51 protein-coding genes (2 of these 51 running past the window's edge) are annotated in these 57,671 nt (G+C 46.8%); 24 read left to right on the forward strand and 27 right to left on the reverse strand.

Translation table 11 applies throughout. The features are described from left to right. From ACXAC1_RS07490 to phoU, 8 genes are all read left to right on the forward strand, one after another. On the forward strand, positions 1 to 1,900 hold the 3' portion of the coding sequence (locus tag ACXAC1_RS07490; protein ID WP_475060475.1) for a TonB-dependent siderophore receptor. 515 nt of this gene lie to the left of the window's left edge; only the last 1,900 of its 2,415 coding nucleotides appear in the window; its start codon lies off the left edge, out of view; the stop codon is at positions 1,898 to 1,900. A gap of 249 nt (positions 1,901 to 2,149) precedes the next feature. Continuing rightward, a complete protein-coding gene (locus tag ACXAC1_RS07495; RefSeq protein WP_475060478.1) occupies positions 2,150 to 3,274 on the forward strand; it encodes an efflux RND transporter periplasmic adaptor subunit in 1,125 nt (374 codons plus the stop codon). Next, positions 3,271 to 5,277 (forward strand): ABC transporter permease, encoded by a 2,007-nt coding sequence (locus ACXAC1_RS07500; protein ID WP_475060480.1) that lies wholly within the window; start codon positions 3,271 to 3,273, stop codon positions 5,275 to 5,277. Before ACXAC1_RS07495 ends, ACXAC1_RS07500 begins: the two co-directional genes overlap by 4 nt. A gap of 268 nt (positions 5,278 to 5,545) precedes the next feature. Continuing rightward, positions 5,546 to 6,514, forward strand: a complete 969-nt coding sequence (locus ACXAC1_RS07505) for a PstS family phosphate ABC transporter substrate-binding protein (protein ID WP_475060483.1) — start codon at positions 5,546 to 5,548, stop codon at positions 6,512 to 6,514. 113 nt (positions 6,515 to 6,627) lie between these two features. Next, positions 6,628 to 8,880, forward strand: coding sequence for an ABC transporter permease subunit (locus tag ACXAC1_RS07510; RefSeq protein ID WP_475060486.1), 2,253 nt, complete (start codon positions 6,628 to 6,630; stop codon positions 8,878 to 8,880). Continuing rightward, complete coding sequence (gene pstA / locus ACXAC1_RS07515) at positions 8,880 to 10,592, forward strand: phosphate ABC transporter permease PstA (protein ID WP_475060488.1); 1,713 nt, start codon at positions 8,880 to 8,882, stop codon at positions 10,590 to 10,592. The genes ACXAC1_RS07510 and pstA overlap by 1 nt, the downstream gene beginning before the upstream one ends. 20 nt (positions 10,593 to 10,612) lie before the next feature. Next, the gene (pstB, locus tag ACXAC1_RS07520) at positions 10,613 to 11,443 is read left to right on the forward strand and encodes a phosphate ABC transporter ATP-binding protein PstB (protein WP_133561647.1); all 831 of its coding nucleotides are present in this window, start codon (positions 10,613 to 10,615) and stop codon (positions 11,441 to 11,443) included. Between the two features lie 17 nt (positions 11,444 to 11,460). Continuing rightward, positions 11,461 to 12,183, forward strand: coding sequence for a phosphate signaling complex protein PhoU (gene phoU, locus ACXAC1_RS07525; protein WP_475060491.1), 723 nt, complete (start codon positions 11,461 to 11,463; stop codon positions 12,181 to 12,183). 56 nt (positions 12,184 to 12,239) lie between these two features. On the opposite strand, the gene ACXAC1_RS07530 is transcribed toward phoU, so the two are convergent. The 3 genes from ACXAC1_RS07530 to ACXAC1_RS07540 are packed head-to-tail and all read right to left on the reverse strand — an operon-like array spanning position 12,240 to position 14,894. Beyond that, entirely contained in the window at positions 12,240 to 12,581 is a 342-nt protein-coding gene (locus ACXAC1_RS07530; RefSeq protein WP_475060494.1) for an Hpt domain-containing protein, read from the reverse strand. Between the two features lie 15 nt (positions 12,582 to 12,596). Continuing rightward, positions 12,597 to 14,384: an ATP-binding protein gene (locus tag ACXAC1_RS07535; RefSeq protein WP_475060497.1), complete on the reverse strand. Its 1,788-nt coding sequence runs from the start codon at positions 14,382 to 14,384 to the stop codon at positions 12,597 to 12,599. Between the two features lie 6 nt (positions 14,385 to 14,390). Continuing rightward, positions 14,391 to 14,894 carry a putative pterin-binding protein gene (locus ACXAC1_RS07540; RefSeq protein WP_475060499.1) on the reverse strand — a complete coding sequence of 168 codons (504 nt, stop codon included), beginning with the start codon at positions 14,892 to 14,894 and terminating at the stop codon, positions 14,391 to 14,393. Between the two features lie 207 nt (positions 14,895 to 15,101). On the opposite strand from ACXAC1_RS07540, the gene cysZ reads away from it, so the two are divergent. Together cysZ and ACXAC1_RS07550 are read left to right on the forward strand one after the other, a co-directional pair. Next, complete coding sequence (gene cysZ / locus ACXAC1_RS07545) at positions 15,102 to 15,872, forward strand: sulfate transporter CysZ (protein ID WP_475060501.1); 771 nt, start codon at positions 15,102 to 15,104, stop codon at positions 15,870 to 15,872. A 9-nt stretch (positions 15,873 to 15,881) separates the two neighbouring features. Further along, the gene (locus ACXAC1_RS07550; RefSeq protein WP_475060503.1) at positions 15,882 to 16,712 is read left to right on the forward strand and encodes a response regulator; all 831 of its coding nucleotides are present in this window, start codon (positions 15,882 to 15,884) and stop codon (positions 16,710 to 16,712) included. Positions 16,713 to 16,786: 74 nt separating this feature from the next. Here ACXAC1_RS07550 and phoR read toward each other — a convergent pair whose 3' ends face one another. The 9 genes from phoR to ACXAC1_RS07595 all read right to left on the reverse strand — a co-directional run bounded on the left by phoR (position 16,787) and on the right by ACXAC1_RS07595 (position 25,964). Then, complete coding sequence (phoR, locus tag ACXAC1_RS07555; RefSeq protein ID WP_475060505.1) at positions 16,787 to 18,154, reverse strand: phosphate regulon sensor histidine kinase PhoR; 1,368 nt, start codon at positions 18,152 to 18,154, stop codon at positions 16,787 to 16,789. 6 nt (positions 18,155 to 18,160) lie between these two features. Beyond that, entirely contained in the window at positions 18,161 to 18,856 is a 696-nt protein-coding gene (gene phoB, locus ACXAC1_RS07560) for a phosphate regulon transcriptional regulator PhoB (protein ID WP_133561663.1), read from the reverse strand. Positions 18,857 to 18,940: 84 nt separating this feature from the next. Further along, entirely contained in the window at positions 18,941 to 19,795 is an 855-nt protein-coding gene (gene ubiA / locus ACXAC1_RS07565; RefSeq protein ID WP_475060507.1) for a 4-hydroxybenzoate octaprenyltransferase, read from the reverse strand. A gap of 18 nt (positions 19,796 to 19,813) precedes the next feature. Continuing rightward, the gene (locus tag ACXAC1_RS07570) at positions 19,814 to 20,374 is read right to left on the reverse strand and encodes a chorismate--pyruvate lyase family protein (protein ID WP_475060510.1); all 561 of its coding nucleotides are present in this window, start codon (positions 20,372 to 20,374) and stop codon (positions 19,814 to 19,816) included. Continuing rightward, entirely contained in the window at positions 20,371 to 21,639 is a 1,269-nt protein-coding gene (locus ACXAC1_RS07575; protein WP_475060512.1) for an HDOD domain-containing protein, read from the reverse strand. The genes ACXAC1_RS07570 and ACXAC1_RS07575 overlap by 4 nt, the downstream gene beginning before the upstream one ends. 109 nt (positions 21,640 to 21,748) lie before the next feature. After that, complete coding sequence (locus ACXAC1_RS07580; protein ID WP_133561669.1) at positions 21,749 to 22,528, reverse strand: amino acid ABC transporter ATP-binding protein; 780 nt, start codon at positions 22,526 to 22,528, stop codon at positions 21,749 to 21,751. 24 nt (positions 22,529 to 22,552) lie between these two features. Then, positions 22,553 to 23,653, reverse strand: a complete 1,101-nt coding sequence (locus ACXAC1_RS07585; protein ID WP_475060515.1) for an amino acid ABC transporter permease — start codon at positions 23,651 to 23,653, stop codon at positions 22,553 to 22,555. Positions 23,654 to 23,663: 10 nt separating this feature from the next. Next, a complete protein-coding gene (locus ACXAC1_RS07590) occupies positions 23,664 to 24,836 on the reverse strand; it encodes an amino acid ABC transporter permease (RefSeq protein WP_475060518.1) in 1,173 nt (390 codons plus the stop codon). Between the two features lie 105 nt (positions 24,837 to 24,941). After that, on the reverse strand, positions 24,942 to 25,964 hold the full coding sequence (locus ACXAC1_RS07595) for an amino acid ABC transporter substrate-binding protein (protein ID WP_475060520.1): 1,023 nt from the start codon (positions 25,962 to 25,964) through the stop codon (positions 24,942 to 24,944). Between the two features lie 560 nt (positions 25,965 to 26,524). Between ACXAC1_RS07595 and lrp the strand changes: the two genes are divergently transcribed. Next, complete coding sequence (gene lrp, locus ACXAC1_RS07600) at positions 26,525 to 27,001, forward strand: leucine-responsive transcriptional regulator Lrp (RefSeq protein ID WP_133561677.1); 477 nt, start codon at positions 26,525 to 26,527, stop codon at positions 26,999 to 27,001. A 67-nt stretch (positions 27,002 to 27,068) separates the two neighbouring features. Here the strand turns inward: lrp and recG are convergent, their stop codons facing one another. Next, positions 27,069 to 29,150 carry an ATP-dependent DNA helicase RecG gene (recG, locus tag ACXAC1_RS07605; protein ID WP_475060523.1) on the reverse strand — a complete coding sequence of 694 codons (2,082 nt, stop codon included), beginning with the start codon at positions 29,148 to 29,150 and terminating at the stop codon, positions 27,069 to 27,071. A 12-nt stretch (positions 29,151 to 29,162) separates the two neighbouring features. Continuing rightward, the gene (locus ACXAC1_RS07610; protein WP_475060525.1) at positions 29,163 to 30,071 is read right to left on the reverse strand and encodes a hydrogen peroxide-inducible genes activator; all 909 of its coding nucleotides are present in this window, start codon (positions 30,069 to 30,071) and stop codon (positions 29,163 to 29,165) included. A 103-nt stretch (positions 30,072 to 30,174) separates the two neighbouring features. On the opposite strand from ACXAC1_RS07610, the gene ACXAC1_RS07615 reads away from it, so the two are divergent. After that, positions 30,175 to 31,026 (forward strand): Rossmann-fold NAD(P)-binding domain-containing protein, encoded by an 852-nt coding sequence (locus tag ACXAC1_RS07615; RefSeq protein ID WP_475060528.1) that lies wholly within the window; start codon positions 30,175 to 30,177, stop codon positions 31,024 to 31,026. An 85-nt stretch (positions 31,027 to 31,111) separates the two neighbouring features. On the opposite strand, the gene ACXAC1_RS07620 is transcribed toward ACXAC1_RS07615, so the two are convergent. The 4 genes from ACXAC1_RS07620 to gmk all read right to left on the reverse strand — a co-directional run bounded on the left by ACXAC1_RS07620 (position 31,112) and on the right by gmk (position 34,635). Then, positions 31,112 to 31,498 carry a RidA family protein gene (locus ACXAC1_RS07620; protein ID WP_133561687.1) on the reverse strand — a complete coding sequence of 129 codons (387 nt, stop codon included), beginning with the start codon at positions 31,496 to 31,498 and terminating at the stop codon, positions 31,112 to 31,114. A 39-nt stretch (positions 31,499 to 31,537) separates the two neighbouring features. Then, a complete protein-coding gene (locus tag ACXAC1_RS07625) occupies positions 31,538 to 33,655 on the reverse strand; it encodes a RelA/SpoT family protein (protein WP_133561689.1) in 2,118 nt (705 codons plus the stop codon). 65 nt (positions 33,656 to 33,720) lie between these two features. After that, positions 33,721 to 33,945, reverse strand: a complete 225-nt coding sequence (gene rpoZ / locus ACXAC1_RS07630; RefSeq protein WP_475060531.1) for a DNA-directed RNA polymerase subunit omega — start codon at positions 33,943 to 33,945, stop codon at positions 33,721 to 33,723. 69 nt (positions 33,946 to 34,014) lie between these two features. Beyond that, on the reverse strand, positions 34,015 to 34,635 hold the full coding sequence (gene gmk, locus ACXAC1_RS07635) for a guanylate kinase (protein WP_475060534.1): 621 nt from the start codon (positions 34,633 to 34,635) through the stop codon (positions 34,015 to 34,017). 208 nt (positions 34,636 to 34,843) lie between these two features. On the opposite strand from gmk, the gene ACXAC1_RS07640 reads away from it, so the two are divergent. From ACXAC1_RS07640 to ACXAC1_RS07650, 3 genes are read left to right on the forward strand one after another with little or no spacing between them, the layout of a single operon-like run. Next, entirely contained in the window at positions 34,844 to 35,602 is a 759-nt protein-coding gene (locus ACXAC1_RS07640; protein WP_475060536.1) for a response regulator, read from the forward strand. Further along, positions 35,595 to 37,049, forward strand: coding sequence for a putative bifunctional diguanylate cyclase/phosphodiesterase (locus tag ACXAC1_RS07645; RefSeq protein WP_475063799.1), 1,455 nt, complete (start codon positions 35,595 to 35,597; stop codon positions 37,047 to 37,049). Before ACXAC1_RS07640 ends, ACXAC1_RS07645 begins: the two co-directional genes overlap by 8 nt. A 3-nt stretch (positions 37,050 to 37,052) precedes the next feature. After that, the gene (locus ACXAC1_RS07650; protein WP_475060539.1) at positions 37,053 to 38,891 is read left to right on the forward strand and encodes a sensor histidine kinase; all 1,839 of its coding nucleotides are present in this window, start codon (positions 37,053 to 37,055) and stop codon (positions 38,889 to 38,891) included. Here ACXAC1_RS07650 and ACXAC1_RS07655 read toward each other — a convergent pair. The 5 genes from ACXAC1_RS07655 to ACXAC1_RS07675 form a co-directional block, all read right to left on the reverse strand. After that, the gene (locus ACXAC1_RS07655; protein ID WP_475060541.1) at positions 38,888 to 40,072 is read right to left on the reverse strand and encodes an MFS transporter; all 1,185 of its coding nucleotides are present in this window, start codon (positions 40,070 to 40,072) and stop codon (positions 38,888 to 38,890) included. The genes ACXAC1_RS07650 and ACXAC1_RS07655 overlap by 4 nt on opposite strands. Before the next feature lies 1 nt (position 40,073). Then, positions 40,074 to 41,177 (reverse strand): 23S rRNA pseudouridine(2604) synthase RluF, encoded by a 1,104-nt coding sequence (rluF, locus tag ACXAC1_RS07660; RefSeq protein ID WP_475060544.1) that lies wholly within the window; start codon positions 41,175 to 41,177, stop codon positions 40,074 to 40,076. Between the two features lie 4 nt (positions 41,178 to 41,181). Then, on the reverse strand, positions 41,182 to 41,802 hold the full coding sequence (gene rlmE / locus ACXAC1_RS07665; protein ID WP_133561703.1) for a 23S rRNA (uridine(2552)-2'-O)-methyltransferase RlmE: 621 nt from the start codon (positions 41,800 to 41,802) through the stop codon (positions 41,182 to 41,184). 85 nt (positions 41,803 to 41,887) lie between these two features. After that, positions 41,888 to 42,502 (reverse strand): LysE family translocator, encoded by a 615-nt coding sequence (locus ACXAC1_RS07670; RefSeq protein ID WP_475060547.1) that lies wholly within the window; start codon positions 42,500 to 42,502, stop codon positions 41,888 to 41,890. Positions 42,503 to 42,575: 73 nt separating this feature from the next. Then, positions 42,576 to 43,505 carry a LysR family transcriptional regulator gene (locus ACXAC1_RS07675; protein WP_475060549.1) on the reverse strand — a complete coding sequence of 310 codons (930 nt, stop codon included), beginning with the start codon at positions 43,503 to 43,505 and terminating at the stop codon, positions 42,576 to 42,578. 170 nt (positions 43,506 to 43,675) lie between these two features. Between ACXAC1_RS07675 and ACXAC1_RS07680 the strand changes: the two genes are divergently transcribed. The 3 genes from ACXAC1_RS07680 (at position 43,676) to ACXAC1_RS07690 (ending at position 47,927) form a co-directional block, all read left to right on the forward strand. Further along, a complete protein-coding gene (locus tag ACXAC1_RS07680; protein WP_475060551.1) occupies positions 43,676 to 45,295 on the forward strand; it encodes an NAD(P)/FAD-dependent oxidoreductase in 1,620 nt (539 codons plus the stop codon). Position 45,296: 1 nt separating this feature from the next. Continuing rightward, a complete protein-coding gene (locus ACXAC1_RS07685) occupies positions 45,297 to 46,019 on the forward strand; it encodes a TrmH family RNA methyltransferase (protein WP_475060554.1) in 723 nt (240 codons plus the stop codon). Between the two features lie 135 nt (positions 46,020 to 46,154). Then, positions 46,155 to 47,927: a sensor domain-containing diguanylate cyclase gene (locus tag ACXAC1_RS07690; protein WP_475060556.1), complete on the forward strand. Its 1,773-nt coding sequence runs from the start codon at positions 46,155 to 46,157 to the stop codon at positions 47,925 to 47,927. A 64-nt stretch (positions 47,928 to 47,991) separates the two neighbouring features. Here ACXAC1_RS07690 and ACXAC1_RS07695 read toward each other — a convergent pair whose 3' ends face one another. Beyond that, complete coding sequence (locus tag ACXAC1_RS07695; RefSeq protein ID WP_475060559.1) at positions 47,992 to 49,605, reverse strand: 2OG-Fe(II) oxygenase; 1,614 nt, start codon at positions 49,603 to 49,605, stop codon at positions 47,992 to 47,994. Positions 49,606 to 49,715: 110 nt separating this feature from the next. Continuing rightward, positions 49,716 to 50,291, reverse strand: coding sequence for a TetR/AcrR family transcriptional regulator (locus tag ACXAC1_RS07700; RefSeq protein ID WP_475060562.1), 576 nt, complete (start codon positions 50,289 to 50,291; stop codon positions 49,716 to 49,718). A gap of 124 nt (positions 50,292 to 50,415) precedes the next feature. Between ACXAC1_RS07700 and ACXAC1_RS07705 the strand changes: the two genes are divergently transcribed. Continuing rightward, on the forward strand, positions 50,416 to 50,967 hold the full coding sequence (locus tag ACXAC1_RS07705) for a carboxymuconolactone decarboxylase family protein (RefSeq protein ID WP_475063801.1): 552 nt from the start codon (positions 50,416 to 50,418) through the stop codon (positions 50,965 to 50,967). A 60-nt stretch (positions 50,968 to 51,027) separates the two neighbouring features. Here the strand turns inward: ACXAC1_RS07705 and ACXAC1_RS07710 are convergent, their stop codons facing one another. Further along, positions 51,028 to 51,546, reverse strand: a complete 519-nt coding sequence (locus ACXAC1_RS07710; RefSeq protein WP_475060565.1) for a lactoylglutathione lyase family protein — start codon at positions 51,544 to 51,546, stop codon at positions 51,028 to 51,030. Between the two features lie 117 nt (positions 51,547 to 51,663). Here ACXAC1_RS07710 and ACXAC1_RS07715 point away from each other — a divergent pair, with 117 nt between their 5' ends. The 3 genes from ACXAC1_RS07715 (at position 51,664) to ACXAC1_RS07725 (ending at position 54,591) form a co-directional block, all read left to right on the forward strand. Then, positions 51,664 to 52,557, forward strand: a complete 894-nt coding sequence (locus ACXAC1_RS07715; RefSeq protein ID WP_475060568.1) for a LysR family transcriptional regulator — start codon at positions 51,664 to 51,666, stop codon at positions 52,555 to 52,557. A 93-nt stretch (positions 52,558 to 52,650) separates the two neighbouring features. Beyond that, complete coding sequence (locus ACXAC1_RS07720) at positions 52,651 to 54,306, forward strand: SulP family inorganic anion transporter (protein ID WP_475060570.1); 1,656 nt, start codon at positions 52,651 to 52,653, stop codon at positions 54,304 to 54,306. 156 nt (positions 54,307 to 54,462) lie between these two features. Next, positions 54,463 to 54,591, forward strand: coding sequence for a hypothetical protein (locus ACXAC1_RS07725; protein WP_475060573.1), 129 nt, complete (start codon positions 54,463 to 54,465; stop codon positions 54,589 to 54,591). A gap of 407 nt (positions 54,592 to 54,998) precedes the next feature. On the opposite strand, the gene ACXAC1_RS07730 is transcribed toward ACXAC1_RS07725, so the two are convergent. Continuing rightward, positions 54,999 to 56,312: an ATP-binding protein gene (locus ACXAC1_RS07730; RefSeq protein ID WP_475060576.1), complete on the reverse strand. Its 1,314-nt coding sequence runs from the start codon at positions 56,310 to 56,312 to the stop codon at positions 54,999 to 55,001. A gap of 150 nt (positions 56,313 to 56,462) precedes the next feature. Here ACXAC1_RS07730 and ACXAC1_RS07735 point away from each other — a divergent pair, with 150 nt between their 5' ends. Together ACXAC1_RS07735 and ACXAC1_RS07740 are read left to right on the forward strand one after the other, a co-directional pair. Beyond that, on the forward strand, positions 56,463 to 56,591 hold the full coding sequence (locus tag ACXAC1_RS07735) for a hypothetical protein (protein ID WP_475060578.1): 129 nt from the start codon (positions 56,463 to 56,465) through the stop codon (positions 56,589 to 56,591). A 74-nt stretch (positions 56,592 to 56,665) separates the two neighbouring features. Continuing rightward, on the forward strand, positions 56,666 to 57,671 hold the 5' portion of the coding sequence (locus ACXAC1_RS07740) for a DNA cytosine methyltransferase (protein WP_475060580.1). It continues 161 nt past the right edge of the window; only the first 1,006 of its 1,167 coding nucleotides appear in the window; its start codon is at positions 56,666 to 56,668; its stop codon lies off the right edge, out of view.

The following is a 57,671-nucleotide window of genomic DNA, read 5'->3' on the forward strand; positions in this document are numbered from 1 at the left end:
AAACCTGGAAACCTTAGATGATGCATTACGCTCTATTAATGGTTTACAGGTCAGTAAAGGCACTCTAGTGGGAGACTCGGGAGACTTTTCAGCTAGGGGATTCGAAATTGATAATATCACCGTTGATGGAATGCCAAATAGTGTCGGGGGCAATGGAACCTTCAATGCAGATAATGCAGATTTGGCTATCTATGATCGAGTGGAAGTCGTAAAAGGAGCGGCGGGACTCACCACAGGAAGCGGTAACCCATCAGCCGCAGTCAATTTGGTTCGTAAACGGCCAACGGCAACCCCTGAAGCTGCTATTACAGCAAGTATTGGCTCATGGGATGATAAACGCCTAATGTTTGATGGTAGCAATGCGTTAAATGCTGATAAATCTATTCGTGGTCGTGTGGTTACCAGCATTCAAGATAAAGACAACTTTTATGATGGGGAAAATGACAATACTGAGCAGCTTTACGGCATCTTAGAAATCGATTTGTCTGAAAAGACTATGTTAACAGCAGGAGCGCATTGGCGTAACCTAGAAAGCGACGGACTCTACACTCGTTTACCAGTAAACTCGGATGGTAGCTTTATAGACCTTCCCCGATCAGCCAACTATGGAAATGATTTTGATTACTGGGATCAACAAACTAAAACAGTATTTGCAGAGCTACAACATCAGCTCGATAATTATTGGCAGGTCACGCTGTCTGCCACCCATAAGCAGCAAGATCTAGACATGCTTTTTAGTGGCTTGTATGGAAGTGAAGAGGCCTTTTATCCAGATTCTCAGCGTTACAAGATGGATCGTCGTCAAAGTAATCTGGCATTGAATGCAAATGGCCCTTTCTCTGCTTTTGGTAGAGACCATGAGCTATCTCTTGGGATTTCACATCGCTCAGATAAGTTTGATGCCTATGGTGGTTGGGCAGATTCTTCTTGGTCTGAAGGTCTTCCCTTAGTGGATATATACAACTGGGACTCCAGCATTATTCCAAGACCTGAAATCCCTTTAGATCTCTGGTCACAGTCGTTTGAAACTAAACAAACAGGTGCGTTCGCAGCAGCAAAGCTTAGCCTTAGTGACCCGATGACTTTAATCATTGGTACTCGTATTGATAGCTATAAAATGCCAAGCAATAGAGAGTATAATCCTGATACTCAAGTCACGCCTTATGCGGGTTTAGTTTATGACCTCGATACAAACCATTCAGTATACACCAGCTGGACAGAGATATTTCAACCACAACAAGTAACAGATAAAAATGGTACTGTGCTCGACCCTATTGTAGGAACAAATATCGAAGCGGGCTTAAAAGGTGAGTATTACGGTGGCAAACTAAATGCGAGTTTTGCTGTATTCCAAATTACTCAGGAGAACCGCCCCGTCGATGACCTTAGCAGTCAAAACCCTTGTCCCGGAGCGCGTTGGGGTGGCTATTGTAAGCGTGCTGCTGGAGAAGTAGAAAGCAATGGGGTTGAGCTTGAAGTTAGTGGCGAAGTCAGTCCTGGTTGGCAGGTGATGGCAGGCTACACTTACACTTCAGCGGAATACAGCAAAGATCAAGACGCTGATAATATCGGTAAGCCATTTGACCCCGACTACCCAGAGAGCCAGTTCAAATTTGCGACCACATACCAATTACCTGGCGAGCTATCAAATTGGAGATTAGGTGCTAATGCCTACATACAGGACGGCACGTACTCTAGCAATGATGAAAACATCAGACAATCAGGTTATGCAATATTCGGCGCTAGTGCGCATTATGATTTTAGCGATGATATGTACGTACAACTAAACGTAAATAATCTGTTTGATAAGCACTACTATCAAGATCTTGGCTGGGCTACTGGCGGCACTCGACCTGGTGAACCACGTAGTTGGGCATTGTCGTTCAATTGGCAGATGTAGATGTCAGGTTGATAAGCATTTCCACTGCAGCGAAATTTAGTGTCTGAACTCACAGAAACTATGGGTCGACAGATAGTAGCTGTAAATGGAAATAGCTACCACACATTTTAAATGTCCAAAAACAAAGGAAGGTCACGTCAGACGTGTCCTTCTTTTGCCCCTCGTTCGTCATATCAATTAAAGCCATGTGTTTTGGATGGCACGTCTTTTCGCAAATGTTTCTGTGGGTATCTGTTCTGTATGAGTAGCATGAGTATTCGGCTGCGCAATATTGGCGTGGTGTTGGTATGTGGGTTGTTGGTTTGGCTGTTTTTGCAACGTAGTAATGGCGCCGAGTCCATTATGTATGAAACCACACCGGCTAAGTTAGGGGATATCAAAGCTGTCGTGGCTGCCGTAGGTACATTATCTCCTCGTAATTCTGTGGAAGTTGGTGCACAGGTCTCAGGGCAGATTGTGGATCTTGCGGTAGTGCCCGGAGAGCGAATATCCGATGGTCAGCTGTTGGTTGAAATTGATGCGAGTTTGCAGCAGTCGACCGTTGATGCAGGCCGAGCTGAGCTTGCTGCGCAACAGGCGCAATTACAGTCTCGTCAAGCGGAAGCCAAGTTAGCGGAGCAAACATACCGTCGCCAGCAACAGCTTGCTGAACGCAGTGCGACCCACGCTCAGGATGTGGAGACAGCGTATGCGAATTGGCAAATTGCCCAAGCCAGTATCAATGAGTTGAAGGCGTTGATCGATCAGACCATGTCGCGTTTAAAAGGAGATGAAACACAGTTAGGCTACACGCGTATTTATGCGCCGATGGATGGCACAGTGTTGTCGGTGGACGCCAAGAGAGGTCAAACGCTCAATGCCACGTACTCGACACCCGCCGTCATGACGATAGCGGATTTAAGTCATATGACCGTCGAAGCGAAAGTCGCTGAGGCGGATATTCAGGCTATCCGACCGGGTATGCCTGTTTGGTTTACGACTCTAGGTAATACCACTCGGCGATGGCATGGGCAGGTGAGGCAGATTTTGCCCGCGCCATTAGACAACGCTGAGAATCCGAACATAGTGCATTACCCAGTGCAGTTTGATGTAGCAAATGATGATGGAGTACTGATGTCCGGCATGACGGTTCAGGTCTCTTTTGTGACGGAGCAGGCAGAAGATGTCTTGTTGGTGCCGTTGCAAGCGTTGCATCCTGTTGAGATGGAGCGCGGAGCCTATCGTGTACAAGTCAAAGCACCAGACAATTCGGTGCACTGGCGCGATATCCAGATTGGCCGCCAAGATACGTGGTCGGCTGAGGTGATTGATGGGTTACAAGCGGGCGAGCAGGTCGTCACTGGTGAGCGAGGCCTCTCTAAGGGGAACACATGAGTGATCCGTCTTATGCAGGAGAAACGCCATTAATTGAGTTGCGTAACATCATTAAAGAGTATGGTGGCGATCAGAAAAATGGCGAGCCAGCTGTGCGTGTATTGCATGAGCTGTCACTGTCGATTCAGGCAGGCGAGTTCGTCGCGATTATTGGTACATCGGGCTCTGGAAAGTCTACGTTGATGAATATTCTCGGCTGTTTAGACCGACCCAGTTCAGGAGAATATTTGTTTGCAGGGCAAGATGTCGCACACTTTTCCAGTGATCAATTAGCTTGGCTTAGGCGTAGTGCGTTTGGTTTTATATTTCAGAGCTATCATTTGATCCCCAGCGAGAGCGCAGCGGAAAACGTGGCGGTCCCAGCGTTGTACGCAGGTATGCCGGAATCTGAGCGGCTGCATCGAGCGGCGGGACTATTGGAACGTCTTGGCTTAGAGGGGCGCTTGAATTACTTGCCTAAGCAGTTGTCCGGTGGTCAGCAACAGCGTGTCTCCATTGCTCGGGCCTTAATGAATGGTGGCAGTATTATTCTAGCGGATGAACCGACGGGGGCGCTGGATACTCAAACTGGGATTGAAGTGATGGCGCTCTTGCGAGAGCTAGCCGAGGCTGGACACACCGTGATCTTAATTACTCATGATACAGACGTTGCCGCACAAGCGAAGCGCATTATCGAAGTACGAGACGGGAATATTATAGGAGATAGTCAGCAAGCACTGGAAGCTGAAGTGCTTGCGGATTATGCCAATCCTAATGAGCCAGTAAAGATTCCAGATCCCGCGACGGCAGATACCCAACAGGGCAGCACCTTAATGGGAGGGCTACTGGATGCCAGTCGAGCAGCTAAGCGCGCCATGCTATCGAATCCAATTCGTACCATGCTCACGTTACTCGGGATCATTATCGGCGTGGCAGCGGTGATTGTTATGCTATCCATCGCCGAAGGGGCTAAGCAGCAGATTGCCAAAGGGTTAGGGCAGTTTGGTACAAACTTAATGTATTTAAATGGACGGTCTCCGACACCACGAGCCCCTGAAGGCGTTATTAGTGATACGGATATGGAAGTACTGCGACGACTGCCAGAAGTGGATATTGTCGAGCCAACGGTCGGCATGACCCAAGTGATTCGTTTTGCCAATGCTGATTTTAGTGCCTATGTGCGTGGAAACAGTGCGGATTTTCCATTTCTGTTTACGTGGTCGGTTACAGAGGGTCGCTTCTTCAGTAAAGCGGAATATCAGCGCACAGCGGCCGTGGCAGTGATAGGGGAAAAGGTTCGCGAGCGATTATTTGGTGCAACACAAAGCCCGCTCGGGCAATTTATCATTATTGGTAATGATCCGTTTCAGGTGGTTGGGGTATTGGGTAAGAAAGACAATGACGACACCTTTGATCAAAACGCGCAGGTTATTATTCCCTACGTCACCGCTGTGACGCGTGTCCTTGGGCCAACCGACCCAAGCTGGGTGAGTATCGCGGCAAATGAAAGCTATGATTTGGCGCATACTGAAGCTGTTATCCATCGCACATTACTCAATCAACACAAAGGCGTAGAAGATTTTGATTTGAATAATAACGCGGCCTTACTACACAACCAGCAGCAAATTATTAATCAAGTGTCTCTACTGCTTGGCGCGATTGCGGCGGTGTCTCTGCTAGTGGGTGGAATTGGCGTCATGAACGTCATGCTTATGTCGGTGCGGGAGCGCACTAAAGAGATTGGTATCCGCATGGCAACGGGCGCGCGTCAGCGAGATATTATGCGTCAGTTTTTGACCGAATCTATATTGGTGTCTTTGGTGGGTGGGGCAATAGGTATTGTATTCTCTTTTGCCCTGCTCGATGTGGCGCTTCTGTTGAAGGAAGATTTGCCCATCGCCGTTGTGCCCTCGGTGGTCTTGGGAGCATTCGCTTGCGCTTTATTAACCGGCGCGGTATTTGGCTTCGCCCCGGCTAAACGAGCGGCCAAGATGACGCCGGTTCAAGCGCTTAACAGTGAATAATAAAGGATGCGTTGCTCTTAATACTTCTGCTTATCGCTCTTATTGGCAAAACCTGCCGAACAAGTTTCCGGCCCTCCTTAAACTGCCTCTTTTTCGTCAGGTGCCTAGGCCCCTGACGAAAAAATATTCAGTTTATTTCAAGCTTTAACATTACTGTCACAAAGCCTCTTTATAGTTCTCATCATCGAAAGAAAACGAAGTTTATTCGGGCTCTCTGATAAAGATTTCGATTCATACAAAACTGACGATAACCATTGAGGTTGAAGTGATGAAAAAACTAGTTGCGACTCTAGCAGTGTCTACTCTAGCAGGTGTTTCTGCTAACGTAATGGCAGACGTTGATGCAAACCTACCTTCTTACACTAAAGCAAGTGGTGTATCAGGTAACATCTCTAGTGTTGGTTCTGACACGCTAGCGAACCTAATGACGCTATGGGCAGAAGATTTCAAACGTCTTTACCCTAACGTGAACATCCAGATCCAAGCAGCTGGCTCTTCTACTGCGCCACCAGCGCTAACAGAAGGTACTTCTAACTTCGGTCCTATGTCTCGTATGATGAAAGACAAAGAAGTTGCAGCATTCGAGAAAAAATACGGCTACAAGCCAACTGCAATTCCAGTTGCTATCGACGCTCTAGCAGTATTCGTACACAAAGATAACCCAATCAAAGGTCTATCTCTTCCAGAAGTCGATGCGATCTTCTCTTCTACTCGTAAGGGTGGTCACAGCGAAGACATCACTAACTGGGGTGCCGCTGGCCTTGAAGGCGCTTGGTCTGACCGCGACGTACAAATCTTTGGTCGTAACTCTGTATCAGGCACTTACGGTTACTTCAAGAAAGTTGCTCTATTCAAAGGTGACTACAAAAACTCTGTAAACGAGCAGCCTGGTTCTGCTTCTGTAGTACAGTCAGTTTCTACATCTCTTAACGGTATCGGTTACTCAGGTATCGGTTACAAAACGTCTTCAGTACGCGCTATTCCTCTAGCGAAGAAAGAAGGTGGTGAACTAATCGAAGCGACTCCAGAAAACGCTGCGACTGGTAAGTATCCTCTATCTCGCTTCCTTTACGTTTACGTAAACAAAGCACCTAACAAGCCACTTGCTCCACTAGAGCGTGAGTTCGTTAAGATGGTTCTTTCTAAAATGGGTCAAGAAGTTGTAGTGAAAGACGGTTACGTTCCACTACCAGCTAAAGTATCTGCGAAATACATGAAAGACCTAGGTATTCAGTAAGACTGGATAACAGGGAAAGTTTGCAGGACGCAAAATGAGCAGGGGGGATTTGATCTCTCCTGCTTTTGTTGTGTTGCGAGCTGTCACAAAAATGTCATAAAAAGTGAATTCGGATGAGTACAAAAGCGGATCAAAAAATACCCGAACTGGATTTCGATACGCCAGCGCTGAAGCGTCATCGTAAAGTTCGCGCGCTAAAAGATCGTACTGCGAGCGTTGGCATAGCCATCGGCGGTAGCAGTGTGATCTTGGCTGTCCTTCTAATATGTTTCTACTTGATGTATGAAGTTGCACCGCTATTTTCAGGTGCCAGCATTGAGCAAAAAGACAGCTATGCTTTACCGGCTGAACAGTCTGGTAAAAGCTTATATTTAACCTCAGAAGAGCAAACAGAAGTGGGTTTCCGTGTTGCAGAAAACGGCGACATGATTTACTTCGATATGACGAATGGACGTGTCATAGACAAAGTAGAGAACCCATTAGGTCAACCCACAGCGTTTGCATTAGAGTCTGATACCAGCCGTATGATGGCCTTCGCATATGAAGATGGTCGTGTGTTGGTAGCACAGCAGGCTTATAAAACGACTTATCCTGATGGCGAACGTTTAATTACGCCAAGCATCGAATATCCATACGGAACAGATGGCATCCAAGCCGCTAATTTTACTCCTCGCTTGCTAAGCATTCGCGATGGTGAAGAGCGTCTTACGATTGCGACAGTGGGTGATCAACAGTCACAGGTGACACGCCTTTCTAAAGACGTGAACTTCATTACTGAAGAAGTTGAGCTGACAGAAAGTAGCACGGAGATTCCATTCGTTGCAGGCTCTCACTCTCTTTTGATCTCTGGTGATCAACGCTATCTATACGTTGCCGATCAGCAGGGCAACATGTCTGAATTTGATATCCGTGACATTGATGAAGTTGAGCTTAAGGATCAAATTGATCTGATCGACAGCGATGCACAGTTGGTGTCTATGCGTTACTTGCTTGGCCAATCATCTGTGATGGTGGCAGACAGTGCCGGTCGCGTGAGCCAATGGTTCAATGTGCGCGATGATAATAACGTTGAGCACCTTACTTACATCCGCGATGTTACTCACCCAACGGGTCTTGTAGACATGGCGATGGAGCACCGTCGTAAAGGTTTTGCTACCTTGGATGATCGTGGCGTGGTGACAATCTTCAACGCAACGTCTAGCCGTGAAGTGGTGAATGAGCGCATCAGCGATGATTCTGCTTACATGATCAGCTTTGCACCACGTGCCAACGCTCTTTTACTTGAAAACAGCGAAGGCATGAACGTATTTGCGGTAGACAATGAGCACCCTGAAGTCTCTTGGTCGTCTATCTGGGGCGAAGTGTGGTACGAAGGTTACCAAGAACCAACGTACACATGGCAGTCTTCTGCGGCGAACAACGACTTCGAGCCAAAATACAGCTTGATGCCATTGGCATTCGGTACCCTAAAAGCAGCGTTCTACGCAATGTTAATGGCCGTGCCATTGGCGATCTGTGGCGCGATCTACACAGCTTACTTCATGGCACCAGGTCTACGCCGTAAAGTAAAACCTGTGATTGAGCTAATGGAAGCGCTACCAACGGTTATTCTAGGTTTCTTAGCCGGTCTATTCTTCGCACCGTTCCTAGAAGAAAACCTAGCGGCAGCGTTTAGCATCTTGGTTATCTTGCCATTAGGCATCTTGTTCTTTGCCTTTATCTGGTCACGCATGCCGCAAAGCATTCGCTGGATGGTGCCTGATGGTTGGCAGCCAATGCTGTTGATCCCAGTTGTCGTGCTGTTAGGTTGGTTCTGTGTGGCGATGAGCCCTGTGATCGAGCTGAACTTCTTTGACGGTAACATCCGTGGCTTTATCACCAATGATCTAGGCATTACCTTCGACCAACGTAACGCGCTGGTAGTGGGCTTTGCGATGGGCTTTGCCGTGATTCCAACGATCTTCTCGATCACTGAAGATGCGATCTTCTCGGTGCCAAAAGCACTGACACAAGGCTCTCTAGCATTAGGTGCGACTTACTGGCAAACCATGACTCGCGTGGTACTGCCAACGGCGAGCCCTGGTATTTTCTCTGCCATCATGATCGGTATGGGTCGTGCAGTGGGTGAAACCATGATCGTACTGATGGCGACCGGTAATACGCCAATTATGGACTTCAACATCTTCGAAGGTATGCGTACCTTGGCAGCCAACTTGGCCGTGGAAGTACCTGAGTCAGAAGTGGGTAGCTCGCACTACCGTATCTTGTTCTTGGCAGCGTTTGTGTTGTTTGCCTTCACATTTGTTGTGAACACCATCGCTGAATCCGTGCGCCAGCACCTACGTAAGAAATTCGGATCGTTGTAATGAGTAATGAACTGAAATTAAAAAATCAAACCGTATCCCAGTGGGTGAAGTCTGGTGATCCATGGGTATGGCTAAACGCAGGTGCAGTGGCGATCTGTGTGATCATGGTAATTGGTCTATTAGCGCTGATTGCGGTACGTGGTCTCGGTCACTTTTGGCCAGCGGACATTAACCAAGGTACATACAGTCTACCTGGCTCAACGCCATACACATTGGTTGCGGAGCGTGTTGAGTCAGCGGAAGTACCTGCTGCTCAGCTACGTGAAGCAGGCATCGATGTAGCCGACCATCATGACTTGATGATGCGTTCATTGATGAAAACGGGTAACCGTGATGTGTACGGTTCAGATTTTCGTTGGGTGATTGATGAGTACTACACAGATATCACTAAGCCAGAGATGCTGTTTGCAGCAGAACGTCATGAATGGGGCAACTTATACGGTTACCTAAAAGCCGTAAAAGAAGACGGCAAGGTCGTTGCTGAAACTGCGGACCTAACGCCAACGGATTCTGCTTTAGCGACTTGGGCTGCCTTTGAGCGCAGTATTGAGCGTGCGACAACGATTTACGACGACATTCACGAAGTGGAAAAAGACGAAATCGGTGCGATCAACCACAAGCTAGAGCGTCTTCGTCTGGAACAGCGTCGTCTTGAATTGAACAACGAATTAACGCCAGCGAAATTGGCCGATATTGATGCGCAACGTGCAGAGCAAGATGCGCTGTATGAAGCATTACAGCAACGTCTGATCGACCTATACGCCGAAATTAACCGTGATACCTTCGTGGTACAGGTAATGGATGGCAGCGTACATGAGCTGCAAGTGGCGAAAGTTGTTCGTGCTTACCGTCCTAATGCGATGGGCATTGCTGAAAAACTAGGCTTCTATGGTTCAAAAGTGGTGGAGTTCCTAACCGCTGAACCTCGTGAAGCGAATACGGAAGGTGGTGTTTTCCCTGCGATCTTCGGTACCGTAATGATGGTACTGTTGATGACCATTCTGGTGACACCATTTGGTGTCGTGGCGGCGGTTTACTTACGTGAATACGCATCACAAGGTTTTGTGACACGTACGATTCGTATCGCAGTTAACAACTTAGCGGGTGTACCATCGATCGTATACGGTGTCTTTGGTCTAGGTTTCTTCGTTTACTTCCTAGGTTCGGGGATCGACCAAGCGTTCTTCCCAGAAGCGTTACCGTCACCGACGTTCGGTACCGGTGGTCTAATGTGGGCGTCGATCACGCTAGCACTGTTAACCGTGCCTGTGGTCATCGTAGCGACGGAAGAAGGTCTATCACGTATTCCTCGTAACGTACGTGAAGGATCTTTGGCACTGGGTGCCACCAAAGCAGAAACACTATGGCGTGTGGTCTTGCCAATGGCCAGCCCAGCGATCATGACTGGTGTTATCCTAGCGGTAGCCCGTGCTGCCGGTGAGGTAGCGCCGCTAATGCTGGTTGGTGTAGTGAAATTGGCACCATCGCTACCATTGGATGGTAACTACCCGTTCATCCACTTGGATCAGAAGTTCATGCACTTGGGCTTCCATATTTATGATGTGGGCTTCCAAAGCCCGAACGTAGAGGCAGCGCGCCCATTGGTTTATGCGACTGCACTATTATTGGTAATCGTGATTGCATTGCTTAACTTAGCAGCCGTTACCATCCGTAACCACCTACGTGAAAAATACAAATCGCTGGAAATGTAAGACGGCGGAGAGAGACTATTATGAGCGAAACAACTACACACTCTATCGATATTTCAGCAATGCAACGTAGCCAGCAGGCGCTGCGCATTGAAGACGAAAAAGTTTGTCTTTCCGTTAAAGACTTACACCTTTACTACGGCGAGAAAGAAGCCCTGAAAGGGATCGACATGATCATCCCTGAGAAAAAAGTAACCGCGTTTATCGGCCCATCTGGCTGTGGTAAATCAACGCTGCTACGTTGCTTCAACCGTATGAACGACTTGGTAGACAGCTGTCGTATCACAGGTGAAATCAACCTGCATGACACGAACATCTACGAAAAAGGCACCGACGTAGCCGAGCTACGTCGTCGCGTGGGCATGGTATTCCAGAAGCCAAACCCATTCCCGAAAAGTATCTATGAAAACGTGGCTTACGGCCTACGTATTCAAGGCATCAACAAAAAGCGTGTGATCGACGAAACGGTTGAATGGGCACTGCGTTCAGCGGCGCTTTGGGACGAAGTAAAAGATCGTCTACACGAAAGTGCCTTAGGCATGTCGGGTGGTCAGCAACAGCGTCTAGTGATCGCTCGTACCGTAGCGGTTAAGCCAGAAGTGCTTCTTTTGGACGAGCCTGCATCAGCACTTGACCCGATTTCTACCTTGAAGATCGAAGAGCTGATTCACCAGCTAAAAGAAGAATTCACGATTGCCATCGTTACCCACAATATGCAACAGGCAGCACGTGTTTCTGACTATACTGCGTTTATGTACATGGGCAACATGGTGGAGTTTGGTGATACCAACAGCCTATTTACCAACCCAACGAAACAGCAAACTGAAGACTACATCACTGGTCGCTACGGCTAGGATAAGGAACGACGATTATGAGAGAGTTAACAGCGGATCATATTTCTCAGCAGTTTAACACCGAGCTTGAGACCCTACGTCAGCACTTTTTAACCATGGGTGGTGTGGTAGAAAATCAAGTAGCGGATGCTATTCATGCGCTACTTGAAAGCGATGGCAGCCTAGCTGAAGAAGTGAAAGCAAAAGACGCTACTGTCAACCAGCTTGATGGCATCATTGATGAAGAATGTACGCGCATTCTGGCAAAGCGTCAGCCTGCGGCAACCGACTTGCGCATGATTCTATCGATCAGTAAAGCGGTTGGTGAATTAGAGCGTATGGGCGACGAAGCGAAAAAGATTGCTAATCATGCCTTGAAGTTGATCAATGAAGGCGAATCGCCACGTGGTTACGTGGAAATCAGCCGTATCGGTCAGTTAGTAACACGCATGGTACGTGAAAGTCTGGATGCGTATGCGCGTTTGGACATTGATCTAGCGGTCGGTGTTGCCAAAGCCGATCGTACCGTGGATCTTGAATACAAAACAGCGATTCGTTCTTTGATCACTTACATGATGGAAGACCCACGTTCGATTGGTAGTGTATTCAATGTTATTTGGATTCTACGCTCACTGGAGCGTATCGGCGACCATTCTCGTTCTCTGTGCCAGCACTTGGTGTACTTGATCAATGGTGTCAACGTGCGTCATATGCCTGCGGAGCAGCTTGAAAAAGTGGCTCAGGACGACAAGAAAATCTAGCGAGTGAACTGCTTAGCTAAATGATGAAAAGGGCTGATTTATCAGCCCTTTTAACGTTATTCACTATTGAGAAGGGCATCTAGCTCAGCCACTTCTTGATGATAAGATGTTTGTGCAGCTTGGTATAAAATAGCTAATTGTGATGTTTGTTGCTGTGTCGCCAAGGCTTCTAACTGGGCGAACACTTGCGTGACACCACTCAATGCCAGATTTGAACTGGCAGATTTTAAGGAGTGGCTCAACTGCTCAACCGCTTCCAGATCGCTATCAGTGATCGCTTTACCGAGGTCGACTAGTTTTGGATAACTGTCCTCGATATAACTTTCTTTTACCCGCCGAATAGTATCTCTCCCTAATATTTCTAGAAGTGTCTTGAGCTGTGTTTGGTCCACTGACATAAAGGTCTCCTACCCTTAAAAGGCTAATATAGATTGCATCTGCACTGGAGTTATAGGATATCTAAAATAGTGACATGAATGCAGCTCTGGATAACTTCGTACTAAGGCTTCAGGCATGATAAGCTTAACTCCAAACTCTTTTAAATGCAGTAAACAATCTAACTGCGCAGATGACGACAGGGTCGTTTGATGAATAAACAAGGCATGAAATGGTAACGCTCTAGAGGCGGTTAAATGCTCTTTTATACTTGCCTCTGATATGGCTATTGTTTTAACCCTTGGCTGAAAAGCATTTATTAAAGCTTGATCAAGTAAACCATCTGTTTCAAGTATTGCTAGTACATAATTGTTCAGAGCAGAGTCAGTGTTTGAAGCTGCGTAATCATCAACCCCCATAGGCACATCAATCCAAATCTCCGACCCTTTATCGGTACTAGAAAAATGTAACTCACCATTTAATGCGCCGATTAAGAAATGGCAAAATGTAAACCCTAACCCCATATTTTTCACTTGGCTCATAATGGTGTTATTGGGGTTATGAGGGTTGCAGCGAAGTCCAGACTGTATCGCTTCAGGGAGGCCGTCGCCGTTATCTCTAATACTTATCTGAACCATTTTAGTTGCTTGTTTGTGTGCTCGCGCGGAAAGATCCAATATCGGTAAAGTAGACGGCCGAACTTGAATCAAAAGCTCGGCACCTTGGCAGAACGGAGCCAACTGGGTGATCAGTGTGCTTATGATTTCATGTAAGCGATGGAAATCAGTATCGACTTGGTCATTCAAGCGCGGGTCGATACTACACAAGGTGTGAATACGATAGCTATTAATGATTTGTGATAAGGAGTCCAAACTGCTACTTAAGTGCTCTCTCAGACTGCCTGTACTAGACTGTATCTGAAACTGCTTCGCTTCAATTAAAGAGAGGTCTTGATAGCAATCAAGTTGAGTTAGGACTTGTTGATGGTTACTCACAATACGAGATAACGGAAGACTAATATCTTCTGAAAGGTCTTGCTGTAATAGTGAATGACTACTATTAAGCGTTCCCTTTAGAGACATTTTCAACTCCATATTCATCTGGCGGATGGTTTCAAGTTTACCGAACTGTATGTCTTTTATGCGTTCCTCAAGGCGTTTATTGCGTCGATATGTGCCTTCGAGTTTTTTTGCGAGTTTGAAGCTGATTAGGAAAAGTGCGCCAGTTAATAGCAGTAGCAATAGTGCAATTAGCTGAATAGATTCGATTTGGTTGTCAAGCTCTGCTCGCTTTTTGGTAACAAAATCATTGGCGCTTTGATTGACAATTACGACGAAGTCACTTACTTGAGAATCTAAAGCCCGTAAGCGTTCCATTAGAATCGTAACCTGTCCTAAGTCACCTCGTTCAAGGTGATCGATATTCAAACTAATTAGCTCAAGCTCTCCAGAAATAATATTGAGCAGTCGAGTAACACGACCATTTGCGAACCCTCGAATATGACGCCCTAACTCGCCCTTACGTAGTAAATCGACACGGCTCAAAACAAGGTCGTATTGAAAGTAAGCATTGCCCTGTAGCGGTAAGTCACTTGCTTGTATTGACGACACATAGTCCATAAGACGGTAGGTTTGCAACTGTAGTTGTAATGAGTGCCACCGAGAGCTGTCAAATACTTGCTTCGCGTTTAAGCGCGAGCTGCTATCAGCTAAAGGAATAAGGAAAAAGGTCAGTATTGAAGAGAGTAGGGCACATGCCAACAGCAGCTTGCCAAGTGACCTATCCAGTAAGCTTACGTTTTTTGACACAGCGTGATCTTCACTCATTGGCTGCTACGGTTCCAATATTTGCAGTGTCTTAATCTGCCAAATTGATCGTCCATAATACACTTCATTTTCAAGCTCAGGGTGCTTATCAAAATTGAAGACCACCATTAATGGCCCTTTATTGCGGACAGCAATAGGCTTGCCATCCATTTTGTATGCAACGACAGCATCCCATTGTGTAAAGTCTGTGACGGGGATTTCTGTAATGTATTGATTAGAGGCGATAAAACGAAGATAGCTACCTTGTCCATGAGTCAATTCCAAAAGGTCTTTTGGGTGAAAGCCAACATAATGATGCAGCCCCTCCTCCCATGGATTGTGAGTGCTAATTTCATGGGCAGGCAATTGTTGTAACATGGCCAAATCAAATTCAGCTTTTTGATCTCCTGTATTATGCTCAGATATTTCACCTGTCACGGTAAGAATAACAGGGCCATTGGGAGCCTCAAGAGCGTAAAGTGTTCCGGTAAAGCATGCTAGTAGTGCCCATATTGCAATTCTTTTCATCATTTTCTCCTGAGGACTCATAGGGTAGAAGCCTTTAATCGGATCAACAAAGTGTATCAAAATTCATACGTAGAGTTTGCATAAATCCATTGATTTGTGGCTCTAAAACAAAGGGGCTGATGTGTTTAGTTAAAGCTCCTGAAAAGAGAAAAGTATGGTTAAATATAGACGCTAGATATCTGTTGGTTATTTGCAAAGGGACCATTTTTCGTGATTACTCACCCGTTTAGTGCTATTAACGCGTTCGTAAAGGCTTTGCCATTATTGTTGTCGCGCCGCTTACGTCTGTTCTTACTCGCCCCCATACTCGCCAATATTGCTTTAATGGGCCTTTTGTATACCGTTGCGTTGAGTTATATGGGAGTCGCAGTGGACGAGATGATGGGTTATGTCCCTGAATGGATGTCGTTTTTAAACTGGTTGTTTTATGTCCTGCTAAACATTGCGATTGGTTTGCTGATGTTTTACAGCTTTTCTGTGGGCGTTAATATTTTGGCTGCGCCCTTTATGGCGTTTCTTGCTGAGAAAGTAGAAGAGCACCAAACAGGCAAGCAGTTCGATGAAGATTTCAGTGCCATGGGGCTTATGAAGATTGCAGGACGAAGCCTAAAGCGAGAGCTGCAAAAGCTCGCGTATTTTATTCCGCGTTTCTTAGGGTTGTTGCTGTTGTCGTTCATCCCTGTGGTAAACGTGGTGACATCGGTGCTGATTGTGATGTTTTCTGCGTGGATGTTGGCGTTACAGTACATGGACTACGCTTTTGATAACAATAAAGTGCCATTTCACGATATGCGCGCTGCACTTCGCGAAAAGCCGCTTCTATGTTGGACATTCGGCTTTATCGTGATGTTAGGGGTGACCATTCCCTTCTTGAACTTATTTGTCATGCCGATAGCGGCGGTAGCAGCGACCTTATTATGGATTAAGTTGTTTAGCGAGCGCTTTGTTAATTATGCGGATTTGCTGTCTCAGACGCGATAGGAGCTTATTTTGAAAATTTTGGTAGTCGATGATGCTTCGTTTACTCGAGACCTTATTAAACGCACCCTAAGAAAGCGTTTTACTTCGGTGACAGTGGAGGAAGCAGTCAATGGTCGAAAGGCACAGCAACTGCTGCAAAAAGTGCCCTTTGATATGGTGCTTTGTGATTGGGAAATGCCAGAAATGACAGGGGTAGAGCTGCTGCAATGGTGTCGTGAGCAACCTAATTACAAGAAAGAAGCATTACCCTTTGTGATGATCACCAGTCGTGGCGATAAATCTCACGTCGTGGAAGCGGTTCAATCGGGTGTGACGGACTATTTGGGAAAGCCTTTCACGGCCGAGCAACTTATTCAGAAAGTGCAGTCGGCGGCCAAACGACATGGCATTGAGAAAAAGCTTGGTGTACCAGCAAAGGCTCCTTCTGGCAGCTCAGGCGGTATTGCCTCTGGCTCATTGGATGTCTTGATGGCGGGAAATGCTTCGGCTAAGGCTGCTCCGACGCCTAAAATAACTAACCCTGAGGCATCTTCTAAAGACGTTAAAATCCCAACCAAAGTACGTTTCGCGGGTAAGGAGTTCCGTTGCATGGTGGTACATTTTGCCAAGGATGAGGCCACTATGTTGATCAAGAGTGACGATGTGATTCCAACGGTACTGGATCAAGCGGTCTTGGATTTATCCCATGACAAGCAAGTAAACCGTTTGAATTATTATGTTCAGGCGGTGGCGACCACTGAGAAGAAAGCTGATTCCGCTTTCTTAACCGTCACCTTATCTCTGATAGACCAAGACGCTGAGAAAGAAGCTTTTATAAATCGCTTATTTCAGTCTTTATAAAAGCCAATAGCAGGTGTCCTATTCAGCCGCGCCCAGAGAAAAACTAGAGGCAGCTGATTAGACTGAGAGCCCATTTAAGGTTGAGACGGCTCTTGCTCGACGGAAGTAGCGTGACTGTCTGGGGCGTCACTGGCCACGGTTGCGAGTAGCGCTTCTTGACGAACACGATCTGTTGGGAAATGACAAGAGAATGTGCTGCCTGTACCTGGCTGACTGCGAATTTGCAGTTTGGCATTATGGTGTATTAGCACATGTTTGACGATCGCAAGCCCCAGTCCAGTGCCGCCAGTACCGGACCCTCGTCCCTTATCAACCCGGAAGAAACGTTCGGTTAAACGAGGAATATGGCGCGGATCGATACCAAGTCCTTGGTCGTCTACTGAAAAAATGCCACTGAATTCATTTTGCACCCATTGCACTTCAATGTGACCTCCTTCAGGAGAGTACTTGATAGCGTTGAAGACAAGGTTTGAAAACGCGCTGTAAAGCTCGTTATAGGCGCCATAGATATAGCTGTTTTCAGGAATATCAAAACTCAGTTGATGGCTGTCAGAAAGCGTCGGTAAGGCGGTTTTCTTAATGGTCTCACACAAATCTTCAAGCTTTAGCCATTGATGGGCTTCTCGCTTATCGTTGGTCTCTAACCGAGAGAGCAGCAATAGGTCTTCAATTAGATGCTCCATACGCAGTGACTGATCGCTCATATTCACGATACCACGCTGCATGGATTGCGGCAGGCTATCTTTAAACATCGATAATGTTTCAAGGTAGCCTTTGATAACCGTTAAAGGTGTTTTCAGCTCATGTGAGGCGTTGGCGACAAAGTCTTTACGCATCTGCTCCAGTAGGTGCAAACGTGTCACATCTCGTACGAAAATCAGATGATCGTTTTGATCATACAGTGTGGTTTGTACTTCTAGGTACACCCCTTCTTTTGATGGCGACTTCATAACCAAAGGCTCGCCAAAGCGCTTTTGCGTGAAGTATTTAAAGAAGTCTGGGTTACGCAGAATGTTGGTGATCGGCTGACCTCGGTCCACCGGGCGCTGCAAGCCTAATAGCAATCCGGCGGAGTTATTCCACCATTCTAAATTGCCATTACTGTCGGCCATGATGACGCCTTCTTTCAGCGCGGCCGTTGAATTTTCGATTCGGTTGAGCGCTTGGCGCATGCGGCGCTTAGATTTGCGTTGTTTCTTTTGCAGACGGTAGACCGCATCGAAAATCTCCCCCCAGATGCCAGTAGCTTCAGGAGGCGCTGCTTTGCCGGAGCGGCGCAGCCAAGAATGAAATTGATACAATTGGTACAGCTGCCAATACAGTGTACCGAGTGTATAAATCAAAACGAGTGCGAGAATGTGGCCCAGTACGAAACCGATGGTGATCACAGCCATCAGTCCAATAATCCATGTAATGAAAGCTCGTTGCCAAGTTCGCTTCATAAAATCTTATGCCGTGCGTTTTGCCGAAAAACGGTAACCTGTTCCGCGGACGGTTTGAATCAAAAAGTCATGGGTTTCACCAATGGCTTTACGTAGGCGACGAATATGTACATCAACTGTACGTTCTTCTACGTAAACGTTACCGCCCCAGACTTGATCAAGCAACTGCGCGCGAGAATAGGCACGTTCTTGATGTGTCATGAGGAATTTTAACAGACGGTATTCCGTTGGCCCCATCTCGATAGGGGTTGTGCCAATAGAGACACGCTGGCTGATGGGATCAAGCAATAAGCCTTCCACTTCAATTGGGTCATCGACACCTTGAGGTGTTGCTCGACGAAGTACGGCCTTCAAGCGCGCAACCAATTCACGTGGCGAGAATGGTTTAGTGATGTAATCATCCGCACCCACTTCGAGGCCTTGGATTTTATTGTCTTCTTCACTTTTCGCAGTCAACATAATCACTGGAATTTCCGCCGTCGTCGCGTCTTTCTTCAAACGACGCGTGAGCTCGACACCGCTGCCTCCGGGCATCATCCAGTCGACTAAAACCAAGTCAGGACGATGATCTACGATCATTTCATGCGCCTGCTGGCTATTTTCCGCTTCCATGTATTCATAGCCAGCCATCTCCAGCGCGACAGCTATCATCTCGCGGATTGGTGCTTCATCATCAATAATCAGTACTTTTTTACCGGTCACAGGACATACCCTCATCTCAGGAACGGTAGATATTAAAACCGCTAAATATGACAACTGTGTTAAATTGTCATATCAGTGCCATATTCAAATGTAATAGCTTAGTAATAATCCTGCAAATAGGCAGTAGCCAACGCGGTTATTATCTAAAAAGGATTTAAAGCAGGCTTGGCGCTCACGGTCTTTGGCTTGCTGGTACTGCTGATAAAACAACCCAACAGCGATGAGCAAGCTGATAAAGTAGGGGGCACTTAGCTCAGCGAGTACTCCGATCCACATCATGAGAGACAAGGCTAATCCTTGTAACACTAATATCACGAATAGGTCATAACGACCAAATAAGATGGCGGTCGATTTAATGCCTACCTTTAGGTCATCTGGTCGATCGGTCATAGCGTAGTAAGTATCGTACGCGATGGTCCAGAAACTGTTGGCAACAAACAGCATCCACAGCTCAGGGTCCAGTAAACTGCCCCCTTGTGCGCTGTATGCCATCGGAATGGCCCAAGAAAAAGCCAACCCAAGAAACAGTTGTGGTAGGTGGGTGTAACGTTTCATAAACGGGTAGAGTGCTGCTAGAAACAATCCAACAAACGACAAAAGAATGGTTTTCCAGTCGGTCAGAAGCACCAATACAAAACTTAATAATGACAACCCTGCAAACAATAACAGGGCCTCTTTCTCGCTCACTCGACCAGATGGAAGTGGGCGGTTTTTAGTACGTTCGACAAAACCGTCAACCTTACGATCGGCAAAGTCATTAATGACACAGCCTGCTGAACGCATACTGAAAACACCCAGTACGAAAATAACGACCAGATGCCACTCCGGCCAGCCATCTGCCGCAAGCCACAGAGCCCACAATGTTGGCCACATCAACAATAAAGAGCCGATCGGGCGATTAAAACGTGTTAAGTCTGCGTAGTCTTTTAGTTTATTCATGATGTTGCATCTAATTGGTTAAAGTTGTCCCGCGGCCTTGGTGGCGTTGCCAATAGCAGGATAAAACGCTTCATTGACGAGAATGCCCGGACCAAACTCAATGAACACTGAGCGCCGCGCCCATAATGCCTCATGGCTGTTTTGGATCAACCCCGCAGGTAATTTAACCACTTCTGTCGGACTCCTCTGAAGTGTCTTAGAGCGGTACACATAACCTCCTAGTGGCTGATCTCCAAGGTAGGGAAGATATCGCCATGCACCTTTCAAGGAACGAGCGGGTATGATTGAACGAGCATAAACCACTGGCTCATCGTTTAGATATAGTATTACGGATCTGACCCGAGCAGTTTCACGTGGTTTAAGACGCAATCGAATGCGCTCTCTTGGAGTCGGCGATTGCCAGCGGTCTTCAAGCACTTCGACACGTAGCTTACCCGCATGGCGAAGCTTAGCAGTGATCGAAAATCGCGTAATTAACCAAGGAAATATGTCTTTGGGTATGGCAGATCGACGAACATGTGTAATGGCATGCCAGCGGTAGTCTAGTTGCTGTGTTTTCTTTGAGTCGAGCAGGTTCATTTAGATCCGCTTATTAAATCCACCATTTTAGAGAGTTCACTAGAAGAACTAATGACTTTGTGGTGTGCTTCCTTTGCATCTGAAGCGGTAAGTTCTAATTGGCCCAAAATCTGCTCACCTGGTTCGTGACCATTAAATAGTTGATGGCATAAGTGAAGCAGCAGCGCTAGCTGATGATGGGGCCCATTATAGTCAGGTGCCTTACTGTAACGCACCGCGGTATAAATACTCTCGGGTAGCTCCCAGTGTTTCAACAGCCAAGCACCTAATTGCTCTTTGGTAAAATGTAACGTTTGCATCTCAATGATATCAGAAGACAAGTGCGCATTGGCTTCAATATAACGCGCCAAAACGCCAAAGTGGGGCGGAAGCACAACAGCGATAGCAAGATAGCCAAAATTATGTAACAAGCCTGATAAATAAGCATGCCCTAGTCGAGGCCGGTTTCCTGGTTTCATCTTGCATACTAATTCCTCCATGAGTACAGCATAAGAAACAGCACTGAACCAAAAGTCTTCATAGTGCCGAGGACCATTTTTGGGTAATTGAAGTACGCTACCCATAGACAACCCAAGGGCAAGGTTCATCACCATATCAAAGCCCAATACCCTAATAATAGCATCCTCAACGGACTCAATTTCGCCGCGGACGCCATAATAGGGTGAAGAGGCCCAACTGATGACTTGAGCAGACAACGATGGGTCTAGGTTGATGACATCACACAAGTCATCTGTTCCCGCGTGATTATTGGAGCACAACTGAATAATGCGATGAGAAGAGGCTGGCAAAGGGGGGATCTCTAAGGTTTCCTCTAGGCGCTGCTTTAGCCGCATGGACTGAAATTTTCCCAGTGCAGATTGCATTTGTTGTACATCTTTAATTTGATCATCCGCAGGTTGGGCGATATTGGATATCGGAATCGCAATCGTCTCATAGCGAGTTAAGGGCCCTTCAAAACGTGATAAAAACTCGTCTTGAGAGAGCTGCATATAATCATGTTGTGCACTATTGCGAAGCTCAATGATATTACAGCTAGCTAGAGACTGATCAATAAACGTAGCGATGGCATTAGGTCTAATCAAAGGGTCGCCTTCAACATTGTAGCTTGCTATTGGATCAAAGCGGCGTTTTGTTAAGCGTGATAATGCCGCCATATCTAGCATGCTTTCAAAAGGAAAAATAACTTGTAACTTTCCTGTTTGATCAGCCAAATGAACGATCCTAACTCGAGTGCGTATTGGCGCTTCAACTGCTTGATCAGACACTCTGCATCCCCAAGTGAATTATACTACTTCTAATATTAGGGCATGATGAACAAAATGAAAAAGCCCCTTAAGGGGCTTTTTAGTCATATTTGAGCGAAATAGCAAACGATTAGTGGTTCAAAATTTGGCTCAAGAACAACTGTGTACGGTCATGTTGCGGGTTTTCAAAGAACTCATGTGGCGTATTCGCTTCCACAATTTCCCCTGCATCCATGAATACCACACGGTCGGCAACGGTTTTCGCGAAGCCCATTTCGTGGGTTACACAGACCATGGTCATCCCTTCATCCGCTAGCTGGATCATAACGTCCAATACTTCCTTGATCATCTCTGGGTCAAGTGCAGAGGTTGGCTCATCGAACAGCATGATGCGTGGTTTCATACACAAGCCACGAGCAATCGCTACACGTTGCTGCTGACCACCAGAAAGCTGACCTGGGTACTTATTCGCTTGGTTAGCGATTTTTACACGCTCCAAGTAATGCATTGCCATGGCCTCCGCTTCTTTCTTAGGCATTTTACGAACCCAGATTGGCGCAAGTGTCAGGTTTTCAAGAATGGTCAAGTGCGGGAACAAGTTAAAGTGCTGGAACACCATGCCCACGTCTTTACGAATCGCTTCAATGTTTTTTAGGTTATCGTTCATCTCGATACCATCGACCAAAATTTGGCCCTTTTGGTGTTCTTCAAGACGGTTGATACAGCGAGTCATTGTTGATTTACCGGAACCTGATGGTCCACAGACAACGATACGCTCACCTTTTTTAACGCTGAAGTTGATGTTTTTTAGTACGTGGAATTCACCGTACCACTTGTTTACATCGCTAAATTGAATGATTGCTTCTTCGCCCGGCTCAAGTTGGGCAAGTGCCATATTTTGTTCTGTCATGTGTAAAGGCCTCAAATTCTCTTATTAATTCCGCTTGTGTCCGGTATCTAACTTACGCTCAACCGCCATAGAGTAGCGGGACATACCGAAGCAGATAGCCCAATATACAAAGCCTGCGAAGGCATAACCTTCCGTTGTCGTTCCTAGCCAGTTGGCATCGTGGTTTGCCATCTGGATGATGCCTAAGAAGTCGAACATACCCACGATGTAAACCAGCGTGGTGTCTTTAAATAGACCGATGAAAGTGTTCACAATACCTGGGATAACCAGTTTCAATGCTTGTGGCAAAATGACCAGAATCATTGATTGCCAGTAAGTAAGTCCCATTGCATCAGCGGCCTCATACTGGCCTTTCGGAATGGCTTGTAGACCACCACGAATTACCTCTGCCATGTAGGCTGCAGAGAACAAGGTAATACCGATTAGAACACGTAGAAGCTTGTTAAAGTTCATGCCTTCTGGCAGGAACAATGGAATCATCACCGATGCCATGAACAAGATTGTGATCAAAGGTACTGCACGAATGGTCTCGATAAAGATGACACAAACAGATTTCGCTACTGGCATTTTAGACTGGCGACCTAGCGCCAAAATAATACCCAGTGGGAAAGATGCTACGATACCGATGATACCCAATAGCATGGTCAAGAATAGACCGCCCCAAAGCGACGTTTCTACCACTTCTAAGCCCAGTACTCCGCCCGCAAACAAGAAGTAGGCGACGACCGGGTAGACCACGATAATGGCAATCGACAGCCATAGCTTATTGATCGCTTTGATGGCAAACATGCCCACCAGAACCACCAGCAAAATCGCTGCTACATTGACACGCCAATATTCCGTCGCTGGGTACAGTCCGTACATGAACTGGTCGAAGCGAACCCTAATGAACGCCCAACAAGCGCCACCTGCAGTACAAGCGGCTTTCGATGTGCCTTCCCAGGTTGCGTTAAAGACCGCCCACTCTAGAGCAGGAGGAACTAACAAATAAAGAATGTAAAAGCTGAAGAACGTTAAAAAGATGTTCAGCGGTGAAGAGAAAAAGTTTTTACGAACCCAAGCGACCGGACCGACAGCATTACTCGGTGGTGGTAGGCTAGGAGAAGGTTTAAATTCAATCGCCATGTGTGCCCCCTTATCGCTCAATTAATGACATTTTCTTGTTGTACCAGTTCATAAAGACTGAAATGGACAAACTTAAAGAACCGTAAACCAACATACATAAACCAATGGTCTCAATCGCCTGACCGGTTTGGTTCAATGTGGTACCCATGACAACGGCTACTAGCTCTGGGTAGGCAATGGCCGCACCCAAAGACGAGTTCTTTGCAAGGTTCAAGTATTGGCTTGTTAGCGGTGGAATAATAACGCGTAGTGCCTGCGGCAATACGATCAAGCGCTGTGTTAAACCGTCAGGTAAGCCCAACGAGCGCGATGCTTCCGTCTGTCCCCAGTTCACCGACAAAATACCCGCACGTACGATTTCAGCAATGAACGCGCCTGTGTACGTAGACAATGCGACTAGTACAGCAACAAACTCAGGTACCAGTACCATACCGCCTGTTACGTTAAATCGGCTCTTAGTTGGGGCATCAAATTCTACTGGAGATCCAGCAAGGAAGTAGAACACAACCGTGCCAACAATAATGATCGCCAGCGATGTCCAGTAAGCAGGGAACCAATCACCAGTTTGCTTTTGGCGTTTTTTAGCCCAAACGATTAGGGCAATGGCAGCCATGACGCACGCTAGGAAGCCAAAGATGACGATACCAAATCCGTCTTGTGCAATCGGTTCTGGTGAGTAAATGCCACGTTTGTTTAGGAAGAAATCACCAAAAATTAAGCTGTCGCGTGGGTGCGGCAAGGTTGCTAGTACGGCAAAGTACCAGAAGAACATTTGTAACAGTAATGGGATGTTACGCAATGTTTCGATATAAACCGTTGCTAAACGCGCGACCAGCCAGTTATTGGACAATCGTGCTAAGCCCATGATTACACCAATGATGGTCGCAAGGATAATCCCCATCAAAGATATTAGAGTGGTGTTAATCAAAGCAACAACAAAGGCACGTCCGTAAGTGTTGGCCTCAGTGTATTCAATAAGGTGGATTAGAATTGGGAAGCCAGCTGGTTCGTTTAAAAAGGCGAAACCAGTCGAGATCCCTTGATTTTCAAGGTTCGCTTGAAGGTTATGGAATAAGTAATAACCCACAGCGACCACAGCAATTAGGAGCACAGCTTGAAACAGCATGGCGCGGTTGCCAGCATCGTTCAAGAAGCTCGTATTCGTCGTTGTTTTTTCGCTCATCTTGGTTCAGGCAATGAAATGCTCGTCAGATGTAAAATCGGAAGGGGGTACCCAGCGGCATCCACCGCTGGGTTTAATCCCTGGTAGGTAAGGGATGGATACGTATTAACGTACTGGTGGCGCGTATAGAACGCCGCCTTCAGACCATAGATTGTTCACGCCACGAGGGATCCCAACAGGGGTGTTAGGACCAACGTTACGCTCGAACACTTCACCGTAGTTACCTACTTCAGCGATGATGTTATAAGCCCAATCAGTACCAAGCCCTAATGCTTCTCCCATGTTGCCTTCTGCACCCAAAAGGCGAAGAACTGCTGGGTCAGTTGACTCAGATTTGATCTTAGCAACGTTCTTAGAAGAGATGCCCATTTCTTCAGCGTTAATCTGAACGAATAGCGCCCAAGTTACGATGTCTTTCCATTGGTTGTCACCGTGGCGTACTAGAGGCCCTAGTGGCTCTTTAGAAATGGTTTCGGGAAGAATCATGTGTGCAGATGGGTCTGCTAGCTTGGTTCGGTGTGCTGCTAGACCGGATTTATCGGTTGTAAATACATCACAACGACCAGATGCGTATGCTGAAAGTGCTTCGTCCGCTTTCTGTACGATTACTGGAACGTAAGAAAGCTGGTGCTTACGGAAGAAATCCGCCATGTTCAACTCAGTTGTTGTACCTTGCTCAGTACAAACTGTTGCACCGTCAAGCTCCATTGCAGAAGACACACCTAGATCTTTACGCACCATGAAACCTTGCCCATCGTAGTAATTGATGGCTGTGAAGTCAGCACCAAGGGAAGCATCGCGAGTATACGTCCATGTTGTGTTACGAGCCAAAATATCGATTTCGCCTGATTGTAGAGCAGTGAAACGCTCTTTAGCAGAAAGTGGTGTGAATTTTACTTTTTGCGCGTCGCCGAAGATTGCTGCAGCCGTTGCACGACAAGCGTCTACATCGATGCCGGACCAGTTACCTGCATCATCCGCGTTTGAAAATCCTGGAACACCGGAACTTACGCCACATTGAATAAAACCTTTTGCTTTTACGTCATCCAATGTTGCTGCAGCAGCACCGGTACTGATCGTTGCCGCTACGGCTGCGGTGGTTAGAATTTTTCCAACGTTCGATTTCATGATTTTGCCTCCAGGCGTTTTGTTACTAGTTGTTATGTTTGCAAAGTAGAATCCGTTAAGATTCGGATAATTCACTTTCGAAAGTATCAAAGCAATTTACTTGCCAACATTTTTTAATTGTTTTTGTTGTTTCTCTAGTCTAGTGCAATCTACTGAATTAGCACGGAACTACCCTATGGAATTACTGTTTGCCCCCTTTCGTCAAGCTGAAATCACTGGTTTTGTGCGAATTCTTTCCTTTTTTTTGGGGCTTTAATAACTATAGAGCAATATCTTTCTTTATTCTGATAGTTTTTTGTTATTTTGTGTTGATTTGGTGCGTAAAATTATTTTTACGCACCCGAATAATGCAAAAATCAACCAGTTTCTGATGGATAAACATACAAAATAGCGTAAATAGATATTTTATGGTGCTATTTGATGCTTTTTGTTTGGATTTGGTGCGACGTTTTACTCTTGGCTGACCAAATGGTTCAGTTTAGCTTATTTTTCCTAAGGTATTTGCCACGTGATAGAATCGCGCTAAATTAGTAGTCAGTTATCTTCGGAGAGTCGTATAAATGGAAACGTCTGCAAAGCCTTTAGACAGATTGGATAAGAAGATCCTGCGTGAGCTTCAAATAAACGGACGTTTGTCGAATGTAGAACTTGCTAGCCGCGTTGGTTTGAGTGCCACACCGTGTTTAGAGCGTGTGCGTCGTCTAGAGCGCAATGGTTACATCACTGGCTACTGTGCGTTGGTGGATCCTCGAAAAGTTGATGCTGGCTTGCTGGTATTCGTAGAGATCCGTCTCAAAGCCACCTCACCCGAAGGTTTCAACGAGTTCAAGGAAGCCGTCGCTGAGATTCCTGAAGTGCTTGAGTGTCACTTGATCGCCGGTGATTTTGAGTACTTACTCAAAGCTCGAGTATCAAATATGGATGCCTACCGTCACTTACTGGGTGAAACACTGCTAACTCTGCCCCACGTTCGTGAGTCGCGTACCTATGTGGCGATGGAGGAAGTTAAGAACACAACGGTTGTGAAAATCCCATAAGCAAACCTTCTCCTCTAATATTCAGCAAACTTTAATAACTTAGTGCCTAGTGGTGATGCTTTTGCGTTTAGACATTTAAGTATTGCTGATGCTTTGGCAACCAACGAGAAAGTAGGGGAGATACGTGTTCAGGATACTCTTTGTAGAGTTGTGCAGCGGCTTCTTGAACCTGACTCAACAGTGCTTTATCCCGCTGTAAGTCGGCCACTTTGAATTCCAACAAACCGGTTTGGCGAGCACCAAGCAATTCGCCTGGCCCACGCAGTTCGAGGTCTTTCTCTGCGATTTTAAAACCGTCTGTGGTTTCGCGCATGGTAGATAGGCGCGCTTTGCCTTGTTGCCCTAGTGGTGCGTGGTATAACAAAACACAATGACTGGCTGCTTGGCCGCGTCCCACACGGCCGCGTAACTGGTGCAGCTGTGCTAAGCCAAGGCGTTCAGGGTTTTCAATCACCATCAGACTGGCGTTTGGGACATCGACACCGACTTCAATGACCGTGGTGGCTACCAACAGCTGAATGTCTCCGGCTTTGAAACGAGCCATAATATCCGCCTTTTCCTGAGCCTTTAGTCGCCCATGAACTAAGCCAATGGAAAGGCCGGCAAGATGCTCTTGTAACAAGATAGCCGTGTCTTCGGCAGCTTGACATTGAAGTGCCTCAGACTCTTCGATAAGGGTACATACCCAATAGGCTTGTTTGCCTTCTTCACAGGCGTGACGCACGCGCTGAATTACCTCTTCTCGCCTTTGGTCTGACACAACAATGGTATTTACTGGAGTACGCCCTGATGGCAGCTCATCAATGATGGAGCAATCCAAGTCCGCGTAGGCAGACATGGCCAGTGTTCGCGGAATAGGGGTTGCTGTCATGATCAGTTGATGGGGCTGGAAACCTGCTTGTAAACCTTTTTCGCGCAAGGCCATGCGTTGATGCACACCGAAACGATGCTGTTCATCAATAATGGCGAGGGCTAAGCCTTTGAATGACACGGTTTCTTGGAATAGCGCGTGAGTGCCTACGACGATGCCTGCACTGCCTGAGGCAATCCGTTCAAGCTCCGCCTCCCGTTGCTTACCTTTGAGCTTACCAATCATCCAAGCCACCTCAATACCGAGTGGCTCAAACCATTGCTTAAAGTTTAGGTAGTGTTGTTCTGCAAGGATTTCCGTCGGTGCCATGACAGCTACTTGATACCCTTGTTGAACGACTGCCGCTGCTGCCATGGCAGCCACTAGAGTTTTCCCTGACCCCACGTCTCCTTGTACTAGGCGCAGCATGGGGTGTCCTGTGCCAAGATCCTGAAGAATCTCTTGGCTGACACGCTGTTGTGCTCCGGTGGGAGAAAAGGGCAGCTCAGCCAGTAGTTGATCGACCAGTTGACCAGGCTCTGGTACGACAATCGCTCGATCATGCTTAGCCATTTGGCGTTTGCCGATCAACGATAATTGGTGTGCCATTAACTCTTCGAAAGATAAGCGATATTGGGCTGGGTGCGCACCGCGTTTCAATTGTTCTAAATCGGTTCCGCGAGTGGGGTGATGCAAAAAGTGAATGGCGTCCGCCAAGGAGGGGAGGCTGAACTGCTGACGCATGGTGTCTGGTAGCCACTCGCGCAGGTTGTAAGGCGTCAAACGCTCTAGGGCCTGCTCACAAATCTGGCGAATCTTTGTTTGTGTTACCCCTTCCGTCAGTGGATAAATGGGGGTCAGTTGCTCACTGCCTTCATGGGGTTCATCGTCCTTGAGCACCGTATATTCAGGGTGGTACATTTCAAACCCTGTACTGCCGCGGCGAATTTCGCCAAAGCAGCGCACGTGTCCAGATTGCTCCAGTTGCTTTTTTTGCGCTGCGTTGAAATGAAAGAAACGCAAACACAGCGAGCCAGAATGATCTCTTATACGGCAAATCAAACTGCGGCGTTTGCCCATTTTGATTTCACAGCCGCTCACTTCGCCTTCGATCACGGCTTCATCGCCAAAGCGTAGCTGCCCGATAGGCACGACGCGTGTACGATCTTGGTAACGGATTGGCAAATGAAACAAAGCGTCTTGAACGGTATGAATGTGGAGCTTAGCGAGCTTTTCAGCCATGGCTGCTCCCACTCCTTTTAGCTCTTTAATATCTTGTGTTTCAAGTGCGTCAATCATGTTGGTCCAATGTTAATCTAGGCTAAGCTTCTGGCACGCTTCTTTGATCGACTGGCTCAGTGACTCGATGGCTTTGGGGCGCGGGAAACTAGCACGCCATGCCAAGGCCACCGTTCTTTTAGGAACTGGAGATTTGAAGGGGCGTACTGCTAAGATTTGCTCATCTAAATGCGTCACTGCAGACTTCGGTAAAACCGTCACTCCTAAGCCAGAAGACACCATGTAACGAATGGTCTCTAGTGAACTGCCATTAACAATCGTATGGCCTTCGTTTAGCTCGTTTTCACCAACAATCGGGCAGGCTTCCATCACCTGATCGCTAAAGCAATGGCCTTTGCCCAGTAGCAGTAAGTTGTCGGTGGTGAGCTGATCAGTGCTAATGTGCTCCAACTGAGTCCACGGATGGTCTTTAGGCATTAACACAACGAACTCTTCTTCATAAATCGGACGAGTCACCACGTCCGGCTCACGAAATGGTAGCGCCACGATGATGGCATCCAATTCACCGTTGCGTAATTTAGGGCGAAGGTTTTCTGTTAGATCTTCTTCAATCAGCAATGGCATGCCTTCGGCAATGCGTTTCAGCTCAGGGATCATTGATGGGAACAAATACGGGGCAATCGTGAAGATTGCACCGACCTTTAGAGGCCCTCTAAGTTGGTTTTTCCCTGATGACGCTAACTCTTTAATCATGTTGGCTTGCTCAAGCACACGACGAGCTTGGGCGACAATCTGTTCACCGATCGGTGTGATGTATACCGAACTTTTACTACGTTCGAAAATCGCAGCGCCTAGCTCATCTTCTAGCTTTTTGACCGCCACACTTAAAGTTGGCTGAGAAACGTGGCAGCGTTCCGCTGCACGACCAAAATGCTTTTCTTCTGCTAGCATCACGATGTATTTGAGTTCTGTTAGCGTCATAGTCATTTACCCTTTTGATTGGTATTAACTATGATAATACATAATTTGATAAAGTGTACTGCTTCTGAAAAGATGCGTTTTATTTGCAATGATTGAGGCGAACATGACACAAGTGTTGATTGCGGGCTGTGGTGACCTAGGGCAAGGGGTTGCGCAGTACTTTGTGAAGAAACAGGCACAGGTAACGGGTATTCGTCGCTCTGGTACCGTCTTCCCGGATGGGGTGCGTGGTATGACCCACGATTTACTCACATTGCCTGCTGAGCAATGGCCAGACGCGGATTTGCTGTATTTGATTATGACGCCCCAAGGTCGAACTGCAGAGGCTTACCATACGGCTTACGTCATGACTGCTGCGGCAGTGGTTGCAGCGTACCAAGGTAGACGTCAGCCAAAAGTGATCTTTGTTTCCAGTACCAGTGTTTACGGGCAAAACAATGGTGAGTGGGTTGATGATCAAACGCAAGCCTTGGCGGCATCGGAGACGGCTAGCAAGCTGCTTGAAGCGGAAAATCTATTGCTTTCGAACCTCTCAACGGTTGCGCTGCGCTGCTCGGGGATTTATGGCCCAGGTCGTTACCGTTTATTGCAAGGTGTACAGCGAAAGGACGCTTGGGGAGCGAATCAATGGACCAATCGCATTCATCGTGATGATGTCGTGTCCGCACTGTGTTTGCTGGGGGAACGAGCGTTGGCAGAAGAGTCGCTACCATCACATATCATCGCCAGTGATGGTCAACCGACGTCCATGTGGGAGGTCAAATTGTGGTTGGCTGAGCGATTGCAGGTATCGACCCCGCTGGGTGAAACCATCAACCGTGCGGATTATTTGCCTGCTCGCGGTAAACGTATTGTGCCGCACGTTTTACGAGCGTTAGGTTGGGCACCACAATATCCATCTTATGTGGCGGGTTATGAAAGTATGATGGCCGCTTACCATGAGTGGCTCGATTGAAGGGAGGAACAACCCTTGATCCAACCACAAAAAAGGCGCTTGAGGTTATCCCAAACGCCTTTCTTTTTGACTAGGTAGCAGAAGATTAGTCTTCTAGAACCATCACGCCTTCGATTTCGACGGCAACGTCTTTTGGTAGCGCACGAACGCCAAGCGCTGCACGAGCTGGGTAAGGTTGCTCGAAGAACTGAGTCATCACTTCGTTAACAGTGGCGAAGTTGCCAAGATCCGTCATGTAGATGTTTAGCTTAACGATGTCTTTCAAAGAACCGCCTGCCGCTTCACAAACCGCTTGAAGGTTTTTGAAAACCTGAGTAGTTTGCTCTGCAACGTCTTCACTGACGATTTCCATTGTCGCTGGAACCAATGGGATTTGGCCTGAAAGGTACACAGTGTTGCCAGCGCGAACCGCTTGAGAGTATGGGCCGATTGCTGCAGGTGCGTTTTCAGAGAAAATCACTTGTTTTGCCATGTTAAGTATCCTTATTGAGTTAATCGAATAGGGGACGTATTAACGTCCCACCAGCGTTTCGCGGGTGACTTTTTCCACACAGCGAACTGCCTTAATACGACGCATCACATCGGCCAAGCCAACACGACTTGAGATCGCGATGTTTAAGCGTAAACGAGAAATTTTGCCGCGTTCGATAATGTCCAGATTGGACACTTGGAAGTCGGTGTCCGTAATAGAGCTGGCGATTTTTGCCACCGCGCCCCGTTCATTCACATACGAGACAATCAAGCTGACATTGAGCTCTTCTTCGATCTCTTTACTCCATGTCATGCGAATATAACGCTCAGGCGCCGCTAAATGGTCCTGAATATTTGGACAGTTCTGGTGGTGAATGATGATGCCTTTTTCTACCTGAACGTAGCCGACAATCGGATCCCCAGGAATCGGAGAGCAACACTTAGCATATGAGATCAGCATGCCCTCAGAGCCGTTTACTTTGAACGACTTAGGTGTGATCAGCTCTTCTTCATTGAAGTTCGGGAACAATTGTCGTGCGACCACATAACCCACCAAACGACCTTTACCAATGGATTCCAACAGGTCATCCATATTTTCTAGCTGGTAATGGTCCAACACTACTTGAACGGAATCTTGTGCTAGCTCTTCTACTGTTGTGCGGAAGGCATTGAGTGATCGTGTTAGCAAGCGATAACCAAAGGAAATGGCGTTCTCGCGCTGCTTTGATTTTAAGTAGTGACGAATATTCGTTCGTGCTTTACCCGTAATCGCGAAGCTTAGCCACGCAACGTTCGGTTGGGCGCTCTTAGCGGTAATGATTTCAACGGTCTGGCCACTTTCAAGTTGAGTACTCAGTGGTGCTAAGCGACGGTTGATACGGCACGAAATACAGGTGTTGCCGATTTCTGTGTGAACCCCGTAGGCAAAATCAACCGGGGTCGCGCCAGAAGGCAACTCGATAATTTGCCCTTTGGGCGTGAATACATAGACTTCGTCAGGGAATAAATCACTCTTAACGTTGTCAATGAATTCCATCGGGTTATGCGCTTTTTCTTGAATCTCAAGTAAGCTTTTTACCCATTTTGTTGCGCGTTCATGGTTTGTCTGGGAAATACCAGACTGGCCATTGGATTTGTAAGACCAATGGGCTGCAATACCATTAATCGCAACCACGTCCATTTCTTGAGTGCGGATTTGCACTTCTAATGGTAGACCATTGTTGCCCACCACCGTTGTATGAAGGGACTGGTAGCCGTTGGATTTTGGTACGGCAATATAATCTTTAAAGCGACCTTCGATCGGCTTAAATAGGGCGTGGATCACACCCAAAATGCGATAGCAACTGTCTTGTCGGTCGGTGACAATGCGAACGCCCATAACATCCATGATTTCTTCCAGCGAGCGACGCTTTTTCTTCATCTTTTGATAGATGCTGTAAGTGTGCTTCTCGCGAATACTGATGGATGAATCAATATAGTCCGCAGCCAACTCTGAGCGAATAAAGTCCTCAAGCTTTTGCATGGCTTTTTCGCGCTGACCGTAACGCTTGTTAATCGCACGCTTTAGCATGCGCGAGCGCATTGGGTAGTAAGCTTCGAAGGCGAGGGATTCTAGATCGACTTTGACATCGTACATACCGAGTCGGTTGGCGATCGGCGCATAGATATCTAGGGTTTCTCGAGCGATGCGGCGTTTTTTGTGGCCGGGCATGGCGTCGAGTGTACGCATGTTATGCAAGCGGTCCGCTAACTTCACCATGATGACGCGTATGTCATCAGCCATGGCCATAGCCATTTTTTGGAAGTTATGCGCTTGTTTCTCAAGCTGACTGTTGAACTCAAGGTGTGTCAGCTTACTCACACCGTCAACTAGACCGGCAACACCTTCGCCAAACTGCTCCGCTAAAGACTCTCGGGAAATCCCAGTATCTTCAATGACGTCGTGTAGTAAGGCGGCAGTGAGCCCTTCGCAGTCCATTCTTAGGTCTGCCAAGATAAATGCCACCGCTAAAGGATGCGTGACATAGTGTTCACCACTTTTACGCTTTTGCCCGTCATGGGCTTGTTCAGCGTAATAATACGCTCGTTTTACTGTGGCGACTTGCTCTTGAGGCAAGTATTGGCTGAGAGTCTCAGCTAATTGTTCAATAGTCGACACCGCTCACCTCACATCAGGAAAAGCTAAACCAGAAAATCGTGCGTTGAGCGATGCATACCATACAATTAGAACTCAGTTGTTGGCTTAGTTTGGAAGTCAACGTTCTTCGCGTTGATTAGGTCATCTGCGATTTCACGCAACGCCACAACGGTTACTTTATCTTCTTCTAGTGGTACTTTTGCGTCGGCACTACCTGTTGCCAATTGGCGAGCGCGCTTTGCTGCCACCATTACTAGTTCAAAACGGTTGTCTACGTTTTCAAGACAATCTTCAACTGTCACTCGAGCCATGTTAGACCTCTATATAGGGTAAGGATTGATCACTAATTAGTGTGGTTGATTTTACTTAACGGGCACTCTCTATGACAAGAGATCATTGATCAGATCACGATGAATATCTTGTATTAATGCTGTTCTTGCGCGGTTCGCGGCGAAAATCGCCTTCAGTTGCCCCAATGCATGCTCAAAATCGTCGTTGATGATCACGTATTCGTACTCATCGTAATGGGACATTTCACTGACTGCTTTCGACATACGGCGCGCGATAACGTCGGCTGCATCCGTTCCGCGTCCTGTTAGTCGCTCTTCAAGAGCAGCAAGAGACGGCGGTAGGATAAAGATACCGATGGCATCAGGGTATTGCTCACGAACTTGTCGCGCCCCTTGCCAATCAATCTCTAGAATCACATCTAAGCCTTGATCTAACATATCGAAAATCGCTTGTTTCGATGTGCCATAGTAGTTATCGAACACTTGCGCGTGCTCAAAGAAGGCATCTTCGGCGATCATGTCGAGAAAACTGTCCACATCAACAAAAAAGTATTCACGCCCATGCTCTTCACCAGTACGCGGTGCTCGAGTGGTATGAGAAACCGATATACGAACCTGCTGATCTGCCTGTAAGAGCGCTTTGTACAGCGATGATTTACCTGCACCCGATGGCGCCGAAAGAATATATAAATTGCCTTTTTGTTTAATCATAACCCTACCTTGCCGAGCAAGATGTTGCTTTAGAAATACATCAAATGAAACCGCCACTATAGCATACTTATGCAGAAAGACTGTGTAAGGGCGATGCGTCATATTATTTAAAACAGTGACAGCTAATATTTGAAAATTCCACAACCTATGTAAATAATTAGTGCTAGAGTTTAAAGATCAAACCGTTCCTATAAGAAAGGCATCTTGAATGATTGAAAGCCGGGATAAGGAAACATATCGCAAGCCAACAAAAGTCTGCAAAATACTGACCGTCGAAGATGACGTAGATTACCAAGCAGCACTATTATTATCGCTGCAAACATTGAATTACGGTGGGCGTGAGGTTGAGTTCCTATCCGCCAACAGTGCACAGGAAGCAGCCTCTGTCATCGCCAAGCATCCTGATATCAGTTTGGTATTGTTGGATGTGGTGATGGAAGATGAAGACTCTGGTTTAAGGCTGGTGCGCAGCGTGCGTAACAGTTTGGGTAATCAATTAGTGCGCATTATTTTGCTTACTGGGCAGCCGGGCATGATGCCGCTTGATGATCTAATGACAAACTATGATATCGATGACTACTGGAATAAAAGCGAACTGACCCACGATCATTTACAGACCATTGTGCTGGGAAATCTGCGTACATGGGAACATTTGTATGCCATGCAACAAGCCCGCTATGGTCTGCAAATGTTGATCGAATCAAGTCAGCGCATTAGCAGTCAGCTGGATTTGAAAAGTTATACTCAATCTATTCTCAATGAACTGGCGCGAGTGTTTAACCTAAACAAAGGTGGCATTGTTTGTATTGCTCACAAACACGATGAATCCCCGGAGCAAGCGCTAGTGTTCGCTGCAGCGGGTCAATTTAGTGCTTGGGCTAATCAGTTTTTAGGGCGAGTCACTACAGAAGCAGAAGCTGCTTCGCATCGTCCGGCAAAGTCTCTCAGAGCAAGGTCATATTATTGAAAGCCCGTTATCCGCACTGTATTTCTCCAGCGACGAAGTGGACCAGCGGGACTATGTGGTGGTCGTAAAATGTGATCAGCCTCTGACCGAATTTGAAATCGACTTACTGCAGATTTTTGGTGAAAACATCAATGCTGGTTTTAGTAATGTCGCGCTGCATAACCGTCTGTCAGAGCTGGCTTATCAAGATAGTAATACGGGGCTTCATAACAAAAACTGGTTCTTAAAGCTGCTAGACGGACTCACCTTAAACGAGCGCCAGAATGCCAAGTTACTAATGCTCTACGTTGAGGATTTATCCTATAGTGAAGTGCTGCTCGGGGTGCAGTTTGGCCGTACCTTGATGACGCATCTCGCTGCTCACCTCAAAGCTTGTTTTGTTAAAGCTATCGATGTTGTCTTATATGAGCGCGATACTTTGTTGTTGCTAGTCTACGATAACAAAGACTACCAGCGTGAAGAGCTAGAGCATGTACTGCATCCGCAGCTGAATATCGATGGCGTTATTCACACCATTGATATGACTGGCACTATTCTGAAATTATCTGATTTACCTCCGCATCAATCCTCATTGCAGGTGTTGGGTATTGCGAAAAGCTTTTTAGAGCAGACGAAGCACCGCAATATTGATTTTGGCGTGTTTGACTCGACTGAAATGGAAGGGATGCAGGAGCGCTATGAGCTGATGAAAAAAATGCGCAGTGCCCTTGCTGATGAGCAAATTTTCATTCATCTACAGCCTAAAATTGACTTAGATAATGGAGCTTTACAAGGTTTCGAGGTGCTTGTACGTTGGCGCGATGAGGCAGGAAACATGATTCCGCCAGATCGTTTTGTGCCCCTCGCCGAAACATCGGGATTGATTGATAAGCTGGATGATTACGTCACTCGACAGGCTTGTGAAGCGATTAAAACGTTGCGAACGTTAGGCATTGAGGTGCCATTATCCGTCAACGTAGCGGGCTCAGAAATGTCCCGTTCTGATTTTGTGGCACGCTTTGAAGCGGTTCTCAAGGAAATGGGCATATCCACCAAAGAAATTGAGATTGAAGTCACGGAAACTCAGCTTATTGAAGTCATGCGCTCGGCGTCAGGCTGTCTGGATAGACTAGGTGAGTTAGGGGTGCGCGTAAGTATTGATGACTTTGGTGCTGGCTATTCGTCTTTGTCGTATTTATCCATGTTAAATGCATCCGTTCTCAAAATTGATCGACAGTTTATAGCTCGTATGACTAAGTCTAGTCAGGATCAGCAGATCGTAAAAATGATTATTGAACTGGGACACCTTTTAAAAATGGAAGTGATTGCCGAGGGGATCGAGACCGAAAAGCAGTATCAAGTCCTACAGCAATTAGGATGCGATGCAGGACAGGGATATTATATTGGCCGACCTATGTCTCTGGAGGCAGTGCAAGAGTGGCTGTCACATCATCAAGGTAACGCTTAATTGATGAAGCGCCCATTACTAGCGATTGTATTGTTGCCAATGTTGTTGGTGGCGAGTTTGGGCTATTTTTCCTGGGGCTTCTGGCAAGATCGTTCAATAGAGCAGTGGCGCGAAGAGCAAGTAGACCTTTTGAACCGAGGAGCAGTGCTGATGTCCAGAGAGCTTGGACATATACAGCAAACACTGGCTTATATGGACCAAGTGCTCGTGAAGTACTATCGCCCAGATCAGTTTGACGACTTGGAACGTTGGCAAGACGGGGTAGCGAGTTTCTTTGTTAGAGCGGCAGGCCTGTCAGATTACATTTCGCAGATCCGCTGGCTGACACCTGAAGGCTTAGAAGCTGTTCGAGTCAATATTGCAGGTGAGCAAGCGGAGGTCGTTGCTAATTCCGAGTTACAGGATAAGTCAAACCGATATTACTTCCTAGATGGTATGGCTAGGGGTGGTGAGAGCGCCTCTTTTTCCCCAATTGATCTGAATGTAGAGCATGGTTCCATCGTCACTCCATATGAAATCACCGTGCGAGCGAGCATGAAGATTCTTGATGAGGCTGGTAGCGAACTTGGTTTGTTAGTGGTCAATTACAATCTTAATTATCTGTTTGCTCGACTGCGCACCATGCAAACGGCAACCAATACTTTTGAAATGATTGACTCCGAAGGCTTCTGGTTACTGTCTCATACGCCCGAAATTGAGTGGCTTCATCTTTATGGTGATATTTTATCTTCTTTCGCTAATCAATATCCGAATGACTGGCCTGTTATAGCTCAAAGTCGAACATTGCAGAGTATTACATTGCGTAATGGCAAGCCTCTTACGGTTTTGCCCAGTTACGTCGATGAAAAACAAGACACACTCCCCGACTATTTCTTCCTGTCCAAAGTAAGACTTGATGTCTGGAATAGGTATGCACAGACCACACTTTTTAGTGTGATCTTGGCCAGTGTAATCGCTTATGGATTATTGCTATCGATTGTATTGCTGTGGTGGAAAAATAAAGCGCAGAAACAAGCATATATTGAAGCTCTGCATCATGAAAAACAGCAGATGGAAATCGCTCAATTGGCGCTGCAAAACAATAATAGGGACCTTGTGGCGCTGCAAAATGAGTTGGTTGAAAAAGGTAAACTGTCTTCGCTTGGTTTGATGGTGGCAGGGGTTGGTCATGAATTGAGTACGCCTTTAGGTGGCGTACGTTTAAGTCTTTCTTCTTTGGAGCACCTGATAAAACAAATTCAGTCTGAGTTAAGTGAGCAGCAAGCCACTTTGTTTCAAAATAGTCTGAACTTGGCGGCTCAAAACTTAAACCGCGCGGTGCAAGTGGTGGAGCAGTTTAAGCGTATCACTGAGAATCAGATGAGCCCTGATAGCGAATGCTTTTCGGTGAATACTATGTTTGAGGATACATTAGCTCCTTTGAAAGCGGTGTTGAAAAAACACCCTAACGTAAGAGTTGAGCGTTATTGTGACCCCGCAGATGAGATCATTGCTGCGCAAGGCGTTATTTCTCAAGTGTTACAAAACTTGATCATGAACGCTTTGGATCATGCCTTTGATAGTCAACAGGCGGGTGTTATTGTACTTGCTGCAACGCGTGAAGATGAATACGTTATTGAAGTCTCCGATAACGGCAAAGGGATTCGCGAAGACATCATTGATCATATATGGGAGCCATTTGTAACCACTGAACGTGGTTTAAAGCAGCACTCTGGGCTGGGCTTATTTATGGTGCATCAGTGGGTGACGAAACTCTTAAAGGGACGTGTGACGGTCCATAGCGAGCCTGGACAGACTCGCTTTACCTTGTACCTTCCGATTCCTGAGAGCAATGAGCCTTAGGCTTCTTTACTTGCAAACCAGCCTAAAACACTCCAAATGAGACAAAGAGCGATGAGCGAATAGAGTCCTGTTTGCCATTGCCCTAACCAGTCATGTAAACCGCCCATTGCAACAGGTCCTATCGCTGCCAAGGTATAACCGACCAGTTGTGCCATACCAGATAGCGCGGCGGCTTGTTTAATGCTATCCGTACGTAAGCTGATTAACGCGATACCAATGACAAATCCTAAAGTGATGCCAAAACCAAATAGTAGTGACCAATAAGCGGCCCAAGCACTGAATTCGGCAATACCAAACAATCCGACTAACGTACAAACACAGGCCGCCACGCTTAGTTGACGGTTACTTTTGAGTACGCGTTGCAGGAAGGGCAACAGTAAGCCAGGCAAGGCCCCTCCCACTTGAACATAGCTGTGGTAAATCCCTGCGGTGACCGGTGCAATGCCTTGATCTATATAAATAGTCGGTAGCCAGGCATTGACGATGTAGTTGATCACTGAATCTAAAGCAATGAACAGCGTAATCAGCCAAGCCAATGGTGAACGCCATAAATTAATATTTGATGCGGTAGCCGGCGCAGGAGAAGAGCTGGACTCCGGTTTTGGCAACCAGAACCACAATACAACAGGCACCAGCACCAACAGCATTTGACTGGCCAAGGACAGCGACCAACCTTGTCCCAATGCAGATAAATGCTGTTCTGAGAACAAAGCAATGGGCATGGCAGTGCCCGTCATCAGAGCGCCGCCTACGTTCATCATCAGAACATACAGCGCCGTTAGCTGAATGATGTGTTGTGCAAAATCCCGTTTTAGCAAAATGGGCAGTAGAACATTGCCCACAGCAATGCCTGCTCCGATTAAGAACACCCCCAAATAGAGCGAGGGCAGCATGCCCAAGGAGCGCAGTGTCATACCGATCAGAATACAAACAGCACCGATGAGCAGTGCGGTTTCAATCTGCCAACGACGAGCGAGCCATGTCGCCACTGGTGCAAAAAAGGCAAAGCTAAGTAAAGGCAGTGTGGTCAATAAACCGGATGCGGAACTGCTCAGTGATAAGTCATGTTCGATACGCTCAATCAAAGGCGCAATACCGACCACAGGCCCTCTTAAACAAAGGGCTAGCAACATGATAAACGCTAGCAATAAAAGGGGGGCGCGCCGAATGAAAGAGGACATATTAACGTGCTTTTTGTTTTTGCGTATTGGGGCGTCGTGAACCGCCTGTAGCAGGCTTGCCTTTGCCATTTGGCATGGGTTTACTACGTCCTGCTCCGCCTTTTCCTGCAGGAGAGTGTTTACCACCGTTGCCTTGAGGTTTTCCGCCTTTTCCGTTGGGCTTGCCTTGAGCGGGTGCGCCACGTCCATTCGCAGGTTTACCACGACCGCCAGCGGCGGGCTTACCGTTGGCAGGGCGACCACTTTGACCGGTGCCTTTGACTCGTTGCTCACCACCTCGACCTGGGCCGCCAACACGAGGTTTGCCGTCACGGTTGCCTTTGCCTTGCCCTTGCGGACGTGGCTTGGGTTTACGAGGGTTGGAGGCTTTAGGTGCAGCATTACCGTCTGAGTCTTTGGTCATGTCAGCAATCGTGGCGATCTCTTTTTGCGTCAGGTCACGCCAGTCACCCAATGCGAGGCCTTTGAGGGAAACGTTCATAATGCGGATACGCTCAAGCTGAACCACTTCGTAGCCAAAGTGCTCCGCCATACGACGAATCTGACGATTTAAGCCTTGGACTAAGGTGATGTTAAAAACAAAGGTCGACTCTTTGTGCACCTTACATTTCTTGGTCATTTGACCCAAGATCGGCACGCCATTACTCATGCCTTCGATAAACGCATCGGTAATCGGCTTGTTAACCGTGACGAGGTATTCTTTCTCATGGTTGTTCGACGCACGCAGGATCTTGTTTACCAGGTCACCGTTGTTGGTCATAAAAATCAGACCTTGGGAGTCTTTGTCCAAACGACCGATCGGGAAGATACGCGCACCGTGTTTTACGAAACTAACGATATTGTTTGGCTCGCTCGACTCCGTGGTACTGACAATGCCCACTGGCTTGTTCACCGCGATAAAGATCAGATCTTCCGCTTCCATTGGCTCAATGGTTTGGCCGTTCACTTTCACCAAGTCGCCAGGGGTGACCTGATCGCCAATGCCAGCCCGCTTACCATTGATGTAAACACTGCCTTGCTCAATAAAACGGTCCGCTTCACGGCGTGAACAAAGGCCGCTTTCACTGATGTATTTATTCAGACGAATAGAGGTTTTTAACTGCATCGAATTAGCCTTTAAAGCCACGGCCGACTAGGTATACTTCACGAGAGCGTGCGCGTGAAGACTCAGGCTTACGTACCACGACACTGTCAAAGTGTGGACGCATTTGCTTAACGAATTCTTCGTAGCCTTCCCCTTGGAACACTTTGACAGCGAACAAGCCTTTTGGCTTAAGCGTTTGAATCGCCATATCCAGTGCCAGTTCGACAAGATACATGGATGAGGCTTGATCGACCGCCGAGACACCGCTCATATTCGGTGCCATATCAGAAATCACTACGTCCACTGGCGCGCCATCGACCGCTGTCATGATCTGATCGAAGACTTCCTGCTCGGTGAAGTCACCTTGGATAAACTCGACACCAGCGATGGTGTCCATCGGTAAAATATCCGACGCGATGACTTTGCCTTTGTCGCCCACTAGCTTAGATGCCACTTGTGACCAGCCGCCCGGAGCGGAGCCCAAATCCAGTACCAAGTTGCCTGGTTTGATCAGTTTATCTTTCTCGTTCAGGGTCAGCAGTTTGTAACTGGCGCGGGAACGGTAACCGTCTATTTGAGCTTTTTTAACGTACGGGTCGTTGACGTGTTCTTCGAGCCAACGGTTACTGCTTTTTGATCGAGCCATGGTGATTTTGCTACCGGATTGAATAAAAACGCTATTGTAACCGCTGACAGCCAATCAGCAAAGGAAGCAAGGCTCTGACAGAGCTCTAAGCGGACAAGATGATTTTGCCTGCCAAAGCGACGAGGATTAGCCCTGAGAGGCGATCAATAAGCACCGCTTTTTTACGTAGTCCATTCAGAAGACGTTGATTTGAAAGCATTAATGTAATCAGGGTGTACCACAAACCATCGATAATGAAAGGCGTCATCACCATTAACATTTTGCCATCGATCGAATGTACGGAGGCGACAAAGGGGCTAAACAGCGCTGCGAAAAAAAGTGCAATCTTCGGACTTAACAATGAAATCAGCAGGCCTTCTTTGGCGGACTGCCAAACAGACATGGTTTGACCTGCTTCTAGCTTGGCGGCGATACCGCCTTTGGAGCGAATGGCGTTGACACCTAAATAGATTAAATACGCTGCGCCCGCATAGCTAATGATCTGATAGAGCCAAGGCAATTGATGGAAAATCACCGCCAAGCCGACCATGGAAATAAACGCGTAAACCCCGATACCAAACGCATGCGCCCACGCGGCTGCTAGGCCATTGGCTTTACCGCCCGCTAAGCTGTGTTTGGTGACCATTACCAAGCTTGGGCCTGGTGACATGGCGCCCAGTAAACAAATCGCTAATAAAGAAAGCCAGAGTGTTAGTGTCATGATGTTCTCCTTTTGAAGAAATGCACTTTAGCAAGCTGTGAATATCAAATGAAATCATGATTAATCAACATGGCTATGATTTAAAATCATAGGCTACCGAACCTTTTACCCGCGTCATGATCATCTCAATCACGCTTCGAGCCCAAAGATGGGCAGGGTCTAGGTCGTATTTGCTGTGCCATGTGAGCCAGTATTTATGCTTTGGTGTTTTCAAAGGGAGTTGGTGATAGGTTAGGTCATAGCGTTCGGAAAGGTTTTTAGCAATGTGCTCTGGTGTCACCAGTAGCAGTTGACTGTCACAAAGCGCTTGGGCTGCAGCAAAGAAGAACGGTACATTCAGTGCGATTCGGCGTTGTTTACCTTTCGCTTTAAGCGCGGCATCGAACAGCCCATCTTTATCTCCGCCCCCGACTATTTTGATATGTGGATAATGAAGAGCCTGATCCAGGCTAATCGACTCTGCTGAAGCCAATGGATGATGAGCGCCCATTAAGCATACGGAATGATCTTCACCGATTTGAACCGAGGATAGTCCTGCAGGTGCTTCTAGGGACATGCTGGAAGCTAGTTGGATGCCTTCATCATGCAATTGATGGAGCAAACTCGGCTGCCATAAGCGATAGGTTAAGGTGACTTGCGGCGCTTCTTGCATCAAGATCTTGGTGATTTCTGGCAAGATATACTGCGCAACGTAGTCGCTGGAAGAAAACACAAACTCCCCTTGCCACAGCTTGGGGTCGAACACCTCATCGCTCATCAAGTCATCCAATTCGATGAACCAGCCTTCCAGTTTCTTTTGTAAAAGTAGTGCTTTAGGTGTCGGAATCAGCAAGTTGCCATCGCGCACTAACAGGGGGTCTGCAAACATTTCTCTCAGAACACTTAAATGGCGGCTGACAGCGGATTGAGTCAGGTTGAGTCGGTGTGCCGCATGACTGACATGGCATTCTTCCAAGAGGACTTTTAACGATCGCAGCAAGTTAAGGTTAATGTTTTGATGCATGGGGTGTTCTCGTCACGCGCACTAAAGGCTTTAACATAACAGTTTTTCCGTGATAGATAACGCTTCTGACTGACTTGTAAACAAGGCAGGCGTATAATGCGACCACAATTTACTTTTCGACATTTGTCGCCGGACTATCTTTTGCCGAGTCAATCGGCCAGGACCTTTCCATGATTCGTTTATCAGAACTTTCTTTACCCCTAGACCATCCAGAAGCTGCATTGCGTGAGGCGATTATCAAGCGCCTGAACCTTGTAGATGAAAAACTACTGGATTTCTTTGTTTTTAAGCGTAGTTATGACGCGCGTAAAAAGAATACGGAAATCACCTTCGTTTACATAATTCACTTAACTACCAGCAATGACGCAGCGGTCTTGGCACGTTTTGAAGACGATGTGCATGTGAAAGTGGCGCCTGATATCGAATACCACCCAGTGGCAGCTGCGCCTGAAAACCTAACGGAACGTCCGATCGTGGTGGGCTTTGGTCCTTGCGGTTTGTTTGCGGCTCTAACCCTTGCACAGATGGGTTTTAAGCCGATTGTCTTAGAACGCGGTCGTAACGTACGTCAGCGTACCAAAGATACTTGGGCGTTATGGCGTCAAAAGAAACTGGATACGGAATCGAACGTTCAGTACGGCGAAGGCGGTGCAGGCCTGTTCTCGGACGGTAAGCTATACAGCCAGGTAAAAGATCCAAAATTCTATGGCCGTAAGGTTATGAGCGAATTCGTTCGCGCTGGCGCACCAGAAGAAATCATGTACGTGAGTAAGCCGCATATCGGTACTTTCCGTCTAACCGGCGTAGTAGCAAAAATGCGTGAAGAAATCATCGAGCTAGGTGGCGAAATTCGCTTTGAATCGAAAGTCACGGACTTGCTGTTGGAAGACCAAAAAGTGACTGGTGTGGTGCTGGCTGACGGTACCGAACTGCACAGCAAACATGTGGTGATGGCGCTGGGTCACAGTGCTCGCGATACCTTCCGTATGCTGCATAAACAAGAAGTCTTTATTGAGCCGAAGCCATTTGCTATTGGTTTTCGTATCGAGCACCCGCAGTCGTTGATCGACAAAGCACGTTTGGGCAAATACGCCGGTCACCCTGAGCTGGGCGCAGCGGATTACAAACTGATTCACCATGCGAAAAACGGTCGCGCGGTCTACAGCTTCTGTATGTGTCCAGGTGGTACCGTGGTGGCAGCGACGTCTGAAGAAGGCCGCGTGGTGACCAACGGTATGAGTCAGTACTCTCGTAACGAGCGTAACGCGAACTCTGGCATCGTTGTGGGCATTAACCCAGAACAAGACTACCCAGAAGGCATTTTGGCCGGTGTTGAACTGCAAGAGCGCTTGGAAGCGGTGGCTTACAAACTGGGTGGTTCAGATTACAAAGCGCCAGCGCAACTTGTTGGTGACTTTATAAAAGGCCAAGCATCCACTGAGCTTGGTGAAGTCGAGCCGTCATATAAGCCGGGTATCCAGCTATGTGACCTTGCCGATGCGCTGCCTGACTTTATTATCGAAGCCGTGCGTGAAGCATTACCAGCGTTTGGTAAGAAAATCCGTGGCTTTGATCGCGATGATGCGATCTTAACCGGGATCGAAACCCGTACTTCATCGCCAATCCGCATTACTCGCGATAATCAAAGCTACCAGAGCTTGAACACTCAGGGTCTATACCCAGCGGGTGAGGGCGCGGGTTATGCGGGCGGTATCTTGTCGGCCGGTATCGACGGTATCAAGGTCGCGGAAGCCGTGGCATTGGACATTTTGAAGCAACAAGGTGCTTAAGATGAAAATTGACCAAATCAAAAAGCTGCACCAAAAGAAGTACCGCCAAGAGCTAGGTCATTGTCTAGTGGAAGGGGAGCACTTGGTACTGGAGCTGGAAAATGCGGCCAAGCACAATCCAAAATTGGCGGCGGCCAAGCTTTATGTGACGGCGGATTACGCCGATTGGTCAACCCAGTTTGAAAAGGTCGAAGTTAGCACCAAGCAGATGGCGGGCATGTCCGATACCAAGAGTCCACAGGGCATTTTGGCGGTTGTGCCAATGGCTGCTATCTCACCAATAGCAGATGAGAAGACGGTTGGCATATATCTGCATGAAATCCAAGATCCCGGCAATTTGGGGACGATTCTACGCACCCTAGCGTGGTTTGGTGGTTTTCGCTTATTACTAAGCCCTGGCAGTGTCGATCCATTTAACCCTAAAGTGATTCGCTCCAGCATGGGCGCGTTGTTCCATGTACCAATGGAACTAGATGTGGATATCACCACTTTGCCAGAGCGCTTTGAGGCGATTGGTTGCTTGGATATGCAAGGTGAGCCATTAAGCTCGTCAGATTTCAAACAGCGTGATTGCTACATCTTTGGCAACGAAGCCCGTGGTGTACCGCGAGAGCATTTGGATAGCCTAAAGGCGAAAGCCTTTACCATTCCCGGAGTGGGGCTAATCGAATCGCTCAATCTAGCAACCGCAGTCAATCTGAGTGTGTACGAGCGACAACGCTAACAACAATATTGGGTTGATTTGATCCACATATAGGCTGATGATAGATGTCTTAATTTAAAACAGCGTTGCTTTGTTTTAGAAAACGAAGCTCAACGATGCCTCTCCCCGCCAGGAAGGTTATAAAGGTGTTTAGGCATGAAGTTGGTGTCGCTAAGAGGGTTAATTGTCATTCCATTTGTGTTGCTCGCGGCTTTGGCGGGCACCACCATTTATGTATTTTCTAATGTCACATTGTCCAATGTTTCGGATAATGTCGGTCTACATTACATTCGAGAAGTTGAAAACCGAGTCAATGATCGTGTGACCACCTTTATGGCGCCGTTGAGCATTCTTACAGAGCTGAACCGAGATGCCATTACCCATCATCCTGAATGGTTAGATAATCTTGATGTTCTGGCGGGACGTTTTTACGAGCAAGCGATTCCATACCCCTACATGACGTTTATTTCTCTGGCAACTGCCGCAGATGGTCGTTATGTCAATTCCACCCGAGATCCGTTTGGCAATGCCAGTCATCACGTTGCAACCAACTACACCTCTAAACCCGGACAGCTGGAAGCGTTTGAGTATGATCCAATCCACTATGTTGGCCGACGTATTGAAAGCGAACCAGTGTATGAAAACTATGATCCCAGAACACGACCTTTTTACTTAGATGCTGTAAGAAAAGGAGATACTGTTTGGGGGCGCATTACCCCCTATTTTGGATACCAGTCGCTTGGCGTAGGGCTATCTGTTCCCATATACGATAGAGACCGCCAGTTATTGGCTGTGACGGCGACCAGTGTGGCGCTGGCTTCACTAGATAGCTATTTACAAAGTATAGAGTTGGTTGATGATGCCCTTGTCTTTTTAGCAGAGCCAAATGGTGATCTGATCGCCGTCTCAAGCAATGAGCCCTTGTTTACCAACGTTTATGGTGTCGTTCAGCGTGCATCACTTGTATCCCACCAAAACCCGATACTTAGAGAAGCTGCTCAGCAATTAGAGCCAGGCATTCACCGTATTGAGGTGGCTGGAAACCGTTATTTATACAACATTCGACCCATTGAATTGCCATATGGTCAGACCTGGCTAATCGGCGTCATGATTCCTGATGCGTATTATCAAAACATGCTGTCTGGTTTTTCGGAGGGTTTACTGGTAATGGTCGCGGTGATATTTATCAGCATTGCCTTAGTTGGGTCGCTGATTGCACGCTTTATTGGTACGCCGATTATGCGCTTGAATAGTGCAGTTAATGCGGATTCGTTACGCCAAATAGGCGCCTTGCCGAGCTCTCTTAGTCATGTACGAGAGATTCACTCACTCGGGCTAGGGCTGAAGGGGATGGCCAGCGAGTTGTCGGACACTTTGCAAAACCTTGAGCAGAAAGTCGCGCAACGCACTTCCCAGTTGAAAGACGAAAATGAAGTACTTTTAGAGCAAAGTACGACGGATGAATTAACCGGGCTTTATAATCGTCGTGGCTTTAATATGCTGTCAGAACAAGCACTGCAACGAGCGGAGCACGATCATGAGTCCTTCGCTCTAGTACTCTGCGATATTGACCACTTTAAGCATGTTAATGACTCTTTAGGACACAGTGTGGGTGATAAAGCCCTGCATGCGGTGGCTAAAGTATTAAAGGGCCATTTCCGTTCTCAAGACATGATCGCCAGATATGGCGGCGAAGAGTTTATGCTGGTGTTAGTGGGACTTTCTCAACAAGAATTGATGGAACGTCTACAAAATGTCCGTCAAACTCTATCAAATCAGCCGATATTACAAGAAATGCCCATCACACTGAGTTTTGGTGTGACCTATCTTGCAAGCATCAAAGATATGAGTCTAGCTGATCTTATCCATGATGTAGATTCAAAACTGTACCAAGCCAAAAATACAGGACGCGATAAAATCATTTTCTAAGTAATTGCTTGTATTCATAAAAAACTTGGGAGGCTTCCTCCCAAGTTTTTTGTCTAGAATCAATTTAGTAAATTCTATCTAACACCTGAGTCACTTCCCCAAGCATCGTGCTGACAGCCGCTTTGAAGAAAGGAATATTAACCCGCTCAATCACCTCTCGTGAGTGAATGAAATTAGGGACGGTATTAATTTCTAGCAGACGAACCGAATCGTCTTCACGCAGCAAAACATCCATTCCTAACATGGTGTAGTCCAATGGACTCGAAGCATGACGTGTGCTTTCTAAAATCGGCTGAAGGTTGGAGACCAACTCTTTGATTAGAGGGAAGTAACGATCGTAGTCACTGTAGTTAATCAGGGGGATGAGTTTCACTTGGCCGTCTGACTTTTGATACCCCGTGTGATCAATCTGTACTTTGTAATCGGTACTGTTGGGGTCAAAGTCGGCTCCATGAACCACTAAGAAACCGTTTCTATACAGGTAAATTTTTTGATTCCAAATAAAGCAGTAAATACGCACAGTGAACTTACGCCCATTGAGCAAGTGTAGTTGAGTAACGCCTTCCTGAATGATTTGATCCTTCTCTAAAGCGATGCTTGTTAACTCTTCTTTGCGAAGGCAGCGCATATCCTTTCCGCCAGTACCGAAAATATGCTTTATAAACCAAAGAGAAGAGTCTGGGGCATCATATGCGATAGCCTTTTCGACATTGAAAAAGGTTTTTGGTGCTAGGTATTCAAGCTGATGCGTTTGCAAGAGTTGGGCAAGTTGCCCTTTATTGGCCAGCGGGTTGGTGATGCGTCGTTCGATTAATTTGAACACTGCGGTCTTGTCATCAATGTCCGATAAATCAGGGGCAGAATGCCCGTAAGTGTCCCAGTAGGTAAAACAGGCTGGGTGGGCTTGTTTAGTCAAGACAGGATCGAGCTGATTGATGGCCTGCTTAAAAATATCCCGAGCACGATTGGCTATGATCGGCATTAGAGGGCTTTCTGTATGCGGCTGATGACTCTTTTTCAGGCTGGCGTATTGTTCAAAGTTTTGCCTTTCCTTCATTGGCCGCGCGTGGAACCAAATGTTAAACGCCCATTTTTCACCTTTGATAACAGCGTCTCCCGCATGAAGGCTGTTAGGATGAGGGCGATTGTAATCCTCGTCGACATTATTAAATAACGCCATACGCCCACGTTTTGCCTCGATGGCAGTATTAAGCTTATCGAAACGTGTTCCGCCACCTTGTTCAACATCATTCAGATACACCAATGCAGTGACCAAGCGCTGTCCACCGTAACGACAACAGCGTTGTCCGCGCTCATTGGCTAAGTTGTAGGCATCGTAATGGCTGCGGTACTCCTGCTCGGGACCATAGTGAATCACCTGCATCGCCTCAGCATTTTCCAATGGAATACCAACGATTTGGGCGATGCGTTCACCGATTCGCTTTACCTTCTCATCAGAGGCGTAGCTGATCCAGCAGTTGCTACCACTGCGCCCTGGAATGATCTCACTTTCTTTGTCTAGGGAAACCTTTGCTCTTTGTGTTTTGCCAGAGGCCAGTTCAATAATGTATTCGCATTCCTCAGCGGACAGCACATCGTCCTGAAAGCCAACGAAGGGCGATGCATTAATCATCTGTGTATTTGGATAGGTCTTCTGAATTGGAGCAAAACTCAGCATAGGTCTTCCCTTGATAGCAGGCGCTTATTGTCGTTTAAACGCCTCATGAGAGTAATTTGAAGAGAACAGACTACCAGACGACTTGAGAAGTTGGGTAGTCGTAATCTTTCTCATGTTGTGATGAATCCATTAAACACATCATCAATCAAGCTTTCTAAGTGTTCTTTCGCATCGCTATTGGCGCGCACGTAAGCGCGTAGCCCCATTAACTGCATTTGCAAGTAGCGTGCTAGACGCGTGCTGTCTAGGTCGCTTGAAAGTTGCTGCTGCGCTTGAGCTTGGGCGAGTACTTCTGCAAACGCCTGTTCCATACCATTTAACAATCGCTTGGCTTCTAGAAGCAGCTCGGCGTTGTCTTCGGTGAGTTCAGTAATGCTTTTGACCAACATGCACATGCTGCTTGGCGCTTGGTCGCAGCCCATGACTACTTCAGTGATAAAACGCTTTAGCCCTGCTAGTGGCGAGTCTGACTGCTCGACGCAAGCGGCGAGCCGTGCCTGACTGTTGGCGGCGTAGTACTGCAGCGCCTGCTTAAAGAGTGCTTCTTTACTGCCAAAGCTGGCGTAGATGCTACCTGGGCGCATGTCCATGGCTTGCTGAATGGTACGCATAGACGTGGCATGGAAACCCTTGGCCCAGAATAAGTCAGTGGCTTGATGTAATGCTTCTTGTCGATCGAATTTCATAGGGAGCCGAATAATTGCTTGAACGTTTGTTCAATTATGGCTTGAACGATCGTTCAAATCCAGTTAATGTGCTTTGGTTCTATTCATTCAAAGAGCGCCTTTTGTGAAAGGTGAGGAGATTATGATGAGTCATTTTACATTTCATACTATTGAGACTGCGCCGCCAGAGAGCCAGCCGCTGATCGAAAATTCAGTGAAAGCATTCGGTCGTTTACCAGGGTTACATAAGGTGATGGCTGAATCGCCACAGTTGTTAGAAGGTTATCAGGTGCTGCACAAGTTGTTTCAAGACACATCCTTTGATGCAGAAGAGCTCACCGTCGTTTGGCAAACCATTAACGTTGAGCATGAATGCCATTATTGTGTGCCAGCCCATACAGGGATTGCCAATATGATGAAGGTGGATCCAGCACTAACGGAAGCCCTACGTAATGAAGCACCGATGCCAACGGCTAAGTTACAAGCTCTTCATGATACGACTCTGGCCATGGTACGAAGCCGCGGTAATTTATCAGAGCAAGAGGTCGAGACCTTCTTTGCGGCGGGCTATGGTCCGAAGCAGTTGCTGGAAATTATCTTGGGATTGTCGCAAAAAGTGATGAGTAACTACGTAAATCATTTAGCGCAAACACCAGTGGACGACGTGTTCAAAGTGTATGCCTGGGAAAAGAAATAAGCGTCTAGCTTATCGTGCAGATGCCAGCATGGACGCTGGCATCTGTCATATGACAGCACGTTAGCCTGTGTAGGCACCACTAGCGTAATGTAGCTCGTAGCTGTGGCTGTAAATTTCAAGAATGTTGCCAAATGGGTCTTCCATGTAGATCATGCGATATGGCTTTTCTCCAGGGTAGTAGTAACGCGGAGCTTTCATGCGTTTCTTGCCGCCTGCTGCGACGATGCGTTCAGCCAGTTCTTCGACGTTTGGGTCTTGGACACAGAAGTGAAAAATGCCCGTTTTCCAGTACTCGAAGTTGTTCTCCGGGTTCTCTTGGTTTTTAAACTCAAACAGCTCAACACCAATGCGGTCACCTGTTGATAGGTGTGCAATGCGAAACTTGTCCCAGCCTGCGCCAAAGACATCAGTACACATCTCACCAATGGCAGAATCATCTTCGACGATTTCGGTCGGTTCCATGATCAAATACCAGCCCAAAACTTCGGTATAAAACTTCACTGCTGCTTCTAGGTCCGGTACTGAGATACCAATGTGTGAGAATGTTCTTGGATAGGGCGTCGTTGCGTGAACAGACATATTAACCTCGCTATAAGTACTATGTGATTCAATGAGGTCACTATAGGATTGAGGCTGATAAATTAAAAATTATCATTTATTCTCAAAATAATAATTTATCATTATCGAGGGGCGTCAATGCTAAACCCTATTTGGCTGAATACGTTTAAAACTTTAGTGGAAGTGGGGCACTTTACTCAGACGGCTGAGGCGCTGCACATGACTCAGCCTGGAGTGAGTCAACACATTCATAAATTGGAAAGCGCCTGCGGCCATCTTTTGATGAAGAGAGAAGGGAAGCGCTTTGAGCTGACCGAGCAGGGGCGCTTGATGTACGACTATGCGTTAAAGGTCGCAAAGGACGAAGCCACTTTACTAGAACGCCTAAGCTTTGATGACCCCTTTTCCGGTGTCTGCAAATTGTCGTGCTCTGGCGCCCTAGCACTGCTGTTGTACACACCATTACTGGTGTTACAGCAACAGCATCCCAACTTAATCATCCAACTAGAAGTCGCCCCCAACCATAAGACACTGCAGGACCTACAAACAGGCGCGGTCGATTTGGGAATCGTGACACATCAACCTAACGAGACCCAATATCAAAGTACCGTCATCGGCAGTGAAACTTTATGTCTGGTGTTGCCTAGTGCCTATCAAGATGCGGTGATACAGCCAGAGTTATTGCATCAATTAGGGCTGATCAATCATCCTGATGCCAAGCATTACCTTCCCTTGTACCTAGAACGCTGTGGTGACCCAGCCTTAGCTGAGTTAGACACCGAACGCCTTGCTGTAACGGGGTATATTAACCAGCTGAGTCAGATTCTCTTACCCGTTGCAAAAGGGCTAGGGTTTACTGTTTTACCAGAAGCGGCAGTGGCGAGCTTTGCGCATCAGGAGAGCTTGCATGTCGTGGTGCCGAAACAGCCAGTCGAAGAGACCTTATATTTGGTGCACAAGCGTTACCGAACCTTACCAAAACGCTACGACACTATTTTTAAAGCATTGGCGAAGATCCTGTCGTCAGGATGAAGCTTTTGTCTTTCTGCCCCTTGAAATATGTTACTCTTATAACGTTTTAGCCTTTGTTATTCGTGTTTTTCTCGCAACCATTGGGGGTGTTTGTTGTTAGATTCTCAGCGTTTTGCTGCATTTGATTTTAAAGGGGATGTATTCGGTGGTGTGACCACTGCAATCATCTCTCTCCCATTGGCGTTGGCATTTGGTGTGGCATCCGGTGCTGGGGCAGAAGCAGGCCTTTGGGGCGCGATTATGGTCGGCTTTTTTGCAGCGTTATTTGGTGGTTCTACCACGCTGATTTCTGAACCGACTGGCCCAATGACCGTGATTATGACAGCGGTCTTGACCAGCATGATGGCTGAGTACCCAGAACACGGCATGGCTATGGCGTTTACCGTGGTCATGATGGCGGGGGCCTTCCAGATGCTGCTCGGCTGGCTCAAACTGGGTAAGTACGTCACCCTAATGCCTTATAGTGTGGTGTCGGGCTTTATGTCCGGTATCGGCGTTATTCTGATCATCTTGCAGTTATCCCCCTTGCTAGGGTCCCCAGCACCTCCAGGTGGCGTTGGCGGCACGCTGATGGCGATCCCTGAGACGCTGGCGAACTTGCAATGGCGCGAGCTGTTACTCGGTGTCTTGACGTTGGCCGTGTTATTTTTCTTTCCGAAACAGTATCGCAAATACGTTCCCGCTCAATTGGTGGCGCTGGTGGCGATCACTTTGATTTCGGTCATTCTGTTTGATAGCGATAGCATCCGTCGTATTGGTGAAATCCCATCTGGTTTGCCATCATTGGTGTTCCCGCACTTTAGCGCGGATATGTTCACTAAAATGGTCATTGATGCCTTGGTGCTAGGTACTCTGGGTTGTATTGATACCTTGCTTACAGCGGTAATTGGCGACTCTTTGACGCGTACCGAGCACGACTCTGATAAAGAGCTACGCGGCCAAGGTCTTGCGAACATGATTTCAGGCTTGTTCGGCGCGTTGCCAGGCGCAGGGGCGACCATGGGTACCGTGACCAATATCCAAGTGGGCGCACGCTCTCCAGTATCGGGTATTGTGCGCGCATTGGTATTAGCACTGGTGGTATTGGTTGCAGGAGGACTTACCGAACCGATTCCAATGGCGGTCTTGGCGGGTATTGCAGTCTATGTAGGCTTTAACATTCTCGATTGGAGCTTTATTCAACGGGCCCATAAAGTCAGTTTGTCAGGCATGGCGATTATGTACGGTGTGATGCTACTGACGGTGTTTGTCGACTTAATTGCAGCGGTTGGCCTCGGCGTATTTATTTCTAACATCATCATTATCGAAAAACTGAGCCGCGAACAGACTCGTCATGTCAAAGCCATCAGTGACTCGGATAATAACAACGTTCCTCTAACCGACGATGAACGTGCCATGCTGGATCAAGCCCAAGGTAAGGTGCTGTTCTTCTACTTATCAGGTCCAATGATCTTTAGTGTGTCCAAAGCCATCTCACGCCAACATGCCAGCATCGATGAATACGATGTGATGATCTTGGACTTGAGTGACGTGCCGATGATCGATGTCACCGTAGGCTTAGCGCTTGAAAACGCTATTAAAGACGCCAACGACGTGAACTGCGAAGTCTTACTCCTGTGTCCGAATGAACGCACCCGTGAACAACTCGATAAATTCCACGTCATGAGCTTTATTCAAGAAGGCAACGACTGCGAAACCCGCGAACAAGCACTGCAAAAAGCCTTGGCTTGTATTGAATCCAAAGCCTAATTTAAATCCATAACGATGAAAGCCCTGTTTATACGAAAGTGTGGACGGGGCTTTTTTTGTTTCTTAGAAAAATGCTATCACTGATCTATAAATACATATCAAAATTAGGTTTTGATATGTAATAAGTAATCAAAATATGAGCTAGGTGGTTTGCTTATGGATTCGCTTAGACAAACCGTAGCGGGGTTCCATGAAATTTGGGCCAAAGAGAAAGCCCACTTGCCGCTGACCAAATCAATGATTACAGCGATTGAGACGCACCTAAAAAACATACCGCTGCGCTAGAAAGTAGGGACTGTATTCCCTGTTTTAGCTTATATATGGGAATAAAGTCTCATTATTTGATGATTATGGCAGTGCTCGGCATGGAGAATAACTTTGCCGAGATGGTGGCACATGACGAAGTAGGAATTAAGCTGCTGGAAGGTTCAAAATGAGCCGTGAAGCCTGTGCCGGTTGCCCTTGTTTAGACATATAAAAGCAGTAAATCTATACATATCACTCAGTTCATATATAAATTTTTAAAGAATTTATATATATCGAATAATGCAAGTATAGAAAAGAGCCGAAATTATCCATGAGAGCCACCACTAGTTCACGACCGATAAGCTCCTGAATCAGGCATCAAGGTCTACAGATTGTTACTCATAAAGTTATTTAGTATAGGCCTCGGGTTTCTAAGCAGTGTTCATCTACCATCTCTGTGGTAAATACTGGGTGAAATACAGTGGCATCACGATATTGGTTTGTTCTAACGCTGATGAGCCTTGTGTACCAGTGAGTTTGAATGTTTTGTGTGGTGCGCATTTATCAATATAAGAAGCGAGTGATTTTGCGCGGGTACGTTTGCCACTTTTTACTTCCACCGGGACGATATCGCCTTCATCGGTTGCCAAAATAAATTCGATTTCGGCGCGGGCATCATTCCATGAATAGCTTGGATCAACGCCAATGGCAGTGAGCTCTTGCTGCACAAAGTTTTCAGCTACATAGCCTTTGTATTCGTAGTTTTGTTGCTTAATTTCTTTATAACTACTGCCCAGCATATGATTGAGGAGGCCCACATCAAACAGAAACAGTTTAACCATGTTTTCTTTTTTATAGGCCGCGAGCGGAGATTTCGGTAATCCTTCAACAGGGTAGTTTGGCAAGGCTAAGCGGCAGCAGTTCAGCCAATGGATCGCGGTTTCAAAATCGCTATATCGAGATTTCCGCTCATGCACATGCTTAAATTTAAAGCGTTTAACCGACTCATCGTTCACAAGTGATAGCTGGGCTGGAATGCTATTAAACACCGATTCAATCAGTTTGGCATCGACCTTGCCCGCGTACTTGCCAAAGTCGCGGCGATAACCTTCAACTAAATCCGCATGAATTTTAGTGACTTTTTCAACACGTTCTAAAATGCTTGAATCCTTAAACTGATACCAAGCAGAAACGGCTTCCGGCATACCACCGGTAAAAAAATAGTCGGTTAGTTTATCCATCAATTTAGTGTGCACCGCCGGTGTGCTTGCTTGACTATCAAATGCTTTGATCAGTGCTTGCTCGTTGGATGCGTAAATAAATTCTTGGAAGGTCAGTGGTCGTAAATTGTATTGTTCTACCTTGCCTACAGGGAAGGTATTGAGCAAACCAATGTTCGAACCGCTGGCTGCGACAAAATAGGACGGTGCTTTTTCGGCAAAATACTTCAGCGAAGTTACGGCACGTTCGCAGTCGCCTATCTCGTCTAATATCAGCAGATCGGTTTTTGGGTTGAAAGCTTGATTGGTCAACAGCTCAATGTTCATTACTAGCTCGTCAGGTGACAATGAGCCCTCGAACGCCTCTTTGTAGGCAGGATTTTCAAGAAAGTCGATACGAAGGACGTTGGCAAAGGTGTTCCCAAACAACTCTTGAAGTAGATAGGTTTTACCTGTTTGTCTTGCGCCATCGATCAATAATGGCTTGCGCGAAGGTTGATTTTTCCATGTTATTAGGGCATTGAGTAAGTTGCGCTGCATTGTCATTTCCCGCCAATTAAGACTGTTAACTGCCTGCAGTATAACTCATCCTACATTTTTACGCGCATGAAAATGTTATATTTTTCATTTTAATGCGCGTAAAAGTGCTGTGTCGCTCTGGTTGCGATTAAAATACCTATGCTTAACTTTATGTGGCAACAAGCTACTCGTATCTACGATGAAGTATTGAGTGCAGTGAAAGGCTGGCAGGATGTGGCTGGTCAGTTAGGTATTAGCCGTAGGGAACAATTGCTAAAGCAAAGTGCGTTTAATGTGTAGTTGATAAAAGGCTATAGCTATCTGTGGGGAAGTTGTTTGCGTATAATTCCCAGATTTGTAGATGCGCAGTACGAATGAACACACGACGATTAACAGCAATTGACTTATTTTCCGGGGCAGGCGGCTTCTCGCTAGCAGCCTATAATGCTGGGGTCGACGTACTTGCTGCGATTGAGTTTGATCAAAGAGCCGCCGAAACGTATAAAAAAAATTTAGTGGAAAGGCTTGGTGCCCCCACTCAAGTTTTTGCTGAAGACATTACCAAGTTTGATATTAACTCGCTGATACATGATCAAGGTATCAAAAAAGGTCAGTTAGATATTCTGCTTGGTGGCCCGCCATGCCAAGGCTTCTCATCTCATCGTTTTAAAGATTCAGGAATCGATGATCCTAGAAATGCCTTGCTGCTACGTTATTTCGACTTTGTGGAGCATTTAAAACCTAAATCTTTCTTAGTCGAGAATGTTCCCGGTTTGTTGTGGCCGCGACATGAAAAGTACCTTAACAATTTCCTCGATCTTGCTAAAGAGCATGGTTATCAAGTGATAACGGGCACTCCCTTGATCTTAAATGCCAAGGATTATGGAGTCCCTCAAAACCGTAGGCGAGCGTTTATTTTTGCTTTGCGAAATGATGTGGTTCGGGACGATATCGAATGGCCTCCAAAACCAACCCATCATAAGTCTGGTGATTCTCAATGGTTAACGGCTGCATCTGTTTTTGAAGAGCCAGAACCAGCTATTTTAAATGAGTTTAAGCGCCGATTAGAGGAAAAGTTTGGTTACTCCAAAGAAGAGTCTGCTCAAACGGTCGCCTCTTTGAAATGGGGAAAGGGCTTAGATCCAAAAGATCCGTGCAATTTAAGTATGACTCATTCAGAATCACTCACTCAGGTGTTCAAAAATACGCCATTGTTAGGTGGTAGGGATGAATCTGGCAGAGAGCTAGATTGTCATAAGGACTACAAAGGCCATAAAGATGTCTATGGCCGTGTTTTCCCCCATCAGCCTTCAAATACTATTACAACTGGCTGTAACAACCCTTCAAAAGGTCGATTTGTTCATCCTTGGTTGCCCCATG

The organism is Marinomonas sp. AWM4_232 (assembly GCF_056158325.1).

Bases quoted from the DNA above. Each gene is read 5' to 3' on its own strand.
- ACXAC1_RS07650 (WP_475060539.1), top strand. From the start codon at position 37,053: ATGAAGCGCCCATTACTAGCGATTGTATTGTTGCCAATGTTGTTGGTG.
- ACXAC1_RS07500 (WP_475060480.1), top strand. From the start codon at position 3,271: ATGAGTGATCCGTCTTATGCAGGAGAAACGCCATTAATTGAGTTGCGT.
- phoU (WP_475060491.1), top strand. From the start codon at position 11,461: ATGAGAGAGTTAACAGCGGATCATATTTCTCAGCAGTTTAACACCGAG.
- ACXAC1_RS07685 (WP_475060554.1), top strand. From the start codon at position 45,297: ATGAAAATTGACCAAATCAAAAAGCTGCACCAAAAGAAGTACCGCCAA.
- ACXAC1_RS07595 (WP_475060520.1), bottom strand. From the start codon at position 25,964: ATGAAATCGAACGTTGGAAAAATTCTAACCACCGCAGCCGTAGCGGCA.
- ACXAC1_RS07510 (WP_475060486.1), top strand. From the start codon at position 6,628: ATGAGTACAAAAGCGGATCAAAAAATACCCGAACTGGATTTCGATACG.
- pstA (WP_475060488.1), top strand. From the start codon at position 8,880: ATGAGTAATGAACTGAAATTAAAAAATCAAACCGTATCCCAGTGGGTG.
- ACXAC1_RS07620 (WP_133561687.1), bottom strand. From the start codon at position 31,498: ATGGCAAAACAAGTGATTTTCTCTGAAAACGCACCTGCAGCAATCGGC.
- ACXAC1_RS07735 (WP_475060578.1), top strand. From the start codon at position 56,463: ATGTGGCAACAAGCTACTCGTATCTACGATGAAGTATTGAGTGCAGTG.
- ACXAC1_RS07505 (WP_475060483.1), top strand. From the start codon at position 5,546: ATGAAAAAACTAGTTGCGACTCTAGCAGTGTCTACTCTAGCAGGTGTT.
- rlmE (WP_133561703.1), bottom strand. From the start codon at position 41,802: ATGGCTCGATCAAAAAGCAGTAACCGTTGGCTCGAAGAACACGTCAAC.
- rluF (WP_475060544.1), bottom strand. From the start codon at position 41,177: ATGCAGTTAAAAACCTCTATTCGTCTGAATAAATACATCAGTGAAAGC.
- ACXAC1_RS07530 (WP_475060494.1), bottom strand. From the start codon at position 12,581: ATGTCAGTGGACCAAACACAGCTCAAGACACTTCTAGAAATATTAGGG.
- recG (WP_475060523.1), bottom strand. From the start codon at position 29,150: ATGATTGACGCACTTGAAACACAAGATATTAAAGAGCTAAAAGGAGTG.
- ubiA (WP_475060507.1), bottom strand. From the start codon at position 19,795: ATGAATAAACTAAAAGACTACGCAGACTTAACACGTTTTAATCGCCCG.
- pstB (WP_133561647.1), top strand. From the start codon at position 10,613: ATGAGCGAAACAACTACACACTCTATCGATATTTCAGCAATGCAACGT.
- rpoZ (WP_475060531.1), bottom strand. From the start codon at position 33,945: ATGGCTCGAGTGACAGTTGAAGATTGTCTTGAAAACGTAGACAACCGT.
- ACXAC1_RS07540 (WP_475060499.1), bottom strand. From the start codon at position 14,894: ATGATGAAAAGAATTGCAATATGGGCACTACTAGCATGCTTTACCGGA.
- ACXAC1_RS07670 (WP_475060547.1), bottom strand. From the start codon at position 42,502: ATGACACTAACACTCTGGCTTTCTTTATTAGCGATTTGTTTACTGGGC.
- ACXAC1_RS07590 (WP_475060518.1), bottom strand. From the start codon at position 24,836: ATGAGCGAAAAAACAACGACGAATACGAGCTTCTTGAACGATGCTGGC.
- ACXAC1_RS07655 (WP_475060541.1), bottom strand. From the start codon at position 40,072: ATGTCCTCTTTCATTCGGCGCGCCCCCCTTTTATTGCTAGCGTTTATC.
- ACXAC1_RS07495 (WP_475060478.1), top strand. From the start codon at position 2,150: ATGAGTATTCGGCTGCGCAATATTGGCGTGGTGTTGGTATGTGGGTTG.
- ACXAC1_RS07690 (WP_475060556.1), top strand. From the start codon at position 46,155: ATGAAGTTGGTGTCGCTAAGAGGGTTAATTGTCATTCCATTTGTGTTG.
- ACXAC1_RS07675 (WP_475060549.1), bottom strand. From the start codon at position 43,505: ATGCATCAAAACATTAACCTTAACTTGCTGCGATCGTTAAAAGTCCTC.
- ACXAC1_RS07615 (WP_475060528.1), top strand. From the start codon at position 30,175: ATGACACAAGTGTTGATTGCGGGCTGTGGTGACCTAGGGCAAGGGGTT.
- ACXAC1_RS07535 (WP_475060497.1), bottom strand. From the start codon at position 14,384: ATGAGTGAAGATCACGCTGTGTCAAAAAACGTAAGCTTACTGGATAGG.
- ACXAC1_RS07705 (WP_475063801.1), top strand. From the start codon at position 50,416: ATGAGTCATTTTACATTTCATACTATTGAGACTGCGCCGCCAGAGAGC.
- ACXAC1_RS07695 (WP_475060559.1), bottom strand. From the start codon at position 49,605: ATGCTGAGTTTTGCTCCAATTCAGAAGACCTATCCAAATACACAGATG.
- ACXAC1_RS07610 (WP_475060525.1), bottom strand. From the start codon at position 30,071: ATGACGCTAACAGAACTCAAATACATCGTGATGCTAGCAGAAGAAAAG.
- lrp (WP_133561677.1), top strand. From the start codon at position 26,525: ATGGAAACGTCTGCAAAGCCTTTAGACAGATTGGATAAGAAGATCCTG.
- ACXAC1_RS07725 (WP_475060573.1), top strand. From the start codon at position 54,463: ATGGATTCGCTTAGACAAACCGTAGCGGGGTTCCATGAAATTTGGGCC.
- ACXAC1_RS07585 (WP_475060515.1), bottom strand. From the start codon at position 23,653: ATGGCGATTGAATTTAAACCTTCTCCTAGCCTACCACCACCGAGTAAT.
- ACXAC1_RS07680 (WP_475060551.1), top strand. From the start codon at position 43,676: ATGATTCGTTTATCAGAACTTTCTTTACCCCTAGACCATCCAGAAGCT.
- ACXAC1_RS07570 (WP_475060510.1), bottom strand. From the start codon at position 20,374: ATGAACCTGCTCGACTCAAAGAAAACACAGCAACTAGACTACCGCTGG.
- ACXAC1_RS07580 (WP_133561669.1), bottom strand. From the start codon at position 22,528: ATGACAGAACAAAATATGGCACTTGCCCAACTTGAGCCGGGCGAAGAA.
- gmk (WP_475060534.1), bottom strand. From the start codon at position 34,635: ATGATTAAACAAAAAGGCAATTTATATATTCTTTCGGCGCCATCGGGT.
- ACXAC1_RS07710 (WP_475060565.1), bottom strand. From the start codon at position 51,546: ATGTCTGTTCACGCAACGACGCCCTATCCAAGAACATTCTCACACATT.
- ACXAC1_RS07730 (WP_475060576.1), bottom strand. From the start codon at position 56,312: ATGCAGCGCAACTTACTCAATGCCCTAATAACATGGAAAAATCAACCT.
- ACXAC1_RS07715 (WP_475060568.1), top strand. From the start codon at position 51,664: ATGCTAAACCCTATTTGGCTGAATACGTTTAAAACTTTAGTGGAAGTG.
- ACXAC1_RS07700 (WP_475060562.1), bottom strand. From the start codon at position 50,291: ATGAAATTCGATCGACAAGAAGCATTACATCAAGCCACTGACTTATTC.
- phoR (WP_475060505.1), bottom strand. From the start codon at position 18,154: ATGAAGCGAACTTGGCAACGAGCTTTCATTACATGGATTATTGGACTG.
- ACXAC1_RS07640 (WP_475060536.1), top strand. From the start codon at position 34,844: ATGATTGAAAGCCGGGATAAGGAAACATATCGCAAGCCAACAAAAGTC.